Raw genomic sequence first — 57671 nt, 5'->3', positions numbered from 1 at the left:
GTGAAGTTGCCGAAGGTGGGGCCGCCGATCGACTTATCGCCGTCGGTGTCGGTGGCGGAGTTGATGTAATCATCGCCGGAGAGCGACCAGGTTCCGGCGTAGGTCGTCCATCCGGATGGCCCTGTGCCGGCTGCGAAGGGGGCATAGTACGGCGTGGAGGAAGTGACTCCGGCGGCGACGGAGATATCGCGCCACGCGGCCGAGGAGTTATAACTGCGCACGCCAATGGCGCCTGCGGTGTAAGTGCAGCCGGTATCGGTGTACGTGAAGGATGTGGCCGTGGTCGATCCTACCGGCTGGCCGGATACGGTAAAGGTGCATCCGTTGGCCTGGACGGTGAGGTGATACCAGACGTTGCTGGTGACTCCGCCTGAGATAGCTGCCTGTTGCAGCAGTGTCCAGCCATAGTATTCGCGGCCAAAGACCAGGTTGCCGTCCAGATCGACGCCCAGATAGTAGCCGTCGAGCGAATCGGTTCCATCGCCGGGATTGGTGACGCGGAAGTTGAGGCCCGCGTTTCCGCCTCCTCCTGTAATTTGAACGTCTCCCTGCAGGGTGTAGTTATCCCATGCCGTGGCTCCGGTGATGGCTTTGTCGCCGTCCGTATCCACGGTGCTGTTGAGGTACGAGCTGCCGGAGACCGACCATGTGCCGTCATACGTGGTCCATCCCGTGGCTGAACCGCTTCCGAAGCCGTCGTGGTAGGGGAGCATGCCGGCATAACCGGCGGAGATGATGTTCGACTGTACGGAGCTCATCGTGGTTGCGGATGGCGCGCCGCTGGTCATTACGCCTTCAAAGAAATAGCCTGTCGCGGTGCTGCTGTTATCGCCTCCGATGCCGAGGATGATGGCGCCTTCCTGGTGCATGGGCGCATAGCCGGAGGGAAGACTGACGGAGCCGGTAGTCGTGAGCGAGCCGGATTGCGCATTCCCCTGATAGATCGTATAGCTTTGCTGGCCGTCATTCGCGCCCATCGCGGTGACGAAGGGCGTTCCCGGTGTGACGGCGAGACCGCCGTAGATGCCGTTCTCCATGTCGAGACCGGCAACCGGAGAGCAGGGATCGCCGGAGCAGATGAGGTTGATGGCATCCATGTGGCCGGCGCCGTTGTCATCGTTGTTGACTTCGGCGTTTCCGAAGTCGAAGCAGCACCCGCCGTTGAGGTGAATCGCCGAGCTCACCATGTAGACGCCTTCAGGCTGGCCATTGACGGCGATGCCCGTGGTCGCATCGTTGCGATAGCCCTCGCCGGCGGTGATGTAGACGCCGTAGACCTTGTGGCCTCCGGCCTGCACGGGCGCGATGTTTGCGACCGCGGCGAGATCGTAGCCATTCGGACCGGCGCCGGTGGCTGCTCCGCCCGGCGGAGCGAGCGTGAGGTTGTTGTGATTGGCGGACTGATCGTAGATTTCGGTGATGGTGCAGGTGGTTCCGGAGCAGAAGCTGTCCTGCGTGGCGGCATTCGCATAGCCGTCGGAAAGAATGCCGATGTCTGTGGTGGTGCTATCGGAGGCGCGGGTGACCTGGTACAGCGATCCGGTGTAGGACGCGTAGAGCGCCCGGGTGGTGCTGAATGCCGCTACGCACGGCGTGCTTGACGCATAGATATCGCAGGGGCCATTGGCTCGAGTCTGGGCGAAACATACACCAGTGAGAACGTTGAGAAAGCTGAGAGAGATCAGGAACGTGAGCACTCTCCCTCTGAGAAGCGATGCCAGGCTGAATTTCATACGTCTCTTTCTCCTTAGTGCAGGCTGGTGCAGTTCTGGCGAACGGGTTGCGAAGCGGAGAGAAGCGAAGAGCTGTGGAGGCTTCACGGCAGCGGCGCAGCGCCCGCCTGGAGCGGGCAAAGGGGTCATGCATCCCTTCGGGCGCGGAATCCATGCATGGCATGGTCCAGGCCTCATGGTGGCGATCGCTATGCGAAGCAGACGCATGCTAGATGCACCCGGCGAATCACCGCAATGGTGCAAGTGCACCAATTTGCAGTGATCCGAATGACCCTTCTCCGCGTCAGGCGCTTGGCCGATGGCGCTGCGGGCACACGTGGGGCGCAGAAGGAAGGCTTCCTAAGCGCGGCTGCCGCCGTGTACAGTGTTTGCCGTTATCCCTCGCTGGAACACGTCATGGCGTTCGATCGCAGGCATCTCAAGGAAGTACAGCCGGGCGTCCGCTGGATGCCGTCGCGGGCGCATCTCTTCGGCGCGATCGTGCTCGCGCTCGGGCTGGCTCTTGCCGGCTGCGCGATGATTGCCTCCAGCCGCCGCGCCATGGTCCCGGTGCACACGTATGAGCTGGCCAAAGGCCAAGAAGGGGAGTGGCATGCGATCGGAGGGAACTGGCAGTTCGGGGACAACATCGTCGAGAGCAAGCACTCCGATGACCGGGGAGCGAAGCTGGTCACGGGTTCGAAGCTCTGGGCGAACTACACGCTGACCGCCGATCTCCGCTTCGACAGCGACCGCGGCGATATCGGGCTCATCCTCCGGTCTCAGGATGAGGAGAACGGCATCGATGCCTACAACGGCTACTATGTCGGACTCAGGCTGGATGGCGGCACGCTGATTATCGGCCGGTCGAATTTCGGATGGGTCGAGGCGAGACCGGTTCCTCTGCCGGGCGGAGTCAGCGCGCATGAGTGGTACCGGATGCGCGTGACTGCGTATGGCTGCAGGATCGGCGCTTATGTGCAGAACCTCAGCACGCTGCAGAAGGCGTATGTCGCGTTCGAGGAGCGCAACTGCGCGAAGACCGGGCGCATCGGGCTTCGCGCGGTCGATGTGACAGGCGCGTGGAGAAATATCCATATCTCGCCGGCCACGCTGGGCGACTATCTCGAACTGCAACGCAACACCGAATCGGTGGAGCGGCCCGTAGTGCTCTCCGGTCCGCCGTGGTGGACGCCGTGGCATATCGCGGAGCTGTTTGTCGGAACGCTGGCGCTGGCGCTGCTGCTGCAGCTTCTCTATTACCGCTTTCAGCAGTGGAAGTCGGAGACGATCATGCAGGAGCGACAACGCCTGGCGCATGACATCCACGACACCATGGCGCAGAACTTCGCCGGACTCGGGTATCACATCCAGGGCATTCGCAGCGCGCTGCTGCGCGGAGGCATGGCGGAGCCGCAGCATCTTGCGGATCAGCTGAGCGTGACGTATCAGCTGATCCGGCGTTGTCATTCCGAGGCCAGCGAGACGATCTCCATGCTCGGCGCGGGTCCTGCTTCGGACCGCGAAGATCTGCTCAAGGTGCTGGCCGACTCGGCCAGGAAGATTGCAGGGCAGGGCATTCTCGTCGTCCCTCATGCGACGGGATCGCCGCAGCCGCTGAGTCTTCGCGTGGCCGACGCCTTGCAGCACATCGGCAAGGAGGCTATTGCCAACGCCCTGACACATTCCGGCCTCAGCCAGCTGGATATCACCGTGCACTATCAGCCGCGCCGCGTGGAAGTTCTGATTGAAGACAATGGCAGGGGCTTTGACTACGGTCCTCAATCGCAGGGATTCGGCATTCTCGGCATGCTGAAGAGGGCTCGCGATGTCCGCGGTACGCTGCAGATCTCGAGCCGTATCGGAAAGGGCACGGCGGTGCGCGTGGTGGTGGAATTGCATCCGCTGCGCTGGGACAGGACGCTGCTCTCGAGGCTCTGGAGCGGCGGTTCGGCCTCACTCAGCGGCTCCGCGACGGCGTAAGAGAACGGTTCTGGTTACTCCGAAATCCGGATGATGCCGCGGCGGATGGCCGTGGTGACCGCTTCTGTGCGGTCGTTGGCCTTCAGCTTCAGCAGGCAGTTGGTCACGTGGTTTCTCGCGGTCTTGTCGCTGATGAAGAGCGCCTGCGCGATCTCCTTGTTGGTCATTCCGCGCGCGACGAGCATCAGCACTTCCAGCTCTCTCGGCGTCAGCTCTTCGCGTCCCAGCGTTTCCATCAGGCGGTCGGCGATCGACGGCGGCACATAGCGCCGGTTTTCGAAGACCATCTCGATGCCGCGCACGATCTCATCCTGCGGCGTGTTCTTGAGCAGATAGCCGGTTGCGCCTGCGCGCAGCGCTCCGAGGATATCTTCTTCGGACTCGTAGTTCGTCAGCACGAGGATGCGTGCGTCGGGCTGTGTGCGCTTCAGCTCGAGGATGGCCTCCGAGCCTTCGAGCTCCGGCATGCGCAGGTCCATCAGCACCACATCGGCCGGTGTTTCTGTGAGCGCCCGCACGGCTTCTCTCGCGCTGCCGACCATGCCGGTTACGGAGATGCGGGATTCGCTTTCGAGCATGGTGCGAAGACCGAAGCGGACGACGGGATGATCGTCGACGATGAGAACCCGGATCAGAGCGGCGGGGCCAGACATACCTAGAAAATGTACGGCAAATTCGAGGAGGCGATAAGGATTTCTCTGCGATTGCTGCGGAAGTTTGCAGGGTGGATTCGGAAGTGGGTCATTTGTACCAGACGAGTTTGGGCCATCCATCATCTTGCCTTTCCCTTCTGCAGAAACTTACTGTCTTCGCTGCAGGAGCCTAGCCCTGTTTTATCCAGATTTTGATTGGCCTGAGCGCCGAGGCAAAAGCCATGCGCGAGGCCTTTGTACAAGCATTGGAAAGTCTTTTGGAGGCGGTACACGCATGAGAACGATCATCAGGATTGTCACTCTCCTTGCTGGCATAGCTTTTCTGTTTTTGAGCTGCGATGTGCGGCTTCCTGAGGCCTACGCGCAATCGGTGCGCGGCTCGCTGGCCGGGAGCATTCTCGATCAGACGGGGGCTGCGATCCCGAGAGCGAAGATCACCGCGCGCGAGACCAATACCGGCATCGTGCGCGAAACGGTCTCCAGCCCCGAAGGCTCCTATACCTTCTCCGAGCTCAGCATCGGCAGCTATGACATCACCGCTTCGGCGCAGGGATTTTCAACGCAGGTGCAGCAGGGCGTGCAGATTGTGATCGGCAGCACGACGGCGCTCAACCTGACGCTGCGGGCGGGCAGCACGGCTTCCGTGGTGCATGTGGATGCGTCCGCGCCTGTCGTCGAGACGCAGTCTTCTGACGTCGGCGGCAATGTCGAGGCCCGGCAGATTGTTCAGCTGCCGCTTGCGCTGGGCGGCGTCGGCGCGCTGCGCTCTCCGGAGGCTTTTGAATTTCTTCTGCCCGGTACGACCGGCCCGGGAACGGCAAACAGCAACAACGGCATCTACACGCTGAAGATTGCCGGCGGCCAGTCCTTTGCGAATGACGATCTGCTGGATGGCGCGAGCCAGACGCGCAGCGAAAATGGCTCGTCGTTCGATGAGGAGTCACCGTCGGTCGAGGCGCTGGCAGAGTTTCGCGTTATCACCGGCATTCCCGCGGCGGAGTATGGGCGCTCCGGTGGAGGCATCGAAACATTTGTCACCAAGAGCGGCACAAATACCTTTCACGGCACGTTCTTCGATATCTTCCGCAATGAAGCGCTGGATGCGAACACATGGTTCAACAACGGCGACCTGATTGCGAACTGCAGCGGCGCAAGCGATACGGAGACCTGCCGCGACCTGTACCGGCGGCCCGACGACAAGCAGAACGATTATGGCGTGAGCCTGGGCGGTCCGGTGATCGTTCCTCACCTGTACAACGGGAAGGATCGCCTGTTCTTCTTCTTCGCCTGGGAGCAGCTTGCGAGGACGGTAGGCGGCACGCAGATCAGCACTGTTCCCACGCTGCTGGAGCGCGGCGGCGACTTCACCGATCTCTACAATCCGGCCGCGCCGCCGACCGGCGGCAGCACGGGTACGAATCCCTGCGACGGCCAGACGGTCTATCCGGGTGAGATCTTCGATCCTGCTACGCAAACCACGGTGAACGGTACCTCGTGCCGCACCGCATTTGCCGGCAACGTGATTCCTTCCGGCCGCTTCAGCGCGGTTGCGAATAACCTGCTGAACTACATCCCCAAGCCCACGACTTCTGGACTCTATAACAACTACTATTATTCGAGCGCGATCCCGATCAATAACACCACGTACACCATCCGCATCGATGCGAATGCTTCGGCGAAGCATAAGTTCTTCGCCTCCTACTCGACGCGTGACAATCTCCGCACCTGCTGCGGAACGCCTTATCTGCCTTATCCGGAAGACTCCGCAACCTGGCAGCAGAACTTCGAGACGCACTTCGGACGCTTCGGGTGGGATTATGTCCTCAGCCCCACGCTTCTCAACCATTTCAACTTCGGTTTCAACCGCTCCAACAGCGCGAACTTTGCCTATCCCACGCTGGGCAACACCGACTATGCGCAGCAGATCGGCATCGGCAACTCTCCGGCCTCTACTAACTTTCCGACCATCAGCTTTGACAGCCGCGACCAGTACCGCGGCCTTGGCAATACGCTGAACAACGACTGGATCGATAACGGCTTCCGGTTCAATGACGGCGTGAGCAAGGAGAAGGGCCGCCACAGCTTCAAGTTCGGCGTGGACTACCGCATCCAGCAGTTCTCGCCGCTCAGCTATCCGACGCCTGCGCTGACCTTCGACCGCGCGCAGTCTGCTTCCGATCCCGCGAATTCCGAACTCGATGGCAGCAGCCTGGCGAGCCTCTTTCTTGGACAGGTGGAGGGCGGCAGCTTCGACACCGGCGAAGTGGCGACGCAGCCGCGCTGGACATCGCACTACTATGCGCTGTTTGCCCAGGACGATCTGAAGGTCAACGATAAGTTGACGCTCAACATCGGTCTGCGCTGGGACGTGGATGTGCCGCGCACGGCGGCGCATAACTTCACTTCGAATTTCAGTCCGACGGCGAACGATCCGGAATACGGTGTTCCCGGTGCGCTGGTCTTCGGCACGAACTACAGCGGCAATAAGCGCTGGGCGGATACCTATTACAAGGACATCGCGCCCCGCTTCGGATTTGCCTTCGCGCCCTTCGCGAATGGGCAGACGGTGTTTCGCGGCGGCGGCGCGATCCTGTATGGTCCGCTGCAGTATGCCGATGACGGCAACGGCATGTATGCCGGCTACAAGATTCAGCCGAACTTTACCAGCAGCGATGGCTTCTCTCCGGCATTTCTGGCTGACTCCGGCTTTCCCGCATACGCGCAGCCGCCCGACCTCGACCCGGGTATCTTCAACGGGCAGTCGGTTACGGATAACTATATTGAAAAGCAGTTCGGTAAGCCTTCCGCCGTTTATGAGTGGAGTCTGCAGGTGGAGCAGCAGCTGGCTCCCGACCTGATCCTGACGATCGGATATCTGGGTAACAAGGCGCAGAACCTGCGCTCCACGCTGCAGAACATCAACAACATTTCCATCGGCGAGTTCTCGCTCGGCGATGAGTTGAGCGCCAATCTCAATGGGAACACGGCAGGCGTCGCGCCGCCCTTCGCCGGCTTCTACTCGCTGTGGGGAGCCAATGTTCCGGTGCAGCGTGCTCTCCGTCCGTTTGCGCAGTACGATGCCATCGATACCGGCTGCTGCCTCCAGAACGTGGGCATGTCCACGTATAACGCGATGCTGGTTTCGCTCACCCGCCGCTATCGCAACGGGCTTTCGCTGCAGGCTTCCTACACCTGGGAAAAGAACTTCACCAATGCGGACAGCGCTGTGCCCGGCGCAGGGCTGAGCGTTCCCCAGGTGCAGAATCCCGATAACCTGCACGGAGAAAAATCCGTCAGCGCCGAGGATATTCCGCAGACCTTCGTGATCGCGCCTCTGTACCAGCTGCCCTTCGGGCACGACAAGGCGTATCTCAATCATGGCTTCGCGAGCTATGTTGCGGGCGGATGGGAGATCGGAACCGTGCAGCGCTATCAGAGCGGGCAGCCGGTTCCTTTCTGCTGCGCGACTTCGATTCCCGGCTGGGAGAACAACATCTTCTACCGGCGCGATCCTACGCAGTCGCTGGCCAGCGCGGCGTATCGTGCCGGGCATCTGAATCCGTTCGTCGCGGCAGACGGCAGCTACTTCAATGCGGCTGCGTTCATCGATCCGAACAGCACCGCGGTGCGCGGCAGCGGGGCCTACTCCTTCGGCAACATACGGCGCTACACCGGTGAAGTGCGGACGCAGAAGTACTACAACGAAGACATCAGCATTCTGAAGACGACGCCTATCCGCGAAGGCATCTCGTTCGAGTTCAAGGCGGAGCTGCTGAACGCCTTCAACCGGCACGCCTTTGCGCTGCCCGATACGAATCCGACGGATGCTTCCTTCGGCGTGCCCACTGCGACGCTCACCACGCCGAGGAACATTCAGTTCACGGGACGCTTCCGCTTCTGATGCCTCTGCGCGCCCGGCTGTATCGCTCGCCGGGCGCGCCATCTTCTTTTAACATGCGTAGCGATGGAATACCCGCCGCTGCGGGATCATGCCAGCCAGATAGGTAGGACGCGCTTGCCACCGATCCGTACATACAGCCTGCTCGCCCTTGTGTCCGCATCGCTCTTCGCTGTTTCCCTCAGCTCCGCGCAGATGTCGGAATCGGCTCCGCTGCCCGCGGGCCGTCCCATCGCGATTCGCGTCAGCCGTCCGCAGACGCCGCAGGAGATCGCCCCAACCCTGTTCAGCAGCTTTCTCGAACCGATCGGCCACTCCACCTACGGAGGCCTCTGGGCGGATGTGGTGGTGAATCCTTCGTTCGAAGAGGGCTTGTGGTCGGCGGAAAATCTGGAAGAGCAGTGGAATGCAGACCCGGATCTGCGTGCGGCTTCGTCGCTCGGCCTGCCGACGCCATGGAAGCCGCTCGATTTTGCGGAAGGCAGCCGCTACGCGCCCATTCGCGGCGATGCGGCGAACTCGGCGCAGTCCATGCTCCTCATGCCGCTGCCGGAGAAAGAGGTGGGCATACGCGAGCAGGTCTATCTGCCTGCCGCTCGCGAACTCCAGTACCACGGAAGCATCTGGTTGAAGCGGATCGATGGCCCTGCGCAGGTCAGGCTTTCGCTGCGCCGCAGCTCCCGTCCGGCCGAGGTGCTTGCCGAGACTGTGCTGACCGCGTCATCGGCAGGATGGAACCCATACGAATTTCACCTGGCGCTCAAGCCGGATACGCTCGCCTCGCTCGAGCCGGCGGATTTTGCGATCTCACTCGAAGGCAACTCCAGGGTTCTGATCGATAACGTGTCGCTCTTTCCGGATGACGCCGTCGACGGCATGGACCCGGAGGTGATTGCGCTTGCTCGTGCGCTGCACTCGCCGCTGGTCCGCTTCGGAGGCAACTTCACATCCGCATACGACTGGCATGACGGCGTGGGGCCTGCCGACAAGCGGGTGAGCATGCTGAACCTTGCATGGGGGATTCCGGAATACAACACCTTCGGCACCGATGAATTCCTGCGCTTCTGTGCGCTCATTCATGCACAGCCGCAGATCGCGCTCAATCTCGGCACGGGCCGCACGGATCAGGCAGCCGCGTGGGTGCGCTATGTCAATGCTCACTGGGGAGACGGCAAGGGCGGACTGACCTGGGAGCTTGGCAACGAACTGTGGGGAAGCTACCAGGTGGGCTATCCCGCGCCGGCGCAGGCCGCGCGGCTGACCGCTGCCAATAGCGAAGCGGTGCACGGTGTCGATCCGGCGGCTCACCTGATTGCCACTGGCGGCGATGGCGGCCTCTTTCATGACTGGAACGCGCAGATGCTCACCGACGATGCGAAGGATTTCGAGTATCTCTCCAGCCATTTCATCGTGAACGAAGGCGTGCTGCTTCCGAATGCCTCCGACGATTTCCGCACGATGGCTATGCTCGCGGTGCCGTGGGGGCTCTCCGGCCGCATCGATGCGATGAGGCAGCAGGCCGTCGCGGCGCACCGGCCGGATCTGAAATTCGCATTCACCGAGTGGCTGATGATTACGGACTCCCACACCGTGCCGAACTACAGCAACCTCGGCGGAGCGATCTTTGCCGGCGGTTTTCTCAACACCATGATGCGCCACGCGGATACGGTTTCCATCGCCGACATGACGGGCATCCTGGAGTTCGGCGGCATCTGGAAGAAGCGTGGACAGGTGTATCCCTCGCCGGCTTACTGGGTGCTGCGCAGTTACGCGCAGGCCGGGCCGCATTTCCTGCTCCGGGTGCAGGATGACTCGCCGACATACAGCATCGCAAAGGGGCTGGTGCAGCTGCCGGACGTGGCGCACGCGCCTTATCTGGATGTGGTGGCGGCGCTGTCGGAGGATCAGTCGAAGCTGATCCTGTTCTGCGTCAATCGCAGCCTCACGCGTCCCGAGCAGGCCACGCTCGATCTGAGCGCGATCGGAGAGGCGAGCGGGATGGCCGGGATCACGACGATTCAGGGCAACGGCATTCTGGATGAGAACAATGCGTACGCTCCCGATCGCATCTCCGGCGTGAAGCACACCGAGGCAATCAGGAGCGGAGGCACGTACACCTTTCCGAATGCGAGCATCACGGTGATGGAGATTCCGATGCACGCGCACTGATGCGTGGGGTGAGCGGCTGAATAAAACCGCAGGTCCCTCCACTGCGCTCGCCTTTGGCTCGCTGCGGTCGGGATGACAGCGCTTTGGAGATCATTCGCCCCTACTCAAGCCAACGGCAGGCTTGAGTGGACCACCCGGCACCGTATCCGCTTACTCCGCGACGACGGCCTTGACCAGGTTGCGCGGGCTGTCGACGTTCACGCCGTGTTCGATGGCGGTGAAGTAGGCGAAGAGCTGGAAGGGCACCACTTCGAGGATGGGCAGCAGGAACTCGTCGACTGCGGGCACCTCGATGAAGTGCTTGGCGAGTGCGGCGGCTTCCTTGTCGCCTTCGGTCACGATGGCGAAGAGGGTTGCGCCCTGCGCCTTCATGTCGCGCATCAGCTGCACGGTCTTCTGGTAGCGCAGCACGGAGTCGGGATCGGCCTCGTCCCTGGTTGCGAGCACGACGAGCGGAGCGTCGGCGGTGACCAGCGCATTGGGGCCGTGCTTGAGCTCGCCTGCGGGATAGCCCTCGGCCTGCATGTAAGCCGATTCCTTCAGCTTCAGCGCGCCTTCGCGGGCAATGGGGTAATGGACGGCGCGGCCCAGGTAGAGGAACTGCTTCGAGTCCTTGAGGTCTTCGGCGATCTTCGCGACCTTTTCTTCCCACGCCGGCAGCGCTGCTTCGAGCAGGCCCGGCAGGCGGCTCAGCTGATCGAGGTGCGCGGAGACGGTCGGCGCGGTCATGCGGCCATTCAGGCGCGCCACGTAGAGCGAGAGCAGATACAGCACGGTGAGCTGCGTGGTGTAGCTCTTGGTGGCCGGGACGGCCTTTTCCTTGCCGGCGATGGTCGGCAGCGACGAGTCGGCCTCGCGGGCCATGGTCGATCCGGCGTTGTTGGTGATGGCGGCGGTCTTCAGTCCGCGCGCTTTGGCTTCGCGGAGAGCTGCGAGCGTGTCGGCGGTTTCGCCCGACTGCGAGATGACCAGCACGGCAGGATCGTGCAGGGTGTGGGTCGAGCGGTAGCAGTACTCGCTGGCGTATTCCACGTCGACAGCAAGGCCGGCGTAGTCCTCGAGCATGATTTCGCCGGAGAGGCCGGCATGACGGCTCGAGCCGGAGGCGGCAATCACCAGCCGCTGGCGTCCGCGAAAGGTCTCGGCGATGCCGGGGAAGGCGTCTGCGGCAAGCTGGCCGCCGGGAGCATAGCGGGCAACGGTCTCAGCCAGCGCCTGCGGCTGCTCGTAGATCTCCTTCAACATCGCGTGCGGGAAATTGCGGGACATAGATTCGGCCTTCCTCAGTGATCTTTTCAGTATTTTCGCAATTCCTGCTGCTTTGGCCGGAACCAGACCCTGTCCGATCCCGTATCCGCAGATGAAGTGCAGGGGACCAGAACCGCGCAAGCCGGGCCAGAGCAGGAATTCTTCTTCAAGGTACCATGATGTATAGACAAGTTACCTTCCAGACGATACAAGAGGAGGAAGCTGCTTCGCGCAGAGCGGGCCGCTTTCGGCATGTGCTCCCGTTGGTCGCGGAATGAGGGTTTGTACGTCCCTCAAGCGAAAAGAAGCATCGGGGTGCCTCTGCGAACAGCCTCAGAAGCGGGAATGACCGGAACCTTCATGGATGGCCTGACAGAACCGCGCAGTAATCGTTTCCGGACGGGTGATGGCCGAGCCCACGACCACGGCCCAGGCGCCGAGATCGAGCGCGCGCCGCACCTCCTCCGGGCGGCTGATGTGGCCTTCGACGACGACCGGCACGCCGGTTTGCGCGACCATCGCTTCCACCAGCTCCCAGTTCACGGCGCGCGCGCCGCGCGTCTCCGGTGTGAAGCCGTAGAGCGTGGTGGCCACGGCATCGGCTCCGGCCTGGACGGCGGCTTCAGCCTCGGCGAGGGTTGCGATATCGGCCAGGACGGGCTTCTGCAGCTCGTCATGAATGCGCCGCACCAGCCCGGGCCACGGCTCTTCGGCGGTGAGGCGGCGTGCCGTGCAGTCCAGTGCGACGACGTCGGCTCCGGCTTCGGCTACCGCGCGGGCAGAGGCGAAATCGGGCGTGATGGCGACTTCGCCGTCCACGTATTTTTTGAGAATGCCGAGGATCGGCCGATCGGTCTCGGCGCGAAAGGCGGCAATCTGCTCGGCGCCGTTGGCGCGCAGTCCGGCCGCGCCGCCGCGCAGGGCCGAGATGGCCAGCCGGCGCAGGGTGTCGGTGTGGTCGAGCGGATCGCCGGGCGCTGCCTGACAGGAGACAATCAAGGTGCCGCGCAGGGAAGCAGGGAAGGCAGAATGCGGAATGGGGTCCTCCACGCGTGCCGTTTCGTCTGCATAAAAACGCGCCGGCCACAGGTTCCATCTTAGCTGTATGCCGTTGCGAAGTTCGTATTCGTCGTATCAGGAAGTTGCCGTATCCGTATCCCCGGGAAGAAGGATCAACGACGTGCCCAAGAGCCATAACACGCCCTCGCCGGTGCAGCAGGCCCAGCAGCCTGCTCCCATCCATCCGCTCGACAAGAATGGCTTCATCCCCCTCTACTACCAGATCGAGCGCGCGCTGATGGAGCAGATCCAGTCCGGCCAGCTTTCTGAAGGCGATCCTTTGGCCTCCGAAGAGGAGCTCTCACGCCAGTACCAGGTGAGCCGCATGACCGCGCGGCAGGCGCTGCACGGTCTCAAGATGAAGGGCTACGCCTTCAGCGAAAAGGGCCGCGGCACCTTCGTCACCCGTCCCAAGCTGGACAAGAACATCATGCATCTGCAGGGCTTTACCGAGGACATGCGCCAGCGCGGCTTCAAGGCCAGCTCGCGGCTCCTCGAGCAGGCTGTGATCGAGGCCAGCGATCCCGGCCTGGCCGAGAAGCTGAAGCTCAAGAGCACGGACCGCATCCTGCGCCTGCGCCGTCTGCGCCTGGCCGACGGCATCCCCATGGCCATCGAGGAGTCGAACATTCCGCTGCTCCACTTTCCCGGCCTGGAGCGCATCGACTTCGCCCAGCACTCGCTCTACCAGGCGCTGCGCGACCGCTACGGCGTGCGCGTGGGCTATGCCGATGAGACGATCGAAGCGCTGCACGCCACAGCGGACGAGGCAGAGATGCTGACCATTCCGCGCCGCGCCTGCGTGCTCTCGATTACCCGCGTCATTATGACGACCCAGGAGTCGCCCATCGAGGCGGCCGTCTCACGCTACCGCGGCGACCGCTATCGCGCGTCGATCCGCGTGCCGGTGACGACGATCGAGTAGGACTGGCCGTCCAGGCGTCTGCGCTTCGCGCCGCGCTCCCGCTGGTCGTGGGACTGGCCGTCCCGGCCTTTGGCTTCGCACGGTGCTCCCGCTGGTCGCGATTCGAGGTTGTTCTCTTAAACAGAATAAGAATCCGGGTGCCCCACGTCTCGCCTTTGAGATGTGGGGGGATGCCCTCCCGCCACAATCTCTAGGTGCCGGGTGCCCGTCCACGCTTCGCCTGGGCGGGAGGGCACGAACCCCGATTCTGAAATCCGTGGCGAATCCTGTCCTCGGCTTTGCCTCGTGCTTGTCCTCGCGACGAATCGTGTCCGAGGATTTTTCTACACCCTATCCCCCTACACGCCGGTGGCTGTGAGGGCTGGGCGTGGCGCGTGCTTCGGCTTCAGGGATTTGTCTGATGTATCTCTGCGACGTATCCGCCGGGAAAGCGCACCATGGCGCTCTTCCGGCCATCGATCGCTGCGGGAGCGGCCAGCACGGTGACGCCTTGCGCCTGCGCTTTCGTCAGCGTGGCCGGAAGGTCGTCCACCTCATAGCCGGTCGTCTCCGCTCCGTAGGGATAGACGAGATGGCCATCGGTGACGAAGACGACCATCTTTCCGAAATCCGATGTGATGCGGATGCGGCGAATGGTGCCATCGGTTTTGCCGATGACGCTGCCGGGAACCTTTTCATCCGAGTCCACGTGTCCGCCGGAGAATTGCAGGAAGGCGGTCACGAAGCTTGCGGCCCGATCTTCGGAAACGTAGACCCGGTTCTCCGGAATGTGGGGCAGCGGCGGATAAGAGGGCGCTTTCGTGTGCCAGTAGAGCTGCATGTTGACGCCGCCCGGCCACTGCACGATGGCGTCCACTCCGATGGCGTCCGGGAAGGGTGTCACCAGGACATCGGCTCCCGCGGCGCGCGCCTTGCGGATGGCCGTATCCATGTCGGTGACCAGATAGCCGTTGCGCTCGCTTCCGAAGGGAACCGGGATCGGCGTGCGGAAGCCAAACAGGGAAATCATGCCCACCGGGGTCTGTAATAGTTGCGAGCTGGTCCGGCTCGGGGTCGGCGTCACGGTCACGATCACCTGCGGCGTGCTCTTTCCTCCGAAGGTTCCGAGAAAGCTTTTGACGAAGGCATCCGCATCGTCCGGAGCCACGTAGACGTGCGTCGAGTCATACTGCGGCGCGACTGCGACTTTGCCGATGGCTGCGGCGGGTTCCCCGGAGGCGGTCTGCGCCCGCACGGGCAGCGATCCGCCGCAGAGAAATCCGATGCAGGCGAGGACGAGCAGGGTGAATGGCCTTCGGGGACTGGTCGTCCAGGCGTCCGCGCTTCGCGCCTTCGCTTCCGTTGGTCGCGATCCGGAATTGTTCGGGTTCCATGAGAGACGCCGCACAGTACCAGTGTTGTACCACGCCGAAAATTCGATCGGTGCTGAGCTTTTGTCCGGTTGTATCCACATAGAGAAGCATAGGAAGTAAAAACTTACCCCTGCCTTGTCATCCCGACCGAAGCGAGCCGCAGGCGAGTGCAGCGGAGGGACCTGCGGTTTGCGCCTGTCCGGGCAGGAAACCGCAGGTTTCTCCACTTCGCAGAACTGGAAAACAGTCCTGCTCCGGTCGAAATGACAGGTCCCTGCTTGAGCAATAGGTGGATACGCCCTGAGGTCCGTGGCTCCTGTGTCCCGGAATCGAGACGTGGGGTTCCTTTTCTTGCTTTTGGATCGGTGTGAGACCCACCCATGACCACGTGTCTGTCATAGATGGGGCACCCGGGCTTGGATGGGCCGCCATGCCGGATCGCGACCAAAGGGTGCGGGAGATTTGCGACAATAGAGGTGGACTCCTTGCCATTCATGAAGATTTGGGACGCAATGATCGTGGGCGCCGGCCCTGCCGGCTGCGCCGCGGCTTATGACCTCGCCCTTGCCGGCCATGCCGTGCTGCTGCTCGACCGGGCGGAATTTCCCCGCCCTAAGGCCTGTGCCGGCGGACTCACGACCAAGACGGTCGAGGCGCTGCGCTACTCCGTGGACCCGGTGATCCGGCAGCGGCTCCATGCTCTTACCATCGAACGTGACGGCGATCACCGCACGGTTCTCCGCCGGCGGGCAGACTATTGTTTTATGACCGTCCGCAAAGAGCTGGATGCCTTCTGCTTCGAGCAGACCGTGGCCGCGGGAGCGCAGTTCCGGCGCATCCGCGCGATCGAGTCGATCGAAGAGGCTGCCGACACCGTCCGCGTGCGCGTGGACGGCGAGGAGCTCTGCGCCCGTTTTCTGATCGGGGCCGATGGCGTGCACAGCCAGGTGCGGCGCATGACCGATCCTGATGCAGGCCGCTGGTTCTGGCGCGCCTTTGCGCTGGAGGCGTGCATATCGGTTTCCGGCCGCGAAGCCGATGAGCTTATTTTCGATTTTGCGCCGGTGCGAGATGGGTACGGCTGGTTTTTCCCGAAAGGGGACCACGTGAATGTGGGTCTCTACTCTTATGACCGGAATGAAAAGATCGATCGCGCCCGGCTGTCGGCCTATGTACACGATCGCTGCGGAAGCGCGATGCTGGAAGAGGTGATGGGCCAGTATGCGGGCTTCGGCGCGGGTGGACATCAGCCGGCTTCGGAGCGCATCTTTCTGGTGGGCGATGCGGGCGGCTTTGTCGATCCGCTGACCGGCGAGGGCATTTATTTTGCGATTGTCAGCGGCCAGGCTGCGGCGGGAGCTGTTGCTGCTGCGCTGAGTACGGAGGTGTCCGCGGACGTGAATGCGCATGCGGAATTCCGGGAGCGCACGCGGAAGCTGCGCGCCGATCTCGCGCTCTCGACTTCGGGTGCGCGATGGTTTTACAGCGATGTGAATCGTGGATATAAATTGCTCTCTTCGCCGTTGCTGAAGAGGGCGTCGATACGGGCTTTTTCGCAGGGAATGAACCTCGCCGGACTGGCGGCGGGGGTAAGGAAACTGGCCGCAATGATGGCAGACTGAGGGCCAGCATAAAGATTCACTGATAAAATAATTTTTCGCGCTACTCTCTACTTTTTCCGTCCACCTGTCAACTCCGGGAATCTTTATTAGGGAGAAAGGACCTGTCATGCTTCGGCTTTGGAAATTGAGGAAGGGTGTGGTTGCTGCGCTGCTGCTGCTCTTCGGCACCGCGCTTGCCCTTGCGGAGGGGCCGCAGGCTACCCCTAGTATTTACGCGCCGGCATCGACACCGGCGGCGCAGATTCAGAGCCTGTCCTACTTCGTGCTCGAGATCACGGGCGCGATCTTCCTGGTGGTCGGCGGCCTGATGGCCTTTGTCTGCTTCCGCTATCGCGCGGGGAAGAACGACGACAAGAGCGAGCCGGCGCAGATCTACGGTTCGACGCAGGTGGAGCTGGCCTGGACGGTGATCCCGGTGCTGATCGTGGTGGTGCTCTTCCTGACCACGGCGCGCATGATCTTCGCCATTCAGGACGCACCGAAGCCCAAGGAAGCGGTCGATGTGACGGTGGTGGGCCACCAGTTCTGGTGGGAGTACCGCTATCCGCAGCTGGGTATCGTGACGGCCAATGAGCTGCACATCCCGCTCTCGAGCAAGACCGATCCCAAGCCTACCTACTTCAAGCTGCTTTCGGCCGACGTGGACCACAGCTACTGGGTGCCGCAGCTTTCCGGCAAGACCGACCTGATTCCCAATCATCCGAACGAGCTTTGGATGGACCCGCTCTATCCCGGCCTCTACAAGGGCCAGTGCGCGCAGTTCTGCGGCGCCGAGCATGCGCTGATGCTGCTGCGCGTGTATGTGGATACGCCCGAGCAGTTCCAGGCCTGGGTGGCGAATCAGCAGAAGCCCGGCGTGCAGGACCCGACGGTGGCCGCCGGCCGCCAGGTGTTTGAGACGCAGGCCTGCATGAACTGCCACGCGGTGGCAGGCACGGCGGCGACCGGCCGTTACGGTCCGGATCTGACCCACCTGGCGAGCCGCGACACGCTGGCTTCCGGCGTGATCGAGAACAACCCCAAGAACCTCCGGCAGTGGATCAAGGACCCGGACAGCATCAAGCCCGGCGCCCTGATGCCCGCGATGAAGCTCAGCGACGAACAGCTGGATCAGCTCACCGCCTACCTTGCCACGCTGAAATAACTTTCACGATGGAAAGCGACGAGTAGACCGAGATGGCAGACAGCACACTTCCGATACAAGGCGCACTGGACATTACTCCTCCAGCTGCGCGCAAGCACTCGATCCTGGAGATCGCGCATTCCTGGATCACGACGGTGGATCACAAGAAGCTGGGCATTCTCTATACGGTGTTCGGCATCTTCTGGCTGCTGGTGGGCGGCGCCGAGGCGATCGCCATCCGTATCCAGCTGGCGATGCCCAACAACCACTTTCTGAGCCCGCAGACCTACAACCAGTTCTTCACCATGCACGGCACGACGATGGTGTTCCTGGTGGGCATGACGATCATCTTCGGCTTTGCGAACTACCTGGTGCCGCTGATGATCGGCGCGCGCGACATGGCGTTTCCGCGCCTGAACGCCTTCAGCTTCTGGGTCACCGCCTTCGGCGGCACGCTGCTCTACTACAGCTTCCTGGGCGGCAGCGGCCTGTACGGTGTGGGCTCGGCTCCGGACGTGGGCTGGTTCGCGTATGCGCCGCTGACGGCGCGCGCCTTCTCGCCCGGCCACGCTACCGACTACTGGGCCATCTCGCTGATCGTCAGCGGTATCGGCACGGTGGGCACGGCGATCAATATCGTGGCGACCACGGTGAGCATGCGCTGCAAGGGCATGACGCTGATGCGCATGCCGCTCTTCGTGTGGCTGTTCTTCGTCGTTTCGGCGCTGACGCTCATCACGATCACGCCGCTGACCGCCGCGCAGATCATGCTGACCATCGACCGCTACCTCGGCGGCCACTTCTTCGACACGCAGGCGGGCGGCTCGGCCGTAGCCTGGATGCACTTCTTCTGGATCTTCGGCCACCCCGAGGTGTACGTGCTGATCCTGCCGGCCTTCGCGATTGCGAACGAGATCATCCCGGTCTTCTCGCGCAAGGCGATCTTCGGCTACCCGGCCATGGCCGCGGCCTCGGTGGGTATCGCCTTCGTCTCGCTGGGCGTGTGGGCGCACCACATGTTCACGGTGGGCATGACGTCGGTGTCGAATGCCTTCTTCACGCTGTCGACCATGCTGGTCGGCATCCCGACGGGCATCAAGATCTTCAACTGGCTGGCGACGATGTGGGGCGGCAAGATCCGCTTCGCCACGCCGATGCTGTTCCTCACCGCGTTCCTCTTCCAGTTCCTGATCGCCGGCCTGACGGGCATCATGCTCTCGGTCTCGCCGTGGGACTGGCAGCTGCATAACTCGTACTTCGTGATCGCGCACTTCCACTACGTGCTGGTGGGCGCGCTGGTTTTTGCGATCTTCGGCGGACTGTACTACTGGTTCCCCAAGGCCACCGGCAAGATGCTGAGCGAGAAGATCGGCAAGTGGCACTTCTGGCTGTTCATCATCGGCTTCCACCTCACCTTCGACACCATGCACGTTCCCGGCATCCTGGGCATGCCGCGCTCGATCTACACCTACGAGCCGGATCGCGGCTGGGGCCCGTGGAACCTGGTGGTTTCGATCGGAGGCATCATCCAGGGCATCGCCACGCTGGTCTTCGCCTACAACATGATCGTTTCGCTGCGGAAGGGCGAGGAAGCGGGTCCCGATCCCTGGGATGCGTGGACGCTGGAGTGGACGACCTCGTCGCCGCCGCCGGACTACAACTTCGCCATCGATCCTGTGGTCGGCAGCCGCCGTCCGCTCTGGGACCTCAAGCATCCTGAAGACCCCGATTGGAAGTACGAAGCATGAGCGCGATTCCTCTTACTCCGCATATTTCTGACGATCAGCCGTGGAAGCTGCCTTCCAAGGGCAAGGTCGGCATGTACTGCCTGATCGTGGCCGAGTCGGCGATCTTCATCATTTTCGTTCTGGCTTACCTCTTCTATATCGGTAAGACCACGTTCGGGCCGACGCCTGCGGTTCTGGAAGTGCCGATCATCAACTCGATCGCGCTGCTTTCGAGCTCGATTACGATCATGCTGGCCGAGCGGGCGCTCGAGCACGGCAAGATGAAGGGCTTCTCGCTGTGGTGGGCGATCACGATCGCGCTCGGCAGCTACTTTCTCTATGGCACGGGCGTGGAATGGTACAAGCTGATCCACGAGGACGGGCTCACCATCAGCACCAACCTTTTCGGCACGACCTTCTATTCGCTGGTCGGCCTGCACGCGACGCACGTGATCTTCGGTCTCATCGGCCTGACGCTCACGCTGATCTTCGCGCTGACCGGCAAGCTCAAGCATGAGCACAACGAAAAGGTTCAGATCCTGGCGCTCTACTGGCACTTCGTCGACGCCATCTGGATCGTGGTCTTCACCGTGGTTTACATCATCGGCAGGTAGGCACATGAGCGAACATCATTCCACAGGGAGCCACGAAGAGCACGTACACCTGCCGGCACCGACGCATTGGCCCATCATCATGGCGCTGGGCGTGGCGCTGGGCTTCACCGGCATCGTCACGAATCTGGGCCTCACGATTCTGGGCGTCGTGCTGGCGCTGGCCGGAGCCATCGGCTGGTTCCGCCAGGTGCTGCCCCGGGAGCACGTCGAAAACATCGAGACGACGGTCGAAGATGTACTCGTCACCACCACGCGTACTGAAGTCGAGCGCATCGTGGTGCCGAGCGAAGACCGCGCGCACCTGCCCATCGAGACCTACCCGATTCTTTCGGGCCTCAAGGGCGGCCTGGCCGGCGCCATCGCCATGGTGCCTCCGGCGCTGATCTACGGTCTGCTGGCGCAGCACTCGATCTGGTATCCGATCAACCTGCTGGGCGGCGCGGGCGTGGCCAACTGGCGCAATCCGTCGACGGCCGACATTGCCTCCTTCCATCTGTCGGGCCTGATCGTGGCCGGTATCATCCACATCATCACCTCGCTGCTGGTCGGCCTGCTCTACGGCGCCATGCTGCCCATGCTGCCGAAGCGCCCGATCCTGCTCGGCGGCCTGGTGGCCCCGGTGCTCTGGACCGGCCTGGTGCACGCCACCATGGGCGTCATCAACCCCGAGCTCGATGCCCGTATTCAGTGGGGCTGGTTCCTGGTTTCGCAGATCACCTTCGGCGTGGTCGCCGGCTGGGTGGTTGCGCATTCGCAGAAGATCTACACCAAACAGTCAATGCCCATCCTGATGCGCCTGGGATTCGAAGGTTCGGGCCTGCACCATGAAGATCACGACCAGGCAGGAGAAGACCGTAAATGAAGCTCCGCCTGATCTCCTCTTCCTTTGCCGCACGCACGATCCCCGCGCTCGCGGTCTCTGCCCTGCTCGCGTTTGCGGCCGGCTGCGACCAGGCGCCGGGCGCCAAGCGCGTCGAGATCGTCGAGCGCCCGGACTCGATCACCAATTTCCATACGCTCTACACGCAGAACTGCCAGGGCTGCCATGGTCCCTCGGGGCAGAACGGCGCGGCCTACTCGATCGGCAACCCGGCCTATGCGCACTGGGTCGATGAAGCGACGCTGCGCAAGGTCATCGCCAGCGGCGAGCCGGGCACGCAGATGCCGGCCTTCGCCCAGTCCTCCGGCGGCATGCTGACCGATGCCCAGGTGGACGCGCTGGTGAAGGGGGTCAAGGGTGAATTCGGGGCTGGGAGCGATTCTGGGCCGAGCCTGCCTTACACTTCGACGGCAACCGGCGACGCGGCCAGCGGGCAGAAGCTTTACGAGTCGACCTGCGTGAAGTGCCACCAGGGGACGAAGACGCCGACCGATCCGACCTACCTGGCGCTGGTGAACGACCAGACGCTGCGCACCATCCTCGTGGCCGGACGCCCTGACCTGGGCATGCCGGATGCGACCGGCATGGCGCACGGCAAGCAGGTCGCAGGCTATCCGCTCAACGATCAGCAGGTGGCCGACGTGATCGCCTACCTGAACTCGCTCCGGGTGAAGACGCCCGGCCAGCCTTATCCCTCGCCGCAGCAGTAGTGAGAAGAAGATCATGACCGAGAACAATCACACGCCGGACCTCGTTGAGGCAGAACATCACACCGTGCAGGACGATCCCAAGGTCGTCACGCGCCGCTGGATCCTGATGGGCATCGGCGCGCTGCTGAACGGCGTCGTCGGGATCGCCGTGGCGGTGCCCGTGGTGCGCTACATCCTGGGCCCCATCCGGAAGAAGGGCGCCTACAACTCCTGGATCTCGCTGGGTTCGGCCACGCAGTTTCCGGCCGGCGAAACCCGGCTGGCCACCTATGAGAACCCCTTCAACCGTCCCTGGGACGGTGAGACCGCGAAGGTCGCCTGCTGGGTGCGCAACATCGATGGCCAGAAGTTCCAGGTCTTCGCCGTGAACTGCGCTCACCTGGGCTGCCCGGTGCGCTGGTTCCCGCAGTCCTCGCTGTTCATGTGCCCCTGCCACGGCGGCGCGTACTACCAGGACGGCTCGCGGGCCTCGGGCCCGCCGGAGCGCGGCCTGTTCGAGTACGACTACAAGCTGGTGCGCGGCGAGCTGCACATCGACGCCGGCCAGATGCCGACCCTCGCCAACCCGGCCAGCCCCAACAGCCCCGGTGAGCAGTCGGCGAACGGCGGTCTGACGGTCATCACCAACGCCCCGGGAGGATGCGGATCATGCCAGAAGAGCTAAACGACAAGCCCGCAGACAAGTCGCTCAAGGGCAAGGCGCTCGAAGCCTACAACTGGGTCGAGCAGCGCGTGCAGCTGCAGGCGCCGTTCGAAGAGGCCATGCTGCACCCGGTCCCGAAGAGCACCGCCAGCTGGTGGTACGTCTTCGGCTCGGCCGCGGCGACGCTGCTCATGCTGCAGATCGTCACCGGCATCCTGCTGGCGCTGGTCTACGTGCCCTCGGGCGCGGAGGCCTGGAAGAGCCTGCAGATCCTGAACCACGACCTGCCGCTGGGCTGGTTCCTGCGCGCCATGCACGGCTGGGGCTCGAACTTCATGGTGGCCGTGGTGCTGATCCACATGGCCCAGGTGTTCATGTTCGGCGCCTACAAGTTCCCGCGCGAGCTGACCTGGGTGGTCGGCGTCATCATGCTGCTGATGACCCTGGGGATGGCCTTCACCGGCCAGGTGCTGCGCTTCGACCAGGACTCGTACTGGGGCCTCGGTATCGGCGCCTCGATCACCAGTCGTATCCCCATCATCGGCGCGCCCGCCGTCCAGTTAATGCTGGGCGGGCCGATTATCGCCGGCGCGACGCTGACCCGCTTCTTCGCCCTGCACGTCTTCGTGATCCCCGGCCTGCTGCTGGCCCTGACCGGCCTGCATATCTGGATGGTGGTCAAGCTGGGCATCAACGAGTGGCCGATGCCCGGACGCCGCGTGAACAAGAAGACGTACATCCGGGAGTACCACGAGCTTACCCACAAGGACGGCCTGCCGTTTATGCCCGGCGCCCTGTGGAAGGACGCGGTCTTCTCGGCGGCGATTCTGCTGGCGGTTGCGGTCTGCGCGGCGATCTTCGGTCCTTACGGCCCGACCGGCCAGCCTGACCCGACGATCATCCAGACGGTGCCCAAGCCGGACTTCTTCTTCCTCTGGCTCTATGCGGTGCTCTCGTACCTGCCTCCGGCGCTCGAAACCCCGTTCCTGCTCACTGTGCCGGCGGTCGGCATTGCGATCCTGCTGGCGCTGCCCTTCTGGGCCGGCGAGGGTGAGAAGAGCTGGCATCGCCGCCCGGTTGCGGTGATGGTGCTCGCTCTGGTGGCGGTTTCGTGGGGCACGTTTACGCACCTCGCGACCTTCACCCCGTGGAGCCCGGTCATGAACGCCTGGAGCGGCGCGAATGTGCCGGAGAAGATGACCCACAACCTGTCGCCGGTCGAGCGTCAGGGCGCGGTGATTCTCCAGTCCAAGCAGTGCCGCAACTGCCACGCTCTCGGTGGCGAGGGCGGACAGCGCGGACCGGCTCTGGACGATGTGGCCACGCGGCTCACCGAGGATCAGCTGATCCGCCAGGTGGTGCAGGGCGGCGGCAACATGCCGGCCTACGGCAAGAGCCTCACGCCTTCGGAAGTGACGGCGCTGGTGAAGTTCCTCGACACCATGCACCCCGCGAACCAGCCTGCCGCCACCGACGCCTCGCGCGCCGCAGTGGCGGCCAACACCCCGGCTGCGGTTCCGGCTCCGGCGGCTCAGGCCGAGCCTGCTCCGGCCAAGGCGCAATAGCCCCGGTCCTTCGCTGGACCCTGCAAAAAACTCCCGGCGCAAGCCGGGAGTTTTTGCTTGTGCACAGTGCGGGACTGGCCGTCCAGGCTTTCCGCCTTCGGCCTCCGCTCCCGCTGGTCGCGGTGTGGCTTTTTCGCTGTGGATACGGAAATGGGTGCCCCGTCCAAGCTCCGCTTGGGCGGGAAGACGAGACCTTCACCATGCGCCGGATAAAGGCCTCGGTGGCCCATTCAAGCCCGGTTTTGGCTTGAGTGAGGGACGCGGGATGTGTGTGGTGGATACGAACATGGGTGCCCCAGCCAAGCTCCGCCTGGGTGGGAGGGGACGGACCTTCACCTTTCGAGGACATCCTGCGAACCCACATCTCGAACAGAACGAGATGTGGGGCACCCGGGTTGTATCAGGGCCCTGGATCGCGACCAGAGGGAGCGGAGACCGAAGGCGGATCGCCCTGCGCGCAGCAGCCCTGAGCCCTAGGCCGTATCCCCATAGAGCGAGAGTAAAAGGCTGTCATTTCGACCGGAGCAGGACAGCTTTATCGTCCTGCGGAGTGGAGAAACCTGCGGGTTTCTGCCCGGACAGGCGCAAACCGCAGGTCCCTCCACTTCGCTGCGCTCCGGTCGGGATGACAACGATAAGGGTAGGTTCTTTAGTTTCAGACCATCTCTATGTGGATATAACCTAACTCTGCACTGCCGCCAGCAGGAAGACCAGCGGGGCGTTCCAGTTGATGGCTACCTCGTTGACGGAGTATGCACCCTGGTCGTCGATCCACATGCGCATCGGCGGTCTTTGGCCGAGTGCGTTGGCGGCGGGGTCGGCGGGATGCGCGTTCGGGCCGCCGGAGAGCAGGCCGGGCCAGGGCGCGGGCAGGCCGTCCGCCGCGCTGGGCCGGTGGTGCGGATGCTGGAAGGGGTTGGAGCCGAGCTGCGTGACCCACGAAACGCCGAAGCAGTTGCGTCCCAGCAGATAGTCGAGGTTGGCCAGCGCCGCGGCTTTGTAGGCCGGGTTCGAGGCCAGCTGGTAGGCGACCAGCAGCAGCAGCGACTGGTTGGCGGCTTCGCCGTTCGATCCCCAGTTATAGGCTGCGGCGGCGAGCGTCTGTCCGTAGCCGTTGCCCTGGGCGGTCCGCACCAGCGCATCGGCCGTCTCGACGGTGGCTTTTACGATGGCATCGGTCAGCTGGCTGTCGGCATTGTGTCCGGAGTAGGCATAGGCCCAGCAGGCCATGGAGAAGACGTTGCCCCAGCCCGGAGGCGTGAGGGCCAGGTTTCCCAGCCGCGTCGAGACCACTGCGCCGAAGGCCTGCTCGTATTGCGATTCGCCGGTGGTGCGGTAGAGCTCGGCCGCGGCCCAAAGCGTGTCGTCGGTGACGTCGTTCTGTTCGTAGCCTCCGGTCGAGACTCCTGGCGGGTTGCGGAAGAGCACGGCGGGATGTGACAAGGCCCATGTCCAGGCTTTGCGGGCCGCGCTCAGGCAGCGCTGGGCAAAGGCTGCGTCGTAGGGACCGTAGCAGCGGGCAGCGATGGCTGCCGCCGCGGCGAGGCCGACCGTCGCTCCGGTGCTCTTGTAGGGAGTGGAGCCGGTGCCGATGACGTAGCTGGTCGAGGTGTCGGACTGCGGCATCACGAAGCCGCAGAACTGCTCGCTGGTCTGCTTGTGCCAGACGCCGCCGTCGGCATCCTGCATGGAGAGCATCCAGTTGAGGTTCCAGCGCACTTCGGCGAGGAAGTCCGGAGTTTTGCCGCCGGATTCGGGAATGCCGAGGGCCAGCGTGCGCAGCTGCGGGGTGTAGAGCTCCCAGGCCCAGAGCAGCGTGCCGACGGTGATGGCCGAATTCACCACGTAGCGTCCGTAGTCGCCCGCGTCGTGCCAGCCGCCGTGGTTGGTCACCGCGCCGCTTTTGCCCGACGATGGATGCCAGGCGCCGCGCAGGTGGCAGGCCGGGTAATGATAGCCGCCGCCGAGGTTCACATTGCAGCCGCAGCGCTGACCATAATAGGCGCGCATGGTGAGCCGCAGCGCGTCGTGGTAGGGACGCGGCCCGATCGGGAAGGCCGGGCTGACCTCGCCGTTGTCGAGCGCCAGCCTCCAGAGCCCGGCGCGGGAGAAGCCGGAAAAGTCGGCAATACGAATGGTGTCGCCGGAGGCGGCGTCCGAACGCGCTTCGCTCAAGGCTGCCTGAAAAGCGGAGGCTCCTCCGGCTGCGGGACGGATGGTGAACTGCGCGGCCTGTGCGTTGACGGTCGCGTATTTGGCGCGCCCGGTCGAGTAGCCGGCCTGATTGAGGTGTACCGGATTGAGGCGTACCGGGCTCGACGTGCTGTCGAGTGCGAGGGCGCGCGCGGCAGGAAGAAGGGCAGCAGCGCCGAGGCTGCCGGCCGCGTTACGAAGGAAAGCACGTCGTTGCATGGTGCCCACATCTTACAGGCAGGGTGTCAGGGGCAGGGTGCAGCTTCTGCGATAGCGGAAGCAGGAGAAACCGCAGGTCCCTCGACTCGCATTGCTCGCTCGGGATGACAACTCAGAAGAGTGCTCCGGCAGGGATGACAAACCTGCGGTAAACGCCAGCTTCTCAGCGCGGTCTATGTCGATACGCACGCATCGCATTCTGGTCTATGCTTGGAGCGGATTTCAGCAGGGAGACTTGCATGAACCTCACGCCTGAGTTTGAAGCGGTGTCTCGTCCCGCCACGCACTTTGTCTTTCTCGAGGCGCGCGGCCCATTCGCGGAAACCGCCGCGCCGCTGTGGAAGGCGCTGCCGCCGTTGCTTCCGGGCATTGAGCCGCCGGCGATACTCGAATTTCTCGGACTCAGCGGCATGGACAAGGAGAAGTCCGGCGATGAGGCGATGATCTACCAGGCAGGCGTGTCGCTGACCATGGAGCCCACGGGGCTTCCCGGCGCGATGAAGTATCGGCTGGTGCCTGCCGGACGCTACGCGCGCTTTGTGCTGACCGGCTCGTACACGCAGATCGGGCAGGCCTTCGATTTTGCCTTTAAAACACTGGGGGAGAAGCAGACCGCGCTGCGCCCGGAGTTCTGCGTCGAAAACTACCTCAACGATCCGCGGACGACACCCGAGGCCGAGCTGAAGACAGAGCTGCTGATTCCTATCGCCTGAGGCTGCTACGCGCAGGGCGAATCGCCTTCGGCCTCCGCTCCCTTTGGTCGCGATTTGGGATCTGTGGGGTGGATCGGAAACGGGTGCCCCATCCAAGCTCCGCTTGGGTGGGACGGTACAACTCTTCGTGACGCCTTCCTCCTGCTCTCCCACGTCTCAGAAGCGAGACGTGGGGCACCCGGCGACTACACCCTATCCCCTACACCCTATCCTCTCTTGTGTTGAAATGCTGCTATGCGCCGCCGGGACTTCCTCCGCCTTTCGCTCTCTGTTTCCGCCGCCACGGCTGTTTCTCCTTCGCTTTTTGCCGCTCCGGGGAATGGACGGACAAGCGCTCCGGGCAATGTGCGCCTCAGCCTCTCTCCGGACCGCTCTGCCGGTACGATCGGCCGGGATTTCACCGGGCTCAGCTATGAGAGCGCGCAGCTTGGCGATCCGGAGTTCTTTTCCGCGGACAACAAGGCGCTGGTCGGGCTCTTTCGGCGCCTGGGCGGGGCGGACGGAAGACAGTCCGGCGTGCTGCGCATCGGCGGGAATACCAGCGAGAACTCGCACTGGAAGGCCGACGGCCAAGCTGCGACGGATGCTGCCTCGGCTCCGGTGGGTCCGGATACGGGGAAGAAGCTGCCGCGGCTGACGGCAATCACGCCGCAGGCCATCGACAACCTGCACGGCTTTCTGGAGGCGACGGGCTGGGGGCTGATTTATGGTCTGAATCTCGCCACGGGGACGCCGGAGGTTGCGGCGGACGAGGCCGAGTATGTGTGGAAGAGCTGTGGGAAGCGGGTGATCGCATTCCAGATCGGCAACGAGGCCGATATCTTTCACCAGAATGGTTTGCGCAAGCCGGATTACGGTGAGCCGGAGTTTGCCGCCGAGTGGCAGAAGTATTTCGACGTTCTCCGCAAGCGGCTGCCGGAGGCTCGGTTTGCCGGGCCGGATACGGCATACCGCACCGACTGGATGCTGCCCTTCGCGCGGGCGTTCCAGAAGGACCTGGTCCTGCTGACCGAGCATTATTACGCCGAGGGTCCGCCGACCGATCCCTCGATGACCATTGACCGGCTGCTGGGGCCGAACTCCAAGCTCCAGGCCGAGCTGGCTACGGCGCAGCAGGCGCGCAAGGAGACGGGTGTGCCCTTCCGGCTGTCGGAGACGAACTCCTGCTACTCGGGCGGCAAGGAGGGCGTGAGCAATACCTTCGCCGCGGCGCTGTGGACGGCCGAGCTGATGTATCAGGTGGCGGCGACGGGCGGGGTGGGGATCAACTTCCACGGCGGCGGCTATGGCTGGTACACGCCGATTGCCGGCACGCGGGAAAAGGGGTTTTCGGTCCGTCCCGGCTACTACGGCATGCTGCTCTTTGCGCAGGCCGGCGCGGGCGAGCTGATCGAGACGAAGCTGGAGCCGGAGAGCCCGCTGGTTTCCGCGTACGGGCTGCGCGGCGAGGACGGCGCGGTCAAGGTGGTGCTTTTCAACAAATCGACGGATGCGGTGGAGATCGATCTCGATCTTGGGCGCAAGTCGAGCGGGCTGAATGCGTTGTATCTTACCGGGCCGTCGCTGGCGGCAACCGATGGCATGACGCTGGGCGGAGCGGCGGTAAGCGGCGACGGCGGCTGGGAGCCTTCGGCTCCGGAGGTTCTGCCGGTTCGCGGAAGACGCGCCGTGCTGACGCTGCCTGCCGCGTCGGCGATATTGGTGACGGCCGAGAGTTAGATCGTGTCCACATAGAGCCGTATTGGAATAGCGGGATGACAGGTCTGTGGATGTCGGGATGACCATGCGGTGGTAAGTTTTTTATTTTCAATGCTTCTCTATGTGGATACGGCCTGGCCAGGCATTGACTGCGTCGCTCCGGGTGGATACACCCCCTACTTTTCAGGTACTCCCGGAGATTCGTTCGATTCCGGCTCGGAACGGGGCAGCGGGTGGTTGCGTATCCTGCTTTGACCGAAAATGAAGAGCGGGCCGAACCTGGAACATCAGAATGCCAACAAGGGGCAGTCGTTTGCGGCGATACACCCCGGAGATGGACAGTGGAGACGGACAGTAGTGTCCAGTTGCGGACGCTGCTCGGCGGCGCATGGCGAGAGTGCGGGGCAGGCGGTTGTGCCGGAGCCGCGCGGGACGCGGATATGGGTGCATGTCTGAACGTGGCCATATACGGCCAGGGACGTGCTAACTGAAACGGGGGATCAGGAGTCCCTTCAACGCATGCTGAAGTTTGCTGAATTCCGCCTGGATGCCCGGAACGAGTGTGTGTGGCGCGGCGAGGAGATGCTCGCGCTGACGCCGCGCCCGTTTGCCGTGCTGCGCTACCTGGTGGAACATCCGCAGTGCCTTGTCACGCACGACGAGATGCTCGAGGCGCTGTGGCCGGAGACCTATGTGCAGCCGCAGGTGCTGCGCACGTACATTCTCGAGCTGCGCAAGCTGCTGGGCGACGACCCGGCCTGCCCGCGCTTCATCCAGACCGTGCCCAAGCGCGGCTATCGCTTTCTGGCCGCGGTGACCGAGGCCGAGGAGACGGCGGTCGCATCGGGCGGGCTCGTGGGCCGCGATGCCGAGCTGCGGCTGCTGGCCGAACACCTCAAGCGGGTGAAGAGCGGCGAGCGGAGCACCCTCATCCTTACCGGGGAGCCAGGCATCGGGAAGACGGCGCTGCTGGATGCCTTCTGCGCCGCGCAGGGCACGGACGACGGCCTGCGCGTGGCGCGCGGCCAGGCCATCGAGGGCTTTGCCGGCAAGGAGGCGCTCTACCCGGTTCACGAAGCGGTGAGCGAGATGTGCTCCGTGGATGAGGCGAAGGTGCGTCCCGCGCTGCAGGCCGCGGTGCGCGACGGCAGCGCGTCGGTGACCAGCCTCTGCGAGGCCTTTGAGACGCTCGCCGCGACGCGTCCGTTGCTGCTGATCTTCGAAGACATTCACTGGGCCGACCGCGCTTCGCTCGACCTGATCGGCGCGCTGGCCCGCCGCCGCTCGCGGGCGCGATTGCTGCTGGTGGTCAGCTACCGGCGCACCGATATCGATGCCAGGCACCCGCTGCGGCAGATGGAGCAGGACCTGCTCACCAACACGCGCGGCGCGGCGGGCAGCCGTATCCAGGAGGTGCGCCTGGGCCCGCTCGATAAGGAATCGGTGCGTGCCTACCTGCGCCGCCAGCTTGGCGCCGAGACGCTGCCGCCGGGGCTGACCAGCCTCGTCCATCAGCACTCGGCCGGCAATGCGCTCTTCATGACCGCGGTGCTCGATCATCTCAAGGGGCAGAATCTCTTTCGCCTCGAGGGCGCGGAGCTGAGCCTGCGCGTTCCTCTGGGCGAGATTGAGCTGGGCGTGCCGGAGGGTCTTGCCGGGTTGATCGAGTTCCAGCTGGAGAAGCTTTCGGAGGAAGATCGCCACCTGCTGGAGGCGGGCAGCGTCGCGGGCACGATCTTCCCGGCATGGGCCGTTTCGGCAGCGCTGGGACTGGCGCTCGAAGAGGTGGAAGAGAGCTTTGCGGAGCTGGTGCGGCGGGTGAAGCTGGTCAGCATCGCCGGTTACGACGAGCTTCCCGGTGGAGGCCAGTCGGCCTTTTATGTCTTTACGCATGCGCTCTATCGCGAGGTGCTGTATACGCGCCTGCCTGCTTCGCGGCGCGCGCAGTGGCATCGCCGCGTCGCCGACCGGCTGCGAACGATGTTCGCCGGCCAGGAAGAGAATGTGGCAGTCGAGATCGCTGCGCACGTGGAGGCGGGGAAGTGAATGGGGGATAGGGTTTAGGGGGTAGGGGGTAGAACCCCGGGTGCCCCACCCATGACAGGTTTTCCGTCATGGGTGGGTCTCACACAGACCTTCAAGCCGAGCCCTTCTCTCGTCTCCCCACACAAGCCAACCCGCCCGGATTTCATGCCGGGTACGAAAACTACACCCTACACCCTAACCCCTACACCCTTTTCTTATCCCTTGCCGGGGATCACGCCGAGGTCGGTCAATCCGTTGACGAAGAACTGCATGGCCAGCGCGACGAGCAGCAGGCCCATGATGCGGACCAGGATGCGGATGCCGGTTTCGCCGAGTACGCTGCGCACGCGGTCGGCTCCGCTCAGGATGGCGTAGCTGGCGGTCGCGGTGACGGCGATGGCGCCGAGGATGGCGAACATCTGCCATCGGGATGGAGCCTGCGCGACGAGCACCATGACGCTGGAGATCGCGCCCGGGCCGGCCAGCATGGGGATGCCCAGCGGCACGATGCCCGCGTCTTCCTTGTGGCTGGCCTCCTCGGTTTCGCCGGAGGACTCCTGCGTGGGCGAGCGCTTGGCCTCGAGCATGTCGATGCCGATGAGTAGCAGGATGAGGCCGCCGGCAATTTCAAAGGCCGGCAGCGTGATGCCGAACATCTTGAAGATGAGCTGGCCGGCCAGCGCAAAGGACGAAAGCACGATGAAGCAGGTGATGCAGCCCTTGCGCGCGATGGCCTTGCGCCGCTGCTTGTCCATGCCGGCGGTGATGGAGAGAAAGGTCGGCATGGCGGCAAAGGGATCGACCAGGAAGAAGATCGAACTCAGCGCCAACACGGAGAACTGCACGTAGGTCGAACGCAGCTCATGCATGGCCGCACTGGCGGGACCGAAAAACGTCAGCAGGATCGCCGGAAGATGTGCCATGGTCTCGCCAGTGTACCGGACTGGCCGCTGCTGCGCGGCGCTAACCGCGCGGCGTTTTGCTTCGCGTGGCGCTCCCCTTGGTCGCGATCCTTTGTTCTGGGAACCCATGTCTCAGAATCGAGACATGGGGCACCCGGGTTTGGTCGCGCTCTGGAGACATTGGGAATTATGCAGTGAAGGGGAAATAGGGTGCCCCATCCAAGCTCTGCTTGGGTGGGAGGTACAAACCTTCCGACGGTGGCCCAGGCAAAATCGCGACCAACGGGAGCGGGGGCCGAAGGCGAAAGGCCTGGACGGCCAGTCCCCCTGCGCGAAGCAGCAAAACTTCCGGGCGGTGTGAAAAGCTTTCCCTGTGGAGAAAGGTTGCCTGCTTTGCTTCTGATTTAAGCTATTTAAAATCAATGAATTAATGGATTCGTAGAGGATGGCATGCGAGTTGCCACTCTCTGTTCCGTGGTGCTGCTCGTTGTCGCCGCGTTTCGGGTTTCCGGCCTTGCCGGACAGGCTGCAGCGGAGGCAGGCCACGGGAAAGCAGGAAGACCTCTCTTGACGAACGAATCCCTACCTGAGGAAGAAATGCTGGAAACCTCAGAATCGCCTGCGCTTCGGGGCGCGATTTCGGGCGCGATTCTGCTGGCCGGCGAAAACCTGCATACGATGGAGCCGATCTGCGCGCATCTTGGCGCACAGGGGCTGGTTGTGGATTGCGTGCAGGGCTTTGCCGCATCGATTGAGCACTGGCAGGAGCATCGGCATGCGGTGGTGCTGCTGGATGTTCCGTCGGCCACGGCCGTGGAGTCGGCAGTGGCTACCGCGGTGGCGATCAAACGCCGCGATCCCAGGCAGTTTGTGGGCTATCTGGCCGATGCGGCGCTGCATACCAGCGGGCTCGCGGGCGACGGCATCTTTCCCCGCAACGCACGGCAGCTCCCCGGCCTGCTGGCCGCCAGCCTTTAACTGCTGCGCGGGACTGGCCGTCCAGGCCTTTCGCCTTCGGCCCCCGCTCCCTTTGGTCGGCGCTACCCGCGCGGCCTTTTGCTTCGCGTGGCGCTCCCGCTGGTCGCGATCTTGCCTGGTGGCCCATGCAAGCCTTCTGTTGGCTTGAGTGGGGCGGCAACAAAGGCGATTCACCACAGAGGACACAGAGAGCACAGAGGGATTTGTGCGTCTGCGCGCATCCCTTTCGCGCCAGGACGCAAAGAACGCAAAGTTTCGCAAAGGCATTCCAGAACGGGAAAGTGGGTGCCCCATGTCTCGCTTCTGAGACATGGGTTCGCAGGATGAACGCGTCACGAAGGTTCACGCCGTCCCACCCAAGCGGAGCTTGGATGGGGCACCCGTTTCCGTCTCCACCGCGTAGAACCTGAATCGCGACCAGCGGGAGCGGGTGCCGAAGGCAATTCGCCCGGACGGCCAGTCCCGCGACCAAAGGGAGCGCCACGCGAAGCGATTCGCCGGACGCGCAGTCCCCTGCGCGAAGCAGCGGCCAGTCCCAGCGGATATAATTTCCTGTTAAGGAAAAAGGAGCACGAGCGCGCATGCCTATTCAGCCCACCAGCAAGATCTGGCACAACGGCAACCTCATCCCCTGGGAGAAAGCCAACATCCACGTTATGAGCCACGTGGTCCACTATGGCTCGTCGGTATTCGAGGGCATCCGCTGCTATGGACAGCCCCAGGGCGCAGCGGTTTTCCGCCTGCCGGAGCACATGCAGCGCCTGATCGACTCGGCGAAGGTATACCGCATGCCGCTGCCGTATTCGCTTGACCAGCTTTCGACCGCGGTCGTCGACCTGATCGAGGCCAACGGTGTTGCGCCGTGCTACATCCGTCCCATCGCCTTCCGCGGCTATGGTGAGATCGGTGTGAACCCGAAGCACTCGCCGGTCGAGGTGTACATGGCGAACTTCCCGTGGGGCAAGTATGTGAACGCCGAGGCTGCCGATGTCTGCGTCTCGTCGTGGAACCGCCTGGCGCCGAACACCATGCCCTCGCTGGCCAAGGCCGGCGGCAATTACATGAACTCGCAGCTGATCCGCATGGAAGCCGATGTGAACGGCTACATGGAAGGCATCGCGCTGGATGTGAACGGCTATCTCTCCGAAGGCTCGGGCGAGAACCTGTTCATCGTGCGCAACGGCGTGCTGTACACCACGCCGCTGGCGAACTCGGTGCTGGCCGGTATTACGCGCGACTCAATCCTGACGCTGGCGCGCCACTTCGGTATTCCGGTGGTGGAGCAGGCCATGCCGCGTGAGCTGCTCTATCTTGCCGACGAGGTCTTCTTTACCGGCACTGCGGCTGAAGTGACGCCGATCCGCTCGGTGGACCGCATTCAGGTGGCCGATGGCAACATCGGGCCGATCACCAAGCAGCTCTCGGAGGAGTTCTTCGGGATTGCGAACGGCCTGCGTCCGGACCGCTACGGCTGGCTCACGCCGGTGAATGTAAGCACGGAGCAGCCGGTTACGGCCTAACTGCTGCGCTCAGGGCGGGACTGGCCGTCCAGGCCTTTCGCTTCGCGTGGCGCTCCCTTGGGTCGCGATCCTTTGTTCTGCGAACCCACGTCTCAACATCGAGACGTGGGGCACCCGGCAGCCGGTTTCGGCATAACGTCACTGTTATGGTTACAAATGAAAAGCCCGGCGCAAGCCGGGCTTTTTGCTGCGCGCAGGCCGAATCGCCTTTGCCCCCTGCTCTCTTGGGCCGCGATTGGGCATGGGTGAGCTATAGAGGGAACCGCAGGTCCCTCCACTGCGCTCGCCCTTCCGGCTTCGCTTCGGTCGGGATGACAGGGTTTGGGGGATTTCAATGGCGATTGGGGTATTCGGATTTCCGTTCTCGATATAATGGAAATGCGTTCCGTTTCGTGATTTCATCCGGTGCGCATAGCCGGGTTCTGTCTGCCCTTCCGTGAGTTCGACCGGGATGAGGCTGCGCGAGGAGATACCGGCTCCAATCTCTGGATCAGGGTGCCCTTTTGATGAGCTTTCGCCGCATCGTTTTTGCCGTAGTGGCCGTGCTTTTGGTCGCGCTGCCGGCGCGTCCGGCCGATGTATCGCCGAGTCCTGTTTCTGTCTCTGCTTCGGCGGGTGAGGTTTATCGCCTGCGCCTGTATCACCTGCACACCGGTGAGCATCTGGACGTGGTCTATCGCATCGGCAATGCGTATCTGCCCGCTGCGGTCGCGCAGCTCGATCACTTTCTCCGCGATCACCGCACCGGCGACGTGAAGGACTATGACGTGAAGGAGTTCGACCTGCTGCACGACCTGCTGGCGAAGCTGCACGATCCGAACGGCGAGATCGATATTGTCTGCGGCTATCGCACGCCGTGGAGCAACAACTATCTCCGCACGCACGGCGGCGGCGTGGCCGAGCACAGCCAGCACATGGAGGCCAAGGCCATCGATATCCGCGTGCCCGGCGTGCCTACGACGGAAGTCCGCAACGCAGCGCTGTCCATGGCCCGCGGCGGCGTGGGCTACTATCCGGTCTCGAACTTCGTGCACGTGGATGTGGGACCGGTGCGCCACTGGCAGTACCGATAAAGCTGCTGCGCGCAGGGTGACTCGCCTTCGGCTGCTTCGCGCAGGGCGAATTGCCTTCGGCCTCCGCTCCCTTTGGTCGCGGTGACTGCCCGTCACGGGCGATTGCGCTTCGCGCCTCCGCTCCCGTTGGTCGCGATTTGGAATCTGTGGGGTGGATTGGAAACGGGTGCCCCATCCAAGCTCCGCTTGGGTGGGACGGTACAAATCTTCGCGACGCCTTCCTCCTGCTCTCCCACATCTCAGAATCGAGATGTGGGGCACCCGGCGGTGGTGCGAATCCCTCTGTGCTCTCTGTGTCCTCTGTGGTGAATGGCTTTTGTGCCGCCCCACTCAAGCCAGCTTCGGGCTTGAATGGGCCACCGTTCTGTTCTTTTGGACATGTGTGAGACCCCCATGCGCGAAATCACTTCACATGTGCATGGAATTACGGTGCGGCCGTGGTGGTGGCGTGCACGGTTTTGATGCTCTCGGAGGGGTAGGGCGTGCCTTTGGCGAGCACGTCGTTGAGCTCCTTGTCGTGGCCGTAGATGTCGGCGAAGAAGTGGACCGAGTTGTCGTCTTCGACGACGGCGGTGACGTAGAGGATCAGCACCGGAATGGGTTTGGCGAGCAGCACGGTTTTGTTGTCCGGACCGGACTGCATGGCGTCTTTGACCGCATCGAGGGTCCAGTTCTGCTGCTGGCCGGGCTGTAGCTGGTTGCGCAGCAGGTAGGCGGCCAGCTCGGCCGGCTGGGAGACGCGCACGCAGCCGTGGCTGAAGTCGCGGCGGGTCTCGCCGAAGAGCTGCTGTGCGGGCGTGGAGTGCAGGTAGACGTTGTCCTCGTTGGGGAAGATGAACTTGATGAGGCCGAGCGAGTTTTTTGGACCGGGCTTCTGGCGCACCATCAGGCGGCCCGCCTTGAGGCCGGCCAGCGTGGCGTCGCTGACCGCGCCGCTGCTGACCACGGTGCCCTTGCTGTCGGTGATCTCGAAGCCCTTCTGGTCGATGTAATTCCGGTTCTTCAGGATGGAGGGGATGATCTCCTTGTGCACGATGCTGGGAGGCACGTTCCAGTAGGGCCGGAAGACGATGTACCGCATGCTCTTGGCGAAGACCGGCGTCTGCGTGCGTACGGCCTTGCCGACGACGACGTTCATCTGCAGCGCCACCTGCTGGGCGTGATCCGCGTCATTGGGTCCGAAGGCGCGGAGGACGAACTCGGGGATGTTAACGACGATCGGCGGCTCGTCGAAGTCGGGCGGGAGCCAGCGCCAGCGCTCGAGCGCGTCTTCGAGCTGGACGACGCGGGCGGCGAGCGGCACGTTGAGGGCGTCGACGGTCTCCTTGCCGAGCTTGCCGGACGCCTCGATCCCGTGGCGGGCCTGGAAGTGCTTCACGGCATCGACAAGCGAGGCATCGTAGACGGTTGGGCTTACGGCTGTTGCTGATTCGGGTAGATCGCCGAGCAGATGCAGGCGGTCGGCGAGCTGAGCCGAGCCGGTGTATGCATCGCCGGCGGAAAGGGGCCTGGCTGTGCCGGGGACTTTGGCTCCGTCGCCCTGTGCGGCCAGGTCCTCATAGTGGACGAGCGCGGTTTCAGTGCGCTGGTAGCCGTCGAAGTCGGGCTCGACGCCTTCGAGCACATCCTTGATGCTGGCCGCGTGGATCACCTTGGTGGTGAGCAGCTCGGGCAGATCGTACTTCTTGGCTTCGATGTCGATGCCGAAGTTGAAGTGCGCCGGAGCGACGCGGCCGATGTGCAGGTCGGAGATGAGGCGCATGGTGCTGACGGTCATCGCCGCATCGAAGTCGGCGATGGCCTGCGGGGTGGGATGGGCTTTGAGTGCGGCGAGGCGCGCGGGCCAGCGCGAGGCGTCGTACTCCTCGGGGTCGAGGCCCTTCTTCTGGATATCGCCGATGGCCGCGATGAGGCCGAGGGCCTGCGGCGAGGGTGCGCCGTTGACCAGCCACATGGGCGTGAAGTTCGTCAGGCCGTAGGCGCGTTCGACGTGCTGCTGGTAGTCGCGAAAATCCGGGTAGCGGAGGCTGCTGAGCCGGCCCGCGTCGGCGATGGTGTGCAGCTGCGCGGCGATGGCGCCGGCGTCGAGGGTGGCCGGCAGCGGCTGGCCCTCGGCCGGCTTGGTCGCGAACTTCTTATCCCGCTTGCGGTGGAGCAGCTGGCGGAGCGAGAGCTTCTCCCTGGGTGCCTGCTGCTGGGAGTGGCATCCGGAGAGGATCAGAAGGCTAAGGGCGCCGACCGCCGCCGTCCGGTGGAGGACCGGGTAGAAACGGCTGCTGGCTGGTCGCGAGGACCTTTGGGGAGGGTGGGGGCTGGGGTGGCTCATCCGCTTGCGCTGGGCTCCTTCGGCTTCTGGCTGCTGCTCAGGCTAAAGGCTAACCGCCTTTCGCCCAAAACAAAACTGCTGCGGGGCGCTACCCGCGCGGCTTTTCGCCTTCGGCCTCCGCTCCCTTTGGTCGCGAGCTTGCCGGGTGGCCCATTCAAGCCTTCTGTTGGCTTGAGTGGGGCGGCACAAAAGTCATTCACCACAGAGGACACAGAGAGCACAGAGGGTTCCGTACCTCCCGCCCAGGCAAAGCTTGGACGGGGCACCCCTGTTCGTTTTCACCGCAAAGACGCAAAGCACGCAAAGAATCTTCTGAAGAGAAAATCAAGGGTGCCCCATGTCTCGATTCTGAGACATGGGTTCCCAGATCAAAAGATCGCGGCCGAAGGGAGCGGGGGCCGAAGGCGAAAAGCCGTGACGGCCAGTCACCGCGGAGCAGCTAGAAGGGCATTCTGGCGGTGAAGACGAGGCCGTGGTCGTAGGAGTGGAAGCTCGAGGTGGCGATCTGCATGCCCGCGCCCATGGTCAGGCCGATGCGGTGATGCAGCGGGAAGCGGCCGACGATGCCGGGGGTGACGAAGTTCTGCATTTTTCCGTCGTTGTCCCCGGCGTGATACCAGGTGGAGTTGAACTCGACCTCGGGCCACCAGTGCGGGTTGGCCTTCCACTGCAGGGCGTTGTTCCAGAGCACGGGGCGGCCGATCTTTTCGCCGTTGGCGACGGGCAGCGTGGTGCCGATGGTGGACTGGATATCGAATTTGCCGATGCCCTTGCCGGCGGCGAGGGTGGGCGAGACGCTGGCGTCCGTGGACCCGTTGGAGTAGCTGCCGGTGGGGAGGGAGCCGCCGACGAAGGCGGTGAGGATGTAGTTGTGCTTCTCCTCGTTCGAGGCCAGGAAGCGGTACTTGAGCAGGAAGCTGACGTCGCCGAAGCCGTCCTTGGTCTTGATGCTGGGGCTGTTGTGCTGGATGTAGGGCGGAACGTTGAAGATGAGCTCGATGTGGCGGGTGGGAATGAGTTCGAGGCCCTTGCCGTTGCCATAGTTCCAGGTGTCGAGATGGGTGGGCGTGACCTGGCGCACGAAGTCGGTGCGGAACTCCTGCTCGAGGCGCGGGGTGACGGTGACCAGCGGCGTGACCCAGTGCGGCTGCTCGGCCTGGGTGCTGTTGACGCGCGCCTGCCAGTGGTCGAGGAAGCTATCCTGCGCGTGCAGCGCGGAGGCTGCGGCGGCCAGGATGCCGAACAGGGTGAGGGTACGGGTAAGAGAACGGTGCATCGGGGCGCTCCAGAAGAAAAAGAATAGGTTTTTATACGAATAAAACAGACAACTACACTCTATATCCGATGAATTCGGTTGCCGAGTATCGGAAGGCATACCCCTTCGTGTCTTTCTGCGGGTACTTGCGCTCGAATCATCTACTCTGAAGCGTGAGCCTGCGACTTCTGCGTGTTCTTCTGCCTGCGGCCGCCCTGCTGGGCGGTGCGACGATCTCCTTTGCTGCTGCCGCGCCGGTTGCGGACGGAGGAGGCCGCCATGCGGGGCTGACGGTTCCTCTCTGCGGGAAACAGATCGTTTTGACCGCCAGCTATCTGGCGCCGTCGAAGCCGGGTGAGGGGACGGGGTTTCTGTTTCATCTGGAGAACGGCACCGCGGAGCCGATTGTGCTGGCCGAGCCGGCGCCGACCAGCGCGCACTGGTATGCGAAGGTCGGGAGCCGCTGGCTGTGGCGCGCCTCGAGCGGGTCGGGCGGCGCGCTGGTGAACGCGATCGACGAGCGCGGGCCGCTCTTTGCCTACCGGCCGGCGAAGGCTCCGGAGAATGCGAAGTATCTGACCGTGCCGGCGCATGGCAGCCAGGAGTGGGTGGCGCGCGAGGAGGATAATCCGGCGCTGGCCTACCGGCCCTCGTGCGAGAAGTGCAACAATCCCGGCGAGCATGAGTATCGTGCTGTCTTTGCTTACGCTTACCTGCCCGCGCCGGGCGAAACGGAGCCGCACCTGCTGACCTGCGGGCTGCGGTCGCCGCAGGTGATCATGCCTCCGCAGTGGGACAGGCACTGAGGACTGGCCGCTGCTGCGCGGCGCTACCCGCGCGGCCTTTCGCCTTCGGCTGCTTCGCGCAGGGCGGATCGCCTTCGGCCTCCCGCTCCCGCTGGTCGCGCTTTGGGATCTGTGGGGTGGATCGGAAACGGGTGCCCCATCCAAGCTCCGCTTGGGTGGGACGGTACAACTCTTCGTGACGCGTTTATCCTGCGAACCCACGTCTCAGAAGCGAGACGTGGGGCACCCGGGTCGTTCTTCTGAAGAGTCTTTGCGGTCTTTGCGCTGAACAGGGATGTTTGGCAGAGTATGGAACCCTCTGTGCTCTCTGTGTCCTCTGTGGTGAATGGGTTTGTGCTGGAAATGCGAATTTCCGTGGTGGCAGCGTCCCGGGTGCGGGGATTGCCGTCTGACTCAAAAGACACGGGCAACGGATTTCCGGCTGCCCGGGTTCAGAGCAACATTGGAGGAACACGCCATGCGTCACCCACTTCCGAAACTCGTACTCGCCGGCCTGCTTGCACTGGGCTGTATCGGCGGCGCCGCTTATGCACAGGATATGCCGCCGGATGGTCCAGCACCGGGGCAGGACGGGGGACCACCACCGGGCGGCATGCATCGCGGCATGATGAACCCCGATGAGCAGCTGAAGCACATGACCAAGAGCCTGGAGTTGACCTCGGATCAGCAGGCGCAGATCAAGCCGATTCTTGTGGCCCAGCAGCAGCAGATGGAAGCGGTGCGCGGCGATCAGTCGCTCTCGCGCGAAGACCGGATGGCGAAGATGAAGTCCATCCGCGACGACTCGAAGACGAAGATCGAAGCCGCGCTGAACGACCAGCAGAAGCAGAAGTATGAAGCCGAGGAAGCCGCGCGCATGCAGCGGATGCACAACGGCGGCGGCCCTCCGCCTCCGCCGCAGGGCGACGCGCAGCCCCAGTAATCCTGCTTCGCGCAGGGCGAATCGCCTTCGGCCTCCGCTCCCGTTGGTCGGCGCTACCCGCGCGGCCTTTTGCTTCGCGTGGCGCTACCGCTGGTCGCGATCTTGCCTGGTGCCCACCCATGAGCGTTTTTCGTCATGGGTGGGTCTCCGAAGAACTTGGAAGGAAGCCAGGAGAGAGAAAAGACGGGTGGCCCATGCAAGCCTGAAGTTGGCTTGAGTGGAGCGGAACAAAGGCGATTCACCACCGAGGACACAGAGAGCACAGAGGGAGTCGTGCGTCTGCACGCATCCCGTTCGCGCCAGGACGCAAAGCACGCAAAGTTCCGCAAAGGCATTCCAGAACGGGAAAGCGGGTGCCCCATGTCTCGCTTCTGAGACATGGGTTCGCAGGAGGAGCGCGTCACGAAGGTTCATCCCGCCCCACACAAGCCAGCTTCAGGCTTGCATGGGCGACCATGCCTATCTCTTTAAAACAGCAGCTCCATGAAGATATTCGCGCGGGCGTAGGGCGAGGGGACGGCCGGCGGCGGCAGGTGGCGGAAGCCGAGCTGCTCGTAGAGATGCACGGCGTCGGCGACATGGTGGCTCGATTCGAGATAGAGCCTGCGCGCGCCCATGCGGCGTCCCTGCGCAATCGTGTAGGCGAGCAGCTTCCGTCCCAGGCCGCGTCCGCGCGCCGATTCGCTGACGGTCATCTTGGCCAGCTCGTACTCGTTTTCTCCGATGGGAATCAGCGCGCAGCAGCCGACGACTTCGCCGTCGAGTTCGGCGACGCAGATCTCGCCGCCTCTCTCGAGAATGGCTTCGCGGGGATGGTCGAGAACCTTGTGGTCGGCGTCTTCGAGGACGAAGAGGCGGCTGATCCAGGCCTCGTTGAGATGCTTGAAGGGCTGCTCGTCACCAGGCTGAAAGGTGCGGAAGACGAGCGATGGGTCCGCCTGTTCGGAGTGCGAGGCGGTATTCGATTCGGGGTACATGCATTCCGTCTTCATGGTTTCAATCTAGGATGATGGAGTACGCATGTCCAATATCCTGTTGGGAAGGATTGAGACGTTTTCGATATGGATCTTTCTTCGATTGAATTGCGCCATCTGCGCTATTTTGTTGCCGTGGCGGAGGAGTTGCACTTCGGCCGCGCCGCGCAGCGTCTGCACATCGCGCAGCCTCCGCTCTCGCAGCAGATTCGCCGCCTCGAGGAGATGCTGGGCTGCACGCTCTTCCTGCGCACCTCGCGCGAGGTGCGGCTGACGGCCGCGGGTGAAGAGCTGCTGGAGCGCAGCCGCCAGACGCTGCGCAAGATCGGCGACGACTGCACGGCGGCGCTGCGCATCGGGCGCGGCGAGGCGGGTGTGCTGCGCGTGGGCTTTATCGGATCGGGCATGCTGACGGCGCTGCCGCGCATGCTGGGCCGCTATCGCAGGCTCTATCCGGAAGTGGATCTGCAACTGCGTGAGTTCTCGACCTCGGGGCTGGTGCAGGAATTGCGCAACGGCACGGTGGACGTGGGTTTTCTGCGCGATGCGGGGCCGGTCGAGGAGCTGCACATCGAGCCGGTGTTCACGGAGCCGTTTGTGGCCGCGGTGGCGAAGCGGCATCGGCTCGCAGAGCAGAAATCCATCTCGCCGCGCAGCCTGCGGGATGAGCCGTTCGTGCTCTTCTCGCGCTCGTATGGCGACGTGGCGTGGCGGCGCACGGTAGCTCTCTGCGAGGCGCACGGTTATCTGCCGAATGTGGTGCAGGAAGCGCCGCAGTGGCTGACGATCCTGAGCCTGGTGGGCGCGGGGCTGGGCGTGACGATCGCGCCGGCGTGCGTGGAGCGGCTGCGCGTAGCGAACACGGTGTGTCTGCGCCTGCGCGAGAAGCATCACAGCACAAGCCTGGAGCTGGCCTATCGCGATACGGAGAAGCGGCCGATCGTGCTGGCCTTCGCCGCGCTGGCGCGGGAGATCTTTAAGAAGGGGATAGGGGGTAGGGGGTAGGGTGTAGTTGCGGGACTGGCCGTCCGGGCGATTGCGCTTCGCGCCTCCGCTCCCTTTGGTCGCGGCGCTACCCGCGCGGCCTTTTGCTTCGCGTGGCGCTCCCTTTGGTCGCGAGGACTGGCCGTCCGGGCGAATCGCTTCGCGTGGCGCTCCCTTTGGTCGCGACTTGGGGTTCTTTACGGTGGGGACGAAAAGGGGTGCCCCGTCCAAGCTTGCTTGGGCGGGAGGGAGCGGACCTTCGTGATGCCGGCATTCTGCGAACCCACATCTCGAACAGAACGAGATGTGGGGCACCCGGATTTGTGCGGAATGGGAAGAGAACCGCAGGTCCCTCGACTCGCTTTGCTCGCTCCGGATGACAAATGGAAGAAATAGGTTTGGGAAACATGGGTTCTTCGGAGACCCACCCATGACGAACAACTGTCATGGATGGGCACCCGGATTTTACGATCTATCTGAGCCCTGAGCCCTGAGCCCTGAGCCCTGAGCCCTGAGCCCTGAGCCCTACTTCACCTGCTGGGCTTCGGCGTGGAATCGTTGATAGTGATCGTCGGAGAAGGAGACGTCGGCGCGGTAGCCGAGGAAGCCGATGGCGTGAGCGACGAGGTGCGCCTGGCCGTCGGTGGGCAGCCACAGGCCCTGCTCCTTTGCCCCGGGATTGACCAGCTTCTGGTCGAAGACGAAGCTGCTGCCCTTGCCGATGGAAAAGAGGCCGAAGCCCATGTGGAAGTTGTCGTCGAAGTGGGCTTCGAGGCGGCGGACCTGGCGATCCTGCTCGTCAACCCAGAGGGTTCCGGCGAGCTTCTTTGAGGCATCTTCGGCGCGGCCGTGGGTTTTGGCGTGCGGGTTGCCGGTGAAGTCGAAGCGGATGGTCGGACGGTTGTCGAGCAGCTCGCGGCGCGGGTTGGAGACCTGCATGATCTCGAGCAGGCGGGTGACGGAGATGTTGTCGCCGTTGATGGGCTGGCCGGGCGGCGTGTTCTCGGCCTTCTCGACGTCCTTCATGACGCGGTCCTGCTCCTTCTTGGCTTCGCCCGGTGAGAGATCCTTGCCGTCCTTGCGCACGAGGCGGTCGATGCGGTGGGCGTGGACGTAGAAGACCTCGTTCTCCTCGGTCTCGGTCTTCTTGATCGAGCCGTCCTTGTTGAGGGTGCGGGTGATGGTGATCTCGCGATAGGTGTAGTTTTCGCGCGTCTCATCCATCTGGCGCTGGCGTGCTTCGACCTGGCTCATCAACGTGGGGACGTCGGGCAGGGGCGCGGGCTGCTGCCCGCGCGCCGCGGCAGCAAAGGCAAGGGCGCAGAGCTGGAGAGCGAAGACGCGAGACTGCGGAATGGCCATAGCGACAGTGTAAGTCGATGCGCAAGAGGGGAGCAGCCCTGTGCCTGCGCCGGGGCGTCATTCGTGATAGCCGAGAGCGGCGACGGCCTGAGGGCCTGATCGCTCTCGCAACTGCTCGAGATAAAGACTGGCGGGTTCGACCGGATGGCCGGAGGATTCGATGATGCCTCGCGGCAGCATCGGGCCTGGCGATGCATCGAATACGGGCATCGGCGCGTCCTCCTGCTGGCCCGTATCGCCGATCGACCAGTTCAACGCGCCAGGAGGATTCTGAACCGTAATGCTGCCGGCCGTGCTGTTCCAGAGCACGGACCAGCCCAGTGTCCAGCCCTGGCCGCTGCCCATATCGCCGCGGTTTCTCAAATTCATATCGCCATCCGGCACCTCGCAGTTGTCGACCAGGAAGCCGGTGGACCATCGTTGATGCCCCTCGATCTTTCCGCTACCGGAAAATCGGCAATGCAGAACAACGACAGGCCCCTCGGAGCGGGATTGCGTGCCGACGTAGGTCACGCGGTCTCCTCTGCCGGTGCAGCGGTCGAGCAGGATCTGCGAGCCGCTTACGCGAAAGTCGAATGGCTGCGCATGGCTGGTTACGGTGGAGTCCTGCTGTACATCGACGCCGAGGATGGTCAGCCGTTCGGCGCGCGTATCGATGCGCACGGAGTTGGTTGTGTCGACGAAGGCGACATAACGCAGCCAGGAGTCCACTACGTTGTCCATGCCGATGCCATCGAACTCCGCATCGACGCGGTATGCGATGCGGCGATCGGGAGCCAGGATCTGCAGGCTTTCTACGCCAACGCCGGCGATGCGTCCGGCTACCTCCACGCGTGTGACCGAGGCCTGACGGGAGGCGTAGAAGCGGGCATCGAAGGAATCGGTGAGCGGCACCTGCAGGCGTATGGTGTTGCCTTTCACCGCGGCGACACGGCGCAGAACGCGAATGTCGTTCTTCACCCACGTTTCCGGCTTTCCCTCCCGCTGCATATGATCCATGCCCATGAAGTGCACCCATGCGGGCGTCACCGGCTTGACGATCTCAAGCCAGTCGCCTGCATGGATGGCCGAAGCATCGGCAACGTGGATGGTTGCCGCGCCCGCAGGCACATATCTGTCTGTGAGCCACGTCGGTTGTCCCAGCGTGCGTTGTTGAAACTCGCCCTGGATGGAGATGGCGAGATGGGGCGCGCCCGTCATCTCGAGAACCGACGCAGTGCTCCCGATCGCAGCCGTGCCGCGCAGGACGACACCGGAGGCATGCATATGCAGCGTGCCCAGGAGATAAAAATGCCCCGGCGCGAGCTCGACTGCTCCGCGCTCGCCATGCGCATCCAGAGGCAGCCGCGCTACCTTGTCCAGAGCCTCCTGGATGGTGGACGTATCGTCGGCGCTCCCTGTGGGCGAAACCTTCACCCGCGTTTTTACGAACGGCAGCGCCATGCCGCCGCCGCGATATCCGGCGGAAGAAAAATCCGGAATGCGGTCTCCGCGCGCTGTCGTCTGGTAGATCAGCCTGCCCTTTGCGCCGATATGCGCCCACGAGGATTGTGCGCCGGCTGCCGATCCCGGCAGCGGGACCAGGAGTGCGGATGCCGGGATGGCGGCTACAGCGAGGCGCCGGATGATCGAGGCTGTTCTGCGCGCGAGCATGGATTCCGATTTGCTTCTGAGCACGCCGGGGGCCATTGCGCATTGCCGCGATGGGCATGGCCATATGCCGTGAGCCGAAAGCTCCGCATGCACTTGCAGCGTCCGCGCTTGAACAGCGGTGTTCGGCCACGGACGGAGATTGTGATACTCCATGCGTGGTCTTGCATTACGATGCTGGCAAAGGAACCTGACCGCTGCATCTCGATCTGGTCCAGAGAAATGTTCAAGAGGAGTGTTTCAGAGGAGATCGCAGGGCAGGAGGGAAGCGACGGCCGACCGCTTCCGTGCATCTGAGCAGGCGAAGTCCCGGATCGTTGTTTTTCCGGGGCTGTCCCTGTGGGCTATTCCAGGGGAGAAGCTCTCCTCTGACGAAAGGGTTTACGAACTATGGTCCGTCTGCTTCTGCGCTGGCTGCTCCAAGCGGTGGCGCTGCTGATTGTGGCCTGGCTGGTGCCAGGCTTTCTGGTGCACAACCTGGCCTCGGCGCTGATTGCGGCGCTGGTGATCGGCCTGCTCAATGCCACGCTGGGAACGCTGCTCAAGCTGATCACGCTGCCGCTCGGCATCCTGACGCTGGGGCTGTTCTTCCTGGTGATTAACGCGATCATCCTGGAGCTGGCCAGCGGACTGGTGCCGGGCTTCCACGTAGCCAGCTTCGGCGCAGCGTTTATCGGAGCCATCGTGCTGGCGCTGCTCCACATGCTCTTCGAAGCGATCGCCGACTAAGGAGGACTGGCCGTCCAGGCCTTTCGCCTTCGGCACCCGCTCCCGTTGGTCGCGATTTGGGATATTCGGAATAGAGACGGAAATGGGTGCCCCATCCAAGCTCGGCTTGGGGGGACGGCGTGAACCTTCGTGACGCGTTCATCCTGCGAACCCATGTCTCAGAAGCGAGACATGGGGCACCCGGGTCGTTCTTCTGAAAAGTCTTTGCGGGCTTTGCGGAACTTGGCGTTCCTGGCGCGAACCGGGGTGTTGGCAGGGGTACGGAATTCCCGGTCGCAGCCTGCTTTGAGATTCTTCGGAGACCCGGTTTGTTCCCTACATAAGCCAGCTTGAGGCTTGCATGGGTCACCCGGCCAGATCGCGACCAAAGGGAGCGGGGGGCCGAAGGCGATCCGCCCTGCGCGCAGCAGCGGCTAGTCCAAAAAAAGAAGGCCGGGGACTCCCATCCCGGCCTTTTCCATTACCCACTTGTGAGCGCCGGGGCAGCGGCGCTGGAAATCGTGAAGGCTACTGCGCCTTCTGGGCGGCGGGCAGCGGCGAGCGGGGCACGGCGATGGCTCCCGGCTGCGCGGCGGTATCGGCTGCGGCCTTGTGGATGGCGCGGGCGCGGCCATGCAGCGGCGCGGCTACCGGCCTGGGCGCTTCGATGGACTTGTCGACCGTCTGCATGCCGGTGGAGGCTGCGGGGCGGGCGGCAACGGTGCCCTCCGGCGCGACCGGCAGCAGGTGCCGCGAGTGGGTGACCGAGCCGGCGATGATGACCAGCGCGGCGCAGGCTCCGGCTCCGGAGAACAGGACGGTGCGGCGCAGCGAAAACCATGAGGTGCGGGCCGGCTCCGTCGCCGTGGCCAGATGGGCCGCGATGCGGGATTCGAAGCCCTGGCGGGGCGTTGCCGAGCCGAGCCGCGTGAGCGCGGCGTCGATGCGGGCCTGCATGACAGGGTCGAGGCCTGCGGAATCGAGATCAGGGCGGTGCGGGACATTGGGGTTCATCGCGCGATTCCCTCCTTTGCGAGCAAATGACCGAGCTCGCGGCGGGCGCGGAAGATGCGCGAGCGCACGGAGGACTCGGTGGTGCCGAGAATGGTGGCGATTTCGTTGGTCGCCAGCTCTTCGACGGCAGAGAGCAGCAGCGCCTGGCGTTCCTTGCCGGGCAGCTGGTCGATCAGGGCCAGGATGCGGTTGTGCTCCTGGGAGGAGATCAGGTCATCGTCGGCGCGGCGGTCGCCTGTGGGGAGCACGCGGGCGTAGTCGGCGATGTCGTCGTTCTCCGGACGGGTTTTGGCGCGGCGTTTGCGGTCGAGGACGATGTTCCAGATGATGCGGACCAGCCACACGCGGAGATCGCGGATCTCGGACAGCTTTTCGCGATGGCGGAGTACGCGCAGGAAGGCTTCCTGGACGGCGTCCTCGGCTTCGGCGGCATTGCGCACGACCGAATAGGCGACGCGGTACAGGGTGGTCGAATACTCGGCCACAAGGGCGGTGATTGTTTCGCTGGAATCCAAAGGTTCAACCGTCGTTCGAGACGGAGCCATCCAGCCGGCCAGGTGTCCGGTAACCGTGCTCATGCCAACTCCATGCTCGAAAGACGGAGCATACCTGCTTTGCGCTCGGGAAATCCATGGCGGTTTCGGGGGAGTGGTTTCTCCGGGCGGACGCTGGCTCCCTCGCATGCATGGGAAGCGGCAAAAGGCAACAGTACTTTCGTACTGATTCCCTTCCGTTTTCTGTGACACGAGGGAGAGGGGATTCTCGCGGAAATCCCATGAGACGGATAGATAGGTCGTTCGCTGAGGTCAGGTCGTACCGGGCTCCCAAATTCAGCAAGAGGTGAGCATGTGCCACGATTCAGAGACGTTTCAGTGATGTCTGCCTTGCTTCTGTCCTCCCTGGCGGCGTTCGGCCAGTCAACTCCAACCTGTTCCGATCAGGATCTGGCCGCGCTTGCGGAGAAGGTGAGTGCCTTCGACGCGGCGCAGCAGAACCTCGGATTTACGGCTACGCAGGCAGCCGGGATGGCGCTGCAGTATGAGAAGCAGCAGCTGTCGAGCACGTACCAGGCGTGTAATCCTTCGCATCCGCAGAAAGCTCAGGCTGAGAAAGTGGTGCCTCAGGCCACGGCGACGCGACACAACGGTCGGCCGGCTCGCGGGCAAACCACGGTCACGGCAGCGACTGTACAAGCAGTCCCGGCGCCAGTAACGCAAACAGAGCCGGTAACGCAGGTGGCCTCGGTCACGCCGCCGGCCGCAGCTCCCACTCCAGCCCAGGCCGGCAGTGGGCCCAATGCGGGGGAAGGAGGGGATACAGGCGTTGCGGGCGGCAGTCAGGCTGGCGATAAGGATAAAGGTGGGACGAACGGCACTGTCACCTCCAGCAGTTCCCCGGCGGAGAACCCTTCCGATGCTGGCGATAAGAATGCAATCACCCAAGTCGATATCGAGATACAACCGCCGGATACGAAAAAGCTGGTCGCCTGCAGCGATGTGGTTTTTAGCTTCAAGATGAAGCGCGCCAAGGGTTCCATGGGACAGGCCGATTTGACCGATGCGGCAATCTCGGCCAGCTGGAGCAGCGACGAGAAGACGGCGGGTACGACCGGCACGGGGGGAACCAAGAATACGACTGCGACAGGGACGGCCAGTAAAGGTGAGAGCACCCCAGCGCCGCAGATTTCTGCCATCACCCTGAAACCGGTGGATAACGATCCGGCGCAGGCTACTGGAACGTTTACGATCTACCGGATTCCCGCCGGAGCGCAGAGTGTGACGCTCAATCTGGCTCTGCCATACGGCTACGATACCGAACAGGCCAAGCTCGACCTGTCCGTTCTGCCGCCGGATGAGGCAAACGGAGCTCTTAACTGCATCCGCCAGATGCCGCCGCTGTTGCTGACGGCGGTTGGCGTAGACGTGGAGGGGGCCAGTTCGACCTCGCCGGGAGCCAAGTTCCTTGCGAATTCGAGCCTGGATGAACCCCTTACTGCGAGGCTTGGGGCAAATGCGATGCAGAACATTCGCGACGCGCACGTTTTTATTGGCGGGAGTTTGAGAATCTCCGGTATGGCTCAACCGGGTACTCTTTCCGCCTCGGCCTTTTCCAGCGCGGGCTATTATGCCTCTGCTGTGAACGCGACGCCCGACAAGATTGTTCAGTCCTGGGAGGGAGTCGGGAATGTCTCGGTCAAGCTTTTTGGCGGAGACCTGCGCATCGGCACATTTGATTCAGGGAAGGCCCCGTATCCGTACTACCCTCGATATACCTACACCACTCTGTCCCTTTTATTCTCCGGAGGCTTCAACTCTCCGCTTTCCGCTTCCCAGGCGAGTCCGCCGGTGTACTATGCGACAACCCAGATTCAAAACCAATATCCGAGTTCCTTCCCGACCGGTTCCAACTGCGCTTATGACACAACCAAAGCTGTTTGGCCGTGTTACGTCGCCTTTATTCCCGATGACCGGACAAGGTTTTACCGCCATTACGAGGCTGGTCTGCGACTCAAGCTTTATGGTGAGGATTTTGAGCACAGCAAATTACGGTATCCGGGTACGCTAGACGTTGCCTTCGGTCAGAATGAATATGTGACCGGGGGCAAAATGCACGGTCTCGTATTGCACATGGGCGGGGTGATTCCATTCCCTTTGCCCATACCGAAGTTTGATGCCCTCTACGCATTTGGAGCGCTCGATTCGGAGCTCAATGGCCCTATGACAAGCTGTACGCAGAACAACACTCCTTGTCAGCAGCTCATATTGGTTCCGGTGCCAGCGTCGTCGAGCATAACGTATCTAAGCCCGAATGTAGTCAATATCCCCACCGCTGAGCCCAACCGGGACCGATATCGATTCGGTTTCGGAATCGATATCCTGCACCTGCTCACGGCGAATCAGCAGAAGCAGTAAGCAGGGGTTCTAGGTTGTATCCCCATAGAGAGAGATGGCCTGAAAAGAAAGAACGTCCCCTTATCGTTGTCATCCCTCCGCTTCGCTCGCCTTTGGCTCGCTCCGGTCGGGATGACAGCCTTTTACTCTCGCTCTATGGGGATACGGCCTAGTCACATGTCTGCTGCAAACGCAGGAGAGCCCGCGCCTTGGCGCGGGCTCTCCTGTTAGAGCGGAGAAACGAAAAGGCTACTTGCCGCCGGCCAGCTTCTGGGTGGCGATCTGTGCGGCTGCGGTGCCCTTGTCCTGGTCCTTGATCTCGGCGTAGAGCTTCTTGGCCAGGGCTGGGTTGGAGGATTCGTAGTATCCGGCCAGCTCGAGCTTGGCGGCCGAGGCGGAGACGGCGGCGGTGGGGTGCTGGATGACCTCGTTATAGAGATCGACGGCCTGGCTGTCGCGGCCGGTCTGGCGGTAGAGGCCGGCGAGGGCCATCTTGGCCAGCGAGGCGATGCCGCTGTCATGCGCGCCGCCAGCCTGCTGCAGTTCCTTCTCGGCCGAGGCGGTCTGGTTCAGATCCATGTAGGTAAGGCCGGCGAAATAGGCGGCGTTCTTGCCGGTTCCGAGCAGGTTGTACTGGTCGGCAACCTGGACGAAGAGCGGATTGGCGGCCTTGGCGCGGTCGGCCGCGGTCTTGTAGTTGGTCTGGTTGGGAACCGCGGGCTGGCCGGGCGCCTGGAGCGGGGTGTTGTAGATGTCCATGGCCTGGCCGAAGAGGTCGTCGGCCTTGGCGGAGCGGGTGTTGTAGACAATCGCGGCGACGGTGGCGACGACGGCGATCACGACGACCAGGACGGTCAGTTTGATGACGGAGCTACGGTTGGTCTGGAGCCAATCGAGGCTGGAGGCAGTGGCTTCGGCGAAGCCGTCCTGTTTCAAGGCGTGACGTGTCTGTGTATCCACTCTTGGTCCTATCGGAGACTGCTGAATGCGGGAGGCCGGCGGGGGCCACAGGGGGCACAGGCCGACTCCGCGCGCAGGCCTCCAGTGTAGCAGCGGCGGATTCCGGGGGTCAAAAGCGGGGGATGGCGCCTTGGGCCGCATGGGGCCGTATCCACTGGTTTGCGCCTGTCCGGGCAGGAAACCGCAGGTTTCTCCACTGCGCAGGACTGGAAAACAGTCCTGCGCCGGTCGAAAAGACAGGTCTCTGCTTAAGCTATATGGGGGATACACCCTGAGGAGAGATACGGTGGCCAGGAGCCCGAATCCGGAGTTTATGCGGCGTGCCATCGAGCTGGCGACGCGCAATGTGCAGGCGAATGCGGGCGGTCCCTTTGCCGCGGTGATTGTGAAAGACGGCGCGATTGTGGGCGAGGGCGCGAACAGCGTGACGGCGACCAACGATCCGACGGCGCACGGAGAAGTGGTGGCCATGCGCGATGCCTGCGCGCGGCTGGGGGTGTTTTCGCTCGAGGGCTGCGAGATGTACACCAGCTGCGAGCCCTGCCCGATGTGCCTGGCGGCGAGCTACTGGGCCCGGCTCGATGCGGTCTTCTATGGCAACGACAGCCAGGCCGCCGCACGGGCGGGCTTCGACGATGCGTATCTGTATGAGCAGTTCCGGCTGGACCGCGGGCAGAGGAAGATGCCTTCGCAGCAGTTGCTGGCGGCTGAGGCATGGGAGAGCTTCGCGGCGTGGATCGCGTCGACAGAAAAGATCGAGTATTAGCTGCTTCGCGCAGGGCGGATCGCCTTGGGCCTCCGCTCCCGTTGGTCGCGATTTGGAATCTGTGGGGTGGATCGGAAAGGGGTGCCCCATCCAAGCTCCGCTTGGGTGGGACGGTACGAACCTTCGTGACGCCTTCCTCCTGCGAACCCACGTCTCAGAAGCGAGACGTGGGGCACCCGGGCCGTTCTTCTGAAAGGTCTTTGCGCGGAATGAGATGCGTGCGGTGGTACGAAGTCCTCTGTGCTCTCTGTGTCCTCTGTGGTGAATGGTCTTTGTGCCGCCCCACACAAGCCAACACCCGGCTTGTATGGGCCACCCGAGTTTTTTTGATGGGCAGCAGAAACCGCAGGTCCCTCCGCTGCGCTCGGGATGACAAGCGATTGCGGGATGCCCCAGGCTTCGCTCTTGTGGGCCGAGACAAAACGAAGACCTGGGACGGACGAAACGATCTCTCACTTCACGCCTGCAGGCTCGATTGCCGGAACCTCTGTCTTGACCTCGGACTGCACGCGGTGATCGACCTGGCGCTCCACCTCGTCGGCGTCGGCGTGGAGCAGGTGTCCGTGGTCGACCATGAGCTGGCCGCCGACGTAGACGCGCTCGAGCTCGCGCTGGCTGCCGATGAGCACCAGCGAGGCGTAGGGATCGAAGACCGGGCCGAAATCGGTTGGATCGATGACCAGGAAGTCGGCGTATTTGCCCGGCTCGAGGCTGCCCAGTCTGCTCTTCACGCCGAGGACGTCGGCCGAGCCCATGGTGTGCAGGGAGAGCACCTGGTAGGGGCTCATGGCGGTGGCGCTCTGGTACTTGTCGCGGATGGCATAGAGGCCGGTGCGCAGGTTCTCGAAGGGGTCGGCGAGGTCGGCGCTGGCTTCTCCGTCGACACCCATGCCGACGCGGATGCCGTACTTGAGGTACTTCGGAATGTCGGCGGTGCCCGAGGCGAGGCGGCCGTTGGAGAGCGGGTTCCAGCTCATGCCGGCGCCGGCCTTCGCGGTCTGCTCGAGGATGGCGTCGGTGGTGTGGATGAAGTGGCCGAAGATGAGCGTGGACTGCATGAGCCCGCCATCCACGAACCAGGGGAACTTGGCCTGTTCGGCGGCGATGGTGTCCGGCGGTTCAAGGTAGTGGCTCTGGTTGCCGAGATGGAACTCGCGCATGAGCGCGGCCTCCATGACCGCCTGCTGCGGGGTTTCGTTGAAGGCGGTCGAGCCGTTGAGCATGGTGGAGAGCGCGCGCGGCGAGGGATGCGCGGCCGTGTAGTCGAGGAAGGCGCGCAGGCGTGGGCGGGCGACGGCGAGGGTCGTCTCGGCCGGGGTGCCGGGCGGGACCTTCTCGACCTGGTAGCCATGGACGAAGCGAATACCGGAGGCGAGTTCGGCGCGGTACTGCTCGGTGTCGAAGTCGATGGCGCCGGGCTTCATGGCGGGGTTGTCCCAGGAGGTGCCGCCGTAGGCGAAGTCATAGGCGGCGGTGATGCCGTGTTGAAGATGATCGAGCGCGCCGTCGAGCGCGAACCAGTAGTAGTCCTCCGGCGCAGCTTTGGTGGCACGTGCGCCGTAGAGGTCGGCAATCCAGCCGGGAAGGGTTTTGTTGGCGGCCAGGCCGCGATAGGCGGCCTGCCAGAGATGGCTGTGCGCGGAGATGAAGCCGGGCATGATCCAGTGGCCGTGTGCGTCGAAGGTGGATGCGGCATGCACGGCGGCGGGTGGATCGCCGGCGGCGAGGGCGGCGATGGTGCCGTCACGGGAGACAAGCATGTAGCCGAGGAAGCTTTGCTGCTGGCCGGGCGCCATGGTGAAAAAGCGGGCGTGGGTCACCAGCAGCAGCGCCGGCTCTTCGCCCGCGGAGGCGGCGTGCAGCGCAGGCAGAGACAGGGCGAGAACCAGCAGTGCGAAGACACGGCAGAGGAGCGGGCAGCGTGAGGGCATGCACCCTTGATAGCGTGAAAGCTCTGGCACGGCAATGGAATTCGCGTACACTGGGGGCTTCCACCACTCTGGAATCGAGGGTCGCCGGTGGCCTTGCCGGCCGGAGGGGTGAACTCTTCTCTGGAGTACGCCATGGCGGTTGCAGGCGGATGCGGATGTTGTCGGGGCGCGGATAGGGATGCGCGGGCGAACCGCGCGCACGCGGGAGTAACGGGGTGAGCGGCGCGGCCGGCATGCTCGAGGGCGAGCGGTATGCGGCGATACGCGAGCGCTTCGGCGAACTGCATCCGCCGCTTGCGCCGCAGGCGGCGGTGGTCGAGGCCAATCGCTGCCTGAACTGCTTCGATGCGCCGTGTACGGCGGCGTGTCCGACGCACATCGATGTGCCGCGGTTCATCAAGAAGATTGCCACGGGAAATCTCGACGGCTCGGCGCGGACGATTCTGGATGCGAATGTGCTGGGCGCGAGCTGCGCGCGGGTGTGCCCGGTCGAGGTGCTGTGCGAAGGCGCCTGCGTGATGCATGGCGTGCATGAGAAGCCGATCGAGATTGCGCGCCTGCAACGCCATGCGATGGACCGCTTCCATGCGCGCGGCGGGCAGCTGGCGAAGAAGCATGACGTGCGTCCTGGACGTGTGGCCTGCATCGGCGCGGGGCCGGCGTCGCTGGCCTGTGCGGCGGAGCTGGCGCAGCAGGGCTTTTCTGTCACGGTGTTGGATCGGAATCCGCTGCCGGGCGGGCTGAATAGCTACGGCGTGGCGGAATACAAGCTGTCGGCGAAGGCGAGCCTTGAGGAGATCGCGCTGATTGCGGCGCTGGGTGTGGAGTTCCGTCCCGGAGTGGACGTGGATGCGGCAGCGCTCGAAGCGCTCGAAGCGGAATACGACCTGATCTTTCTGGGTGTGGGACTGGGCGCGGCGCATGCGCTGGCGATTCCGGGCGGCGATCATCCGGCGGTGGTCGATGCGCTGCGCTTCATTGCCGATTACAAGACGGCGAAGGTGACGCGGGTGGGCGGCCGGGTGGTGGTGATCGGCGCGGGCAACACGGCGATGGACGCGGCGATTGCGGCGCGGCGGCTGGGCGCGGAGGAGGTTTCGATCCTTTACCGGCGCGGACCGGAGAGCATGTCGGCCTTTGCCTTCGAATATGAGCATGCGAAGCAGGAAGGTGTGCGCTTCCTGTGGCAGACGGCGCCGGTGCGCGTGGTTGCGGAGGATGCGTTGGTGGAGTACATCCAATGCACGCAAGTGGACGAGCAGTTGCGGCCGGTGGCGGGATCGGAGTTCGACCTGGCGTGCGACCTGATCGTTCCGGCGATCGGGCAGTCGCCGCTGCTGAAGCTGCTTGGGGCGCTGCCGGGGCTCGTGCTCGACGGCGGACGTGTGGTCATCGAGCAGGCAACGGGAGAAACTTCACATCTCAAGTATTTTGCCGGAGGTGACTGCGTGAACGGTGGGCGCGAGGTGGTGGATGCCGTGGCCGACGGCAAGCGCGCGGCGCAGGCGATGACGGCCGTGCTGGAGGCGCGTTATGCGTGAGCCGAATCTTCAGGTGAATTTTGCAGGGGTGGTTTCGCCGAACCCGTTCTGGCTGGCCTCGGCGCCGCCGACCAACACCGGCGAGCAGATCATGCGGGCCTTCGACGCAGGCTGGGGCGGCGCGGTGTGGAAGACCATCGGCGAGCCGGTGCAGAACACGTGCTCGCGCTACTCCTCCATCGATTGGCAGGGGCAGCGGATGATGGGGCTCAACAATATCGAGCTCATCAGCGACCGGCCGATCGAGGTGAACCTGCGCGAGATGGCCGAGGTGAAGCGGCGCTATCCGAAGCACGCGGTGATTGCGTCGCTGATGGTGGAGTCGAGGCGCGAGGCGTGGCACGACATCGTGGCGCGCGCGGAGGACGCGGGCGCCGACGGGCTCGAGCTGAACTTCGGTTGCCCGCACGGCATGAGCGAGCGCGGCATGGGCTCGGCGGTGGGGCAGGTGCCGGAGTACACGGAGATGATCACCGCGTGGGCGAAGGAGAAAGCGCGCACGCCGGTGATCGTGAAGCTCACGCCGAATATCACCGACATTCGCGTGATGGCGCGCGCAGCCAAGCAGGGCGGCGCGGATGCGATCTCGGCGATCAACACGATCAATTCGATTACGAGCGTCGATCTCGACACGTTGACGGCGCGGCCGGATGTGGATGGAAAGTCATCGCATGGCGGCTACTGCGGTCCGGCGGTGAAGCCGATTGCGCTGAACATGGTGCAGCAGATCGCGTCGGATATCGATCTCCCGATCTCGGGCATCGGCGGCATCGCCACGTGGCGCGATGCGGCGGAGTTCCTCCTGCTGGGCTCGGGTACGGTGCAGGTGTGCACGGCGGCGATGCACTACGGCTATCGCATCGTGGAAGACATGATCGACGGCCTCGCCGGATGGATGCGTGAGAAGGGTTTCGCTTCGATCGAGGATTTTCGCGGGCTCACGGTGCCGCGCGTGACGGAGTGGAAGCACCTGAATCTGAACTACAAAATCGTTGCACATATCAATGAATCGAAGTGCATCGGCTGCGATCTCTGCATGATTGCCTGCTGGGATGGCGCGCACCAGTGCATTCATCGTGATCGCGTGAGCGGCGCGGTGGATGGGCCGGTCGAGCTGCATACGCTGCCGTCCGCGCTGGAGGCTGCGTCGAAGGCGTCGATTGCAGTGACGCCGATTGCCAGGCTCGATGCCGCGGCGATGGGCGTGGCGCAGGGCAGGACGCCGCTCGAGCGGGTTCCTCGCGTGGATGAGAGCGAGTGCGTGGGCTGCAACCTGTGCTCGCTGGTGTGCCCGGTGGAGGCGTGCATCACCATGGTCGAGGTACCCACGGAGCGCGCGCCGGAGACGTGGGAAGAGCGCACCTCAGGCAAAGCCGGGTGCGCCGTCCCAATGATGGAGCAATAGGGACTGGCTGTCCAGGCGTTTTGCTTCGCGCCTCCGCTCCCGTTAGTCGGCGCTAACCGCGCGGCTTCTCGCCTTCGGCTGCTTCGCGCAGGGCGAATCGCCTTCGGCCTCCGCTCCCTTTGGTCGCGATTTGGGATCTGTGGGGTGGTTCGGAAACGGGTGCCCCATCCAGGCTCCGCTTGGGTGGGACGGTATGAACCTTCGTGACGCGTTTATCCTGCGAACCCACGTCTCAGAAGCGAGACGTGGGGCACCCGGGTTCTTCTCCATTTCAGACAAAACCCGAATCGCGACCAAAGGGAGCGGAGGCCGAAGGCGATCCGCCCTGCGCGCAGCAGCTAGCAGCAGTTGCCTGAGCGGCCGGTCGGGGCGTATCGTTTGGAATTGTGTTCGGGTGGCATCCCCCGTGAGCGGGGAGCTGCACTGGAGAAGTCATGAGTCTGACACAGTTCTGTAGCGCCGGCTCCGGCGCGCCTGCTTCCAAAATCACATTTCCGTTTCTTGAAGAGAAGAAACGCGCGCATGTGCCGATCACGGCGCTGACGGCTTACGACTACGCCACGGCGCGGCTGGTGGACGAGGCGGGCGTGGACATGATCCTCGTGGGCGACTCGCTGGCGATGGTGGTGATGGGGCACGACAACACCCTGGCCGTAACCGTGGACGAGATGCTGCATCACACCCGCGCGGTGCGGCGCGCCGTGCAGCGGTCGCTGGTGGTAGCGGATATGCCCTTCGGTTCCTACCACGTGAGTGTGGCCGAGTCAGTCGCCAACGCGGTGCGTTTCGTGAAGGAAGGCGGCGCGGCAGCGGTGAAGATCGAGGGCGGGGCGACGCGCTGTGAACTCGTCGAACGGCTGACGGACGCGGAGATTCCGGTGGTCTGCCACATGGGGCTCACGCCGCAGGCGGTGCACCGCATGGGCGGCTACAAGGTGCAGGGCAAGACAGCCGCCGCGGCCGAGGTGATGA

At 63.6% G+C, this 57671-nt stretch carries 43 protein-coding genes (2 of these 43 only partly in view); 27 read left to right on the top strand and 16 right to left on the bottom strand.

Annotated features, from left to right (window positions below):
- Positions 1–1733, bottom strand: the 5' portion of a protein-coding gene (locus ESZ00_RS20155; protein ID WP_164981595.1) for an arabinofuranosidase catalytic domain-containing protein. Its footprint begins 385 nt before the window's first position; 1733 of the gene's 2118 nt are visible here — the first part of the coding sequence; its start codon is at positions 1731–1733; the stop codon falls past the left edge of the window.
- Positions 1734–2129: 396 nt separating this feature from the next.
- On the opposite strand from ESZ00_RS20155, the gene ESZ00_RS17570 reads away from it, so the two are divergent.
- Complete coding sequence (locus ESZ00_RS17570) at positions 2130–3695, top strand: 3-keto-alpha-glucoside-1,2-lyase-like domain-containing protein (protein WP_164981594.1); 1566 nt, start codon at positions 2130–2132, stop codon at positions 3693–3695.
- A gap of 14 nt (positions 3696–3709) precedes the next feature.
- Here ESZ00_RS17570 and ESZ00_RS17565 read toward each other — a convergent pair whose 3' ends face one another.
- Positions 3710–4348: a response regulator transcription factor gene (locus ESZ00_RS17565; protein WP_164981593.1), complete on the bottom strand. Its 639-nt coding sequence runs from the start codon at positions 4346–4348 to the stop codon at positions 3710–3712.
- A gap of 274 nt (positions 4349–4622) precedes the next feature.
- On the opposite strand from ESZ00_RS17565, the gene ESZ00_RS17560 reads away from it, so the two are divergent.
- Positions 4623–8249 carry a TonB-dependent receptor gene (locus tag ESZ00_RS17560; protein WP_129209695.1) on the top strand — a complete coding sequence of 1209 codons (3627 nt, stop codon included), beginning with the start codon at positions 4623–4625 and terminating at the stop codon, positions 8247–8249.
- Positions 8250–8363: 114 nt separating this feature from the next.
- Positions 8364–10415: an alpha-L-arabinofuranosidase C-terminal domain-containing protein gene (locus tag ESZ00_RS17555; protein ID WP_164981592.1), complete on the top strand. Its 2052-nt coding sequence runs from the start codon at positions 8364–8366 to the stop codon at positions 10413–10415.
- A 150-nt stretch (positions 10416–10565) separates the two neighbouring features.
- On the opposite strand, the gene ESZ00_RS17550 is transcribed toward ESZ00_RS17555, so the two are convergent.
- Together ESZ00_RS17550 and ESZ00_RS17545 are read right to left on the bottom strand one after the other, a co-directional pair.
- Positions 10566–11684, bottom strand: coding sequence for an SIS domain-containing protein (locus ESZ00_RS17550; protein WP_129209693.1), 1119 nt, complete (start codon positions 11682–11684; stop codon positions 10566–10568).
- Between the two features lie 312 nt (positions 11685–11996).
- A complete protein-coding gene (locus ESZ00_RS17545; RefSeq protein ID WP_129209692.1) occupies positions 11997–12713 on the bottom strand; it encodes an N-acetylmannosamine-6-phosphate 2-epimerase in 717 nt (238 codons plus the stop codon).
- 130 nt (positions 12714–12843) lie between these two features.
- On the opposite strand from ESZ00_RS17545, the gene ESZ00_RS17540 reads away from it, so the two are divergent.
- Complete coding sequence (locus ESZ00_RS17540; protein ID WP_229741146.1) at positions 12844–13647, top strand: GntR family transcriptional regulator; 804 nt, start codon at positions 12844–12846, stop codon at positions 13645–13647.
- Positions 13648–14032: 385 nt separating this feature from the next.
- Here ESZ00_RS17540 and ESZ00_RS17535 read toward each other — a convergent pair whose 3' ends face one another.
- Positions 14033–14881: a VOC family protein gene (locus tag ESZ00_RS17535; protein ID WP_188590855.1), complete on the bottom strand. Its 849-nt coding sequence runs from the start codon at positions 14879–14881 to the stop codon at positions 14033–14035.
- A 612-nt stretch (positions 14882–15493) separates the two neighbouring features.
- Here ESZ00_RS17535 and ESZ00_RS17530 point away from each other — a divergent pair.
- The 8 genes from ESZ00_RS17530 (at position 15494) to ESZ00_RS17495 (ending at position 23883) form a co-directional block, all read left to right on the top strand.
- A complete protein-coding gene (locus ESZ00_RS17530; protein ID WP_164981591.1) occupies positions 15494–16621 on the top strand; it encodes a geranylgeranyl reductase family protein in 1128 nt (375 codons plus the stop codon).
- A gap of 106 nt (positions 16622–16727) precedes the next feature.
- On the top strand, positions 16728–17765 hold the full coding sequence (coxB, locus tag ESZ00_RS17525) for a cytochrome c oxidase subunit II (protein WP_129209689.1): 1038 nt from the start codon (positions 16728–16730) through the stop codon (positions 17763–17765).
- Positions 17766–17797: 32 nt separating this feature from the next.
- Complete coding sequence (ctaD, locus tag ESZ00_RS17520; RefSeq protein WP_129209688.1) at positions 17798–19492, top strand: cytochrome c oxidase subunit I; 1695 nt, start codon at positions 17798–17800, stop codon at positions 19490–19492.
- Positions 19489–20085 (top strand): cytochrome c oxidase subunit 3, encoded by a 597-nt coding sequence (locus ESZ00_RS17515; RefSeq protein ID WP_129209687.1) that lies wholly within the window; start codon positions 19489–19491, stop codon positions 20083–20085. Before ctaD ends, ESZ00_RS17515 begins: the two co-directional genes overlap by 4 nt.
- A 4-nt stretch (positions 20086–20089) precedes the next feature.
- Positions 20090–20947: a hypothetical protein gene (locus tag ESZ00_RS17510; protein WP_129209686.1), complete on the top strand. Its 858-nt coding sequence runs from the start codon at positions 20090–20092 to the stop codon at positions 20945–20947.
- Positions 20944–21675 (top strand): c-type cytochrome, encoded by a 732-nt coding sequence (locus ESZ00_RS17505; RefSeq protein WP_129209685.1) that lies wholly within the window; start codon positions 20944–20946, stop codon positions 21673–21675. The genes ESZ00_RS17510 and ESZ00_RS17505 overlap by 4 nt, the downstream gene beginning before the upstream one ends.
- Before the next feature lie 13 nt (positions 21676–21688).
- Positions 21689–22339, top strand: a complete 651-nt coding sequence (locus ESZ00_RS17500) for a QcrA and Rieske domain-containing protein (protein ID WP_129209684.1) — start codon at positions 21689–21691, stop codon at positions 22337–22339.
- On the top strand, positions 22324–23883 hold the full coding sequence (locus ESZ00_RS17495) for a cytochrome b N-terminal domain-containing protein (protein ID WP_129209683.1): 1560 nt from the start codon (positions 22324–22326) through the stop codon (positions 23881–23883). Before ESZ00_RS17500 ends, ESZ00_RS17495 begins: the two co-directional genes overlap by 16 nt.
- Positions 23884–24564: 681 nt before the next feature.
- On the opposite strand, the gene ESZ00_RS17490 is transcribed toward ESZ00_RS17495, so the two are convergent.
- Positions 24565–26295 carry a glycoside hydrolase family 9 protein gene (locus ESZ00_RS17490; RefSeq protein ID WP_129209682.1) on the bottom strand — a complete coding sequence of 577 codons (1731 nt, stop codon included), beginning with the start codon at positions 26293–26295 and terminating at the stop codon, positions 24565–24567.
- Positions 26296–26534: 239 nt separating this feature from the next.
- Here ESZ00_RS17490 and ESZ00_RS17485 point away from each other — a divergent pair, with 239 nt between their 5' ends.
- The 3 genes from ESZ00_RS17485 (at position 26535) to ESZ00_RS17475 (ending at position 30752) form a co-directional block, all read left to right on the top strand.
- Entirely contained in the window at positions 26535–27008 is a 474-nt protein-coding gene (locus ESZ00_RS17485) for a GyrI-like domain-containing protein (RefSeq protein WP_164981590.1), read from the top strand.
- A 234-nt stretch (positions 27009–27242) separates the two neighbouring features.
- Positions 27243–28727 carry a glycosyl hydrolase family 79 C-terminal domain-containing protein gene (locus ESZ00_RS17480; protein WP_129209680.1) on the top strand — a complete coding sequence of 495 codons (1485 nt, stop codon included), beginning with the start codon at positions 27243–27245 and terminating at the stop codon, positions 28725–28727.
- 498 nt (positions 28728–29225) lie between these two features.
- Positions 29226–30752, top strand: a complete 1527-nt coding sequence (locus ESZ00_RS17475; protein ID WP_129209679.1) for an ATP-binding protein — start codon at positions 29226–29228, stop codon at positions 30750–30752.
- Positions 30753–30946: 194 nt separating this feature from the next.
- On the opposite strand, the gene ESZ00_RS17470 is transcribed toward ESZ00_RS17475, so the two are convergent.
- Positions 30947–31654 (bottom strand): MarC family protein, encoded by a 708-nt coding sequence (locus tag ESZ00_RS17470; RefSeq protein ID WP_129209678.1) that lies wholly within the window; start codon positions 31652–31654, stop codon positions 30947–30949.
- Positions 31655–32230: 576 nt separating this feature from the next.
- Here ESZ00_RS17470 and ESZ00_RS17465 point away from each other — a divergent pair.
- The 3 genes from ESZ00_RS17465 (at position 32231) to ESZ00_RS17455 (ending at position 35204) form a co-directional block, all read left to right on the top strand.
- Positions 32231–32611 (top strand): hypothetical protein, encoded by a 381-nt coding sequence (locus ESZ00_RS17465; protein WP_129209677.1) that lies wholly within the window; start codon positions 32231–32233, stop codon positions 32609–32611.
- 581 nt (positions 32612–33192) lie between these two features.
- On the top strand, positions 33193–34131 hold the full coding sequence (locus ESZ00_RS17460; RefSeq protein WP_129209676.1) for a branched-chain amino acid transaminase: 939 nt from the start codon (positions 33193–33195) through the stop codon (positions 34129–34131).
- Between the two features lie 506 nt (positions 34132–34637).
- Entirely contained in the window at positions 34638–35204 is a 567-nt protein-coding gene (locus tag ESZ00_RS17455) for a YcbK family protein (protein WP_129209675.1), read from the top strand.
- 424 nt (positions 35205–35628) lie between these two features.
- Here ESZ00_RS17455 and ESZ00_RS17450 read toward each other — a convergent pair whose 3' ends face one another.
- Positions 35629–37530, bottom strand: a complete 1902-nt coding sequence (locus ESZ00_RS17450; RefSeq protein ID WP_129209674.1) for a L,D-transpeptidase family protein — start codon at positions 37528–37530, stop codon at positions 35629–35631.
- A 439-nt stretch (positions 37531–37969) separates the two neighbouring features.
- Positions 37970–38806 carry a hypothetical protein gene (locus ESZ00_RS17445; RefSeq protein ID WP_164981589.1) on the bottom strand — a complete coding sequence of 279 codons (837 nt, stop codon included), beginning with the start codon at positions 38804–38806 and terminating at the stop codon, positions 37970–37972.
- A 152-nt stretch (positions 38807–38958) separates the two neighbouring features.
- Here ESZ00_RS17445 and ESZ00_RS17440 point away from each other — a divergent pair, with 152 nt between their 5' ends.
- Both ESZ00_RS17440 and ESZ00_RS17435 read left to right on the top strand, forming a co-directional pair.
- Positions 38959–39591 carry a hypothetical protein gene (locus ESZ00_RS17440; protein WP_129209672.1) on the top strand — a complete coding sequence of 211 codons (633 nt, stop codon included), beginning with the start codon at positions 38959–38961 and terminating at the stop codon, positions 39589–39591.
- 457 nt (positions 39592–40048) lie between these two features.
- Positions 40049–40513 carry a hypothetical protein gene (locus ESZ00_RS17435; protein WP_129209671.1) on the top strand — a complete coding sequence of 155 codons (465 nt, stop codon included), beginning with the start codon at positions 40049–40051 and terminating at the stop codon, positions 40511–40513.
- A gap of 467 nt (positions 40514–40980) precedes the next feature.
- Here ESZ00_RS17435 and ESZ00_RS17430 read toward each other — a convergent pair whose 3' ends face one another.
- Entirely contained in the window at positions 40981–41505 is a 525-nt protein-coding gene (locus ESZ00_RS17430) for a GNAT family N-acetyltransferase (RefSeq protein ID WP_229741145.1), read from the bottom strand.
- Between the two features lie 69 nt (positions 41506–41574).
- Between ESZ00_RS17430 and ESZ00_RS17425 the strand changes: the two genes are divergently transcribed.
- Complete coding sequence (locus tag ESZ00_RS17425) at positions 41575–42492, top strand: LysR family transcriptional regulator (RefSeq protein WP_129209670.1); 918 nt, start codon at positions 41575–41577, stop codon at positions 42490–42492.
- Between the two features lie 504 nt (positions 42493–42996).
- Here the strand turns inward: ESZ00_RS17425 and ESZ00_RS17420 are convergent.
- A complete protein-coding gene (locus tag ESZ00_RS17420) occupies positions 42997–43833 on the bottom strand; it encodes a hypothetical protein (protein ID WP_129209669.1) in 837 nt (278 codons plus the stop codon).
- A gap of 57 nt (positions 43834–43890) precedes the next feature.
- Positions 43891–45486, bottom strand: coding sequence for a hypothetical protein (locus ESZ00_RS17415; protein WP_129209668.1), 1596 nt, complete (start codon positions 45484–45486; stop codon positions 43891–43893).
- A 387-nt stretch (positions 45487–45873) separates the two neighbouring features.
- On the opposite strand from ESZ00_RS17415, the gene ESZ00_RS17410 reads away from it, so the two are divergent.
- On the top strand, positions 45874–46212 hold the full coding sequence (locus ESZ00_RS17410) for a phage holin family protein (RefSeq protein WP_129209667.1): 339 nt from the start codon (positions 45874–45876) through the stop codon (positions 46210–46212).
- Positions 46213–46719: 507 nt separating this feature from the next.
- On the opposite strand, the gene ESZ00_RS17405 is transcribed toward ESZ00_RS17410, so the two are convergent.
- The gene (locus ESZ00_RS17405) at positions 46720–47205 is read right to left on the bottom strand and encodes a hypothetical protein (RefSeq protein ID WP_129209666.1); all 486 of its coding nucleotides are present in this window, start codon (positions 47203–47205) and stop codon (positions 46720–46722) included.
- Positions 47202–47783: an RNA polymerase sigma factor gene (locus tag ESZ00_RS17400; protein ID WP_164981588.1), complete on the bottom strand. Its 582-nt coding sequence runs from the start codon at positions 47781–47783 to the stop codon at positions 47202–47204. The genes ESZ00_RS17405 and ESZ00_RS17400 overlap by 4 nt, the downstream gene beginning before the upstream one ends.
- 447 nt (positions 47784–48230) lie before the next feature.
- Between ESZ00_RS17400 and ESZ00_RS17395 the strand changes: the two genes are divergently transcribed.
- On the top strand, positions 48231–50117 hold the full coding sequence (locus tag ESZ00_RS17395) for a hypothetical protein (protein ID WP_129209663.1): 1887 nt from the start codon (positions 48231–48233) through the stop codon (positions 50115–50117).
- A gap of 228 nt (positions 50118–50345) precedes the next feature.
- On the opposite strand, the gene ESZ00_RS17390 is transcribed toward ESZ00_RS17395, so the two are convergent.
- Positions 50346–51056, bottom strand: coding sequence for a tetratricopeptide repeat protein (locus ESZ00_RS17390; RefSeq protein WP_129209661.1), 711 nt, complete (start codon positions 51054–51056; stop codon positions 50346–50348).
- 286 nt (positions 51057–51342) lie between these two features.
- Between ESZ00_RS17390 and ESZ00_RS17385 the strand changes: the two genes are divergently transcribed.
- The gene (locus tag ESZ00_RS17385; RefSeq protein WP_275669390.1) at positions 51343–51822 is read left to right on the top strand and encodes a nucleoside deaminase; all 480 of its coding nucleotides are present in this window, start codon (positions 51343–51345) and stop codon (positions 51820–51822) included.
- A gap of 452 nt (positions 51823–52274) precedes the next feature.
- Here ESZ00_RS17385 and ESZ00_RS17380 read toward each other — a convergent pair whose 3' ends face one another.
- Positions 52275–53753 carry an amidohydrolase family protein gene (locus tag ESZ00_RS17380; protein WP_129209659.1) on the bottom strand — a complete coding sequence of 493 codons (1479 nt, stop codon included), beginning with the start codon at positions 53751–53753 and terminating at the stop codon, positions 52275–52277.
- A 215-nt stretch (positions 53754–53968) separates the two neighbouring features.
- Here ESZ00_RS17380 and ESZ00_RS17375 point away from each other — a divergent pair, with 215 nt between their 5' ends.
- The 3 genes from ESZ00_RS17375 to panB form a co-directional block, all read left to right on the top strand.
- Positions 53969–55294 carry an FAD-dependent oxidoreductase gene (locus tag ESZ00_RS17375; RefSeq protein WP_229741144.1) on the top strand — a complete coding sequence of 442 codons (1326 nt, stop codon included), beginning with the start codon at positions 53969–53971 and terminating at the stop codon, positions 55292–55294.
- Entirely contained in the window at positions 55287–56699 is a 1413-nt protein-coding gene (gene preA / locus ESZ00_RS17370; RefSeq protein WP_129209657.1) for an NAD-dependent dihydropyrimidine dehydrogenase subunit PreA, read from the top strand. The genes ESZ00_RS17375 and preA overlap by 8 nt, the downstream gene beginning before the upstream one ends.
- A gap of 434 nt (positions 56700–57133) precedes the next feature.
- On the top strand, positions 57134–57671 hold the 5' portion of the coding sequence (panB, locus tag ESZ00_RS17365) for a 3-methyl-2-oxobutanoate hydroxymethyltransferase (protein WP_129209655.1). 392 nt of this gene lie beyond the right edge of the window; the window shows 538 of its 930 coding nt (coding positions 1–538); its start codon is at positions 57134–57136; the stop codon falls past the right edge of the window.

Source organism: Silvibacterium dinghuense (genome assembly GCF_004123295.1).
Taxonomy (GTDB): Bacteria; Acidobacteriota; Terriglobia; order Terriglobales; family Acidobacteriaceae; genus Silvibacterium; species Silvibacterium dinghuense.
The sequence above is the reverse complement of the archived record's forward strand: the minus strand, read 5'-3'. Positions and strand labels throughout refer to the sequence as shown.

Bases quoted from the DNA above. Each gene is read 5' to 3' on its own strand.
- ESZ00_RS17445 (WP_164981589.1), bottom strand. From the start codon at position 38,806: ATGCACCGTTCTCTTACCCGTACCCTCACCCTGTTCGGCATCCTGGCC.
- ESZ00_RS17565 (WP_164981593.1), bottom strand. From the start codon at position 4,348: ATGTCTGGCCCCGCCGCTCTGATCCGGGTTCTCATCGTCGACGATCAT.
- ESZ00_RS17505 (WP_129209685.1), top strand. From the start codon at position 20,944: ATGAAGCTCCGCCTGATCTCCTCTTCCTTTGCCGCACGCACGATCCCC.
- ESZ00_RS17405 (WP_129209666.1), bottom strand. From the start codon at position 47,205: ATGAACCCCAATGTCCCGCACCGCCCTGATCTCGATTCCGCAGGCCTC.
- ESZ00_RS17380 (WP_129209659.1), bottom strand. From the start codon at position 53,753: ATGCCCTCACGCTGCCCGCTCCTCTGCCGTGTCTTCGCACTGCTGGTT.
- ESZ00_RS17560 (WP_129209695.1), top strand. From the start codon at position 4,623: ATGAGAACGATCATCAGGATTGTCACTCTCCTTGCTGGCATAGCTTTT.
- coxB (WP_129209689.1), top strand. From the start codon at position 16,728: ATGCTTCGGCTTTGGAAATTGAGGAAGGGTGTGGTTGCTGCGCTGCTG.
- ESZ00_RS17435 (WP_129209671.1), top strand. From the start codon at position 40,049: ATGCGTCACCCACTTCCGAAACTCGTACTCGCCGGCCTGCTTGCACTG.
- ESZ00_RS17470 (WP_129209678.1), bottom strand. From the start codon at position 31,654: ATGGCACATCTTCCGGCGATCCTGCTGACGTTTTTCGGTCCCGCCAGT.
- ESZ00_RS17425 (WP_129209670.1), top strand. From the start codon at position 41,575: ATGGATCTTTCTTCGATTGAATTGCGCCATCTGCGCTATTTTGTTGCC.
- ESZ00_RS17495 (WP_129209683.1), top strand. From the start codon at position 22,324: ATGCCAGAAGAGCTAAACGACAAGCCCGCAGACAAGTCGCTCAAGGGC.
- ESZ00_RS17410 (WP_129209667.1), top strand. From the start codon at position 45,874: ATGGTCCGTCTGCTTCTGCGCTGGCTGCTCCAAGCGGTGGCGCTGCTG.
- ESZ00_RS17485 (WP_164981590.1), top strand. From the start codon at position 26,535: ATGAACCTCACGCCTGAGTTTGAAGCGGTGTCTCGTCCCGCCACGCAC.
- ESZ00_RS17460 (WP_129209676.1), top strand. From the start codon at position 33,193: ATGCCTATTCAGCCCACCAGCAAGATCTGGCACAACGGCAACCTCATC.
- ESZ00_RS17480 (WP_129209680.1), top strand. From the start codon at position 27,243: ATGCGCCGCCGGGACTTCCTCCGCCTTTCGCTCTCTGTTTCCGCCGCC.
- ESZ00_RS17550 (WP_129209693.1), bottom strand. From the start codon at position 11,684: ATGTCCCGCAATTTCCCGCACGCGATGTTGAAGGAGATCTACGAGCAG.
- ESZ00_RS17455 (WP_129209675.1), top strand. From the start codon at position 34,638: ATGAGCTTTCGCCGCATCGTTTTTGCCGTAGTGGCCGTGCTTTTGGTC.
- ESZ00_RS17515 (WP_129209687.1), top strand. From the start codon at position 19,489: ATGAGCGCGATTCCTCTTACTCCGCATATTTCTGACGATCAGCCGTGG.
- ESZ00_RS17570 (WP_164981594.1), top strand. From the start codon at position 2,130: ATGGCGTTCGATCGCAGGCATCTCAAGGAAGTACAGCCGGGCGTCCGC.
- ESZ00_RS17395 (WP_129209663.1), top strand. From the start codon at position 48,231: ATGGCGCTGCAGTATGAGAAGCAGCAGCTGTCGAGCACGTACCAGGCG.
- ESZ00_RS17450 (WP_129209674.1), bottom strand. From the start codon at position 37,530: ATGAGCCACCCCAGCCCCCACCCTCCCCAAAGGTCCTCGCGACCAGCC.
- ctaD (WP_129209688.1), top strand. From the start codon at position 17,798: ATGGCAGACAGCACACTTCCGATACAAGGCGCACTGGACATTACTCCT.
- ESZ00_RS17400 (WP_164981588.1), bottom strand. From the start codon at position 47,783: ATGAGCACGGTTACCGGACACCTGGCCGGCTGGATGGCTCCGTCTCGA.
- ESZ00_RS17500 (WP_129209684.1), top strand. From the start codon at position 21,689: ATGACCGAGAACAATCACACGCCGGACCTCGTTGAGGCAGAACATCAC.
- ESZ00_RS17510 (WP_129209686.1), top strand. From the start codon at position 20,090: ATGAGCGAACATCATTCCACAGGGAGCCACGAAGAGCACGTACACCTG.
- ESZ00_RS17475 (WP_129209679.1), top strand. From the start codon at position 29,226: ATGCTGAAGTTTGCTGAATTCCGCCTGGATGCCCGGAACGAGTGTGTG.
- ESZ00_RS17465 (WP_129209677.1), top strand. From the start codon at position 32,231: ATGCTGGAAACCTCAGAATCGCCTGCGCTTCGGGGCGCGATTTCGGGC.
- preA (WP_129209657.1), top strand. From the start codon at position 55,287: ATGCGTGAGCCGAATCTTCAGGTGAATTTTGCAGGGGTGGTTTCGCCG.
- ESZ00_RS17490 (WP_129209682.1), bottom strand. From the start codon at position 26,295: ATGCAACGACGTGCTTTCCTTCGTAACGCGGCCGGCAGCCTCGGCGCT.
- ESZ00_RS17420 (WP_129209669.1), bottom strand. From the start codon at position 43,833: ATGGCCATTCCGCAGTCTCGCGTCTTCGCTCTCCAGCTCTGCGCCCTT.
- ESZ00_RS17530 (WP_164981591.1), top strand. From the start codon at position 15,494: ATGAAGATTTGGGACGCAATGATCGTGGGCGCCGGCCCTGCCGGCTGC.
- ESZ00_RS17415 (WP_129209668.1), bottom strand. From the start codon at position 45,486: ATGCTCGCGCGCAGAACAGCCTCGATCATCCGGCGCCTCGCTGTAGCC.
- ESZ00_RS17430 (WP_229741145.1), bottom strand. From the start codon at position 41,505: ATGAAGACGGAATGCATGTACCCCGAATCGAATACCGCCTCGCACTCC.